66 protein-coding genes and 1 pseudogene (1 of these 67 running past the window's edge) are annotated in these 57,311 nt (G+C 42.1%); 9 read left to right on the top strand and 58 right to left on the bottom strand.

The window, feature by feature from the left end; all coding sequences use genetic code 11:
• Positions 1–1,927 carry the 5' portion of a bifunctional glutamate--cysteine ligase GshA/glutathione synthetase GshB gene (gene gshAB / locus DVW06_RS12150; protein ID WP_003128065.1) on the bottom strand. It extends 329 nt beyond the left edge of the window, so 1,927 of the gene's 2,256 nt are visible here — the first part of the coding sequence; the start codon lies at positions 1,925–1,927; its stop codon lies beyond the left edge, outside the window.
• A gap of 221 nt (positions 1,928–2,148) precedes the next feature.
• On the opposite strand from gshAB, the gene DVW06_RS12145 reads away from it, so the two are divergent.
• Complete coding sequence (locus DVW06_RS12145) at positions 2,149–2,517, top strand: BlaI/MecI/CopY family transcriptional regulator (RefSeq protein ID WP_003128064.1); 369 nt, start codon at positions 2,149–2,151, stop codon at positions 2,515–2,517.
• Positions 2,518–2,902: 385 nt separating this feature from the next.
• On the opposite strand, the gene ftsY is transcribed toward DVW06_RS12145, so the two are convergent.
• The 14 genes from ftsY to DVW06_RS12070 all read right to left on the bottom strand — a co-directional run bounded on the left by ftsY (position 2,903) and on the right by DVW06_RS12070 (position 21,196).
• Entirely contained in the window at positions 2,903–4,204 is a 1,302-nt protein-coding gene (gene ftsY / locus DVW06_RS12140; protein WP_137264695.1) for a signal recognition particle-docking protein FtsY, read from the bottom strand.
• 1 nt (position 4,205) lies between these two features.
• Positions 4,206–5,024: a Cof-type HAD-IIB family hydrolase gene (locus DVW06_RS12135; protein ID WP_003128060.1), complete on the bottom strand. Its 819-nt coding sequence runs from the start codon at positions 5,022–5,024 to the stop codon at positions 4,206–4,208.
• Positions 5,021–8,611, bottom strand: a complete 3,591-nt coding sequence (smc, locus tag DVW06_RS12130) for a chromosome segregation protein SMC (protein WP_005470043.1) — start codon at positions 8,609–8,611, stop codon at positions 5,021–5,023. Before smc ends, DVW06_RS12135 begins: the two co-directional genes overlap by 4 nt.
• Before the next feature lie 15 nt (positions 8,612–8,626).
• Entirely contained in the window at positions 8,627–9,319 is a 693-nt protein-coding gene (gene rnc, locus DVW06_RS12125) for a ribonuclease III (protein ID WP_003128057.1), read from the bottom strand.
• A 216-nt stretch (positions 9,320–9,535) separates the two neighbouring features.
• Complete coding sequence (locus DVW06_RS12115; RefSeq protein WP_137264694.1) at positions 9,536–11,320, bottom strand: oligopeptide ABC transporter substrate-binding protein; 1,785 nt, start codon at positions 11,318–11,320, stop codon at positions 9,536–9,538.
• Between the two features lie 17 nt (positions 11,321–11,337).
• The gene (locus DVW06_RS12110; RefSeq protein ID WP_202399184.1) at positions 11,338–12,207 is read right to left on the bottom strand and encodes an ABC transporter permease; all 870 of its coding nucleotides are present in this window, start codon (positions 12,205–12,207) and stop codon (positions 11,338–11,340) included.
• Between the two features lie 60 nt (positions 12,208–12,267).
• On the bottom strand, positions 12,268–13,224 hold the full coding sequence (gene opp4B / locus DVW06_RS12105; RefSeq protein ID WP_005470040.1) for an oligopeptide ABC transporter permease: 957 nt from the start codon (positions 13,222–13,224) through the stop codon (positions 12,268–12,270).
• Positions 13,224–14,168: an ABC transporter ATP-binding protein gene (locus tag DVW06_RS12100; protein ID WP_003128053.1), complete on the bottom strand. Its 945-nt coding sequence runs from the start codon at positions 14,166–14,168 to the stop codon at positions 13,224–13,226. Before DVW06_RS12100 ends, opp4B begins: the two co-directional genes overlap by 1 nt.
• A complete protein-coding gene (locus DVW06_RS12095) occupies positions 14,169–15,176 on the bottom strand; it encodes an ABC transporter ATP-binding protein (protein WP_003128052.1) in 1,008 nt (335 codons plus the stop codon). It abuts the gene before it with no gap.
• A gap of 307 nt (positions 15,177–15,483) precedes the next feature.
• A complete protein-coding gene (gene acpP, locus DVW06_RS12090) occupies positions 15,484–15,726 on the bottom strand; it encodes an acyl carrier protein (protein WP_003128051.1) in 243 nt (80 codons plus the stop codon).
• A 114-nt stretch (positions 15,727–15,840) separates the two neighbouring features.
• Positions 15,841–16,857 (bottom strand): phosphate acyltransferase PlsX, encoded by a 1,017-nt coding sequence (gene plsX / locus DVW06_RS12085; RefSeq protein WP_003128049.1) that lies wholly within the window; start codon positions 16,855–16,857, stop codon positions 15,841–15,843.
• 47 nt (positions 16,858–16,904) lie between these two features.
• Positions 16,905–18,968 carry an ATP-dependent DNA helicase RecG gene (gene recG, locus DVW06_RS12080; protein WP_260617732.1) on the bottom strand — a complete coding sequence of 688 codons (2,064 nt, stop codon included), beginning with the start codon at positions 18,966–18,968 and terminating at the stop codon, positions 16,905–16,907.
• Between the two features lie 147 nt (positions 18,969–19,115).
• Entirely contained in the window at positions 19,116–20,789 is a 1,674-nt protein-coding gene (locus DVW06_RS12075; protein WP_003128047.1) for a DAK2 domain-containing protein, read from the bottom strand.
• A 44-nt stretch (positions 20,790–20,833) separates the two neighbouring features.
• Positions 20,834–21,196 (bottom strand): Asp23/Gls24 family envelope stress response protein, encoded by a 363-nt coding sequence (locus DVW06_RS12070; protein ID WP_003128046.1) that lies wholly within the window; start codon positions 21,194–21,196, stop codon positions 20,834–20,836.
• A 266-nt stretch (positions 21,197–21,462) separates the two neighbouring features.
• On the opposite strand from DVW06_RS12070, the gene rpmB reads away from it, so the two are divergent.
• A complete protein-coding gene (gene rpmB / locus DVW06_RS12065) occupies positions 21,463–21,651 on the top strand; it encodes a 50S ribosomal protein L28 (protein ID WP_003128045.1) in 189 nt (62 codons plus the stop codon).
• A gap of 179 nt (positions 21,652–21,830) precedes the next feature.
• Positions 21,831–24,461: a YfhO family protein gene (locus DVW06_RS12060; RefSeq protein ID WP_003128044.1), complete on the top strand. Its 2,631-nt coding sequence runs from the start codon at positions 21,831–21,833 to the stop codon at positions 24,459–24,461.
• A gap of 116 nt (positions 24,462–24,577) precedes the next feature.
• Here DVW06_RS12060 and truA read toward each other — a convergent pair whose 3' ends face one another.
• The 35 genes from truA to thiD all read right to left on the bottom strand — a co-directional run bounded on the left by truA (position 24,578) and on the right by thiD (position 43,917).
• Positions 24,578–25,321: a tRNA pseudouridine(38-40) synthase TruA gene (gene truA, locus DVW06_RS12055; RefSeq protein WP_003128043.1), complete on the bottom strand. Its 744-nt coding sequence runs from the start codon at positions 25,319–25,321 to the stop codon at positions 24,578–24,580.
• Between the two features lie 67 nt (positions 25,322–25,388).
• Complete coding sequence (locus DVW06_RS12050) at positions 25,389–26,186, bottom strand: energy-coupling factor transporter transmembrane component T family protein (protein WP_003128042.1); 798 nt, start codon at positions 26,184–26,186, stop codon at positions 25,389–25,391.
• A complete protein-coding gene (locus tag DVW06_RS12045; RefSeq protein ID WP_005470033.1) occupies positions 26,176–27,042 on the bottom strand; it encodes an energy-coupling factor ABC transporter ATP-binding protein in 867 nt (288 codons plus the stop codon). The genes DVW06_RS12050 and DVW06_RS12045 overlap by 11 nt, the downstream gene beginning before the upstream one ends.
• Positions 27,018–27,854: an energy-coupling factor ABC transporter ATP-binding protein gene (locus DVW06_RS12040; protein ID WP_003128039.1), complete on the bottom strand. Its 837-nt coding sequence runs from the start codon at positions 27,852–27,854 to the stop codon at positions 27,018–27,020. The genes DVW06_RS12045 and DVW06_RS12040 overlap by 25 nt, the downstream gene beginning before the upstream one ends.
• A gap of 271 nt (positions 27,855–28,125) precedes the next feature.
• Positions 28,126–28,506 carry a 50S ribosomal protein L17 gene (rplQ, locus tag DVW06_RS12035; RefSeq protein WP_003128038.1) on the bottom strand — a complete coding sequence of 127 codons (381 nt, stop codon included), beginning with the start codon at positions 28,504–28,506 and terminating at the stop codon, positions 28,126–28,128.
• A gap of 71 nt (positions 28,507–28,577) precedes the next feature.
• Complete coding sequence (locus DVW06_RS12030) at positions 28,578–29,516, bottom strand: DNA-directed RNA polymerase subunit alpha (protein WP_003128037.1); 939 nt, start codon at positions 29,514–29,516, stop codon at positions 28,578–28,580.
• A 79-nt stretch (positions 29,517–29,595) separates the two neighbouring features.
• A complete protein-coding gene (gene rpsK / locus DVW06_RS12025) occupies positions 29,596–29,985 on the bottom strand; it encodes a 30S ribosomal protein S11 (protein WP_003128036.1) in 390 nt (129 codons plus the stop codon).
• 27 nt (positions 29,986–30,012) lie between these two features.
• Positions 30,013–30,378, bottom strand: coding sequence for a 30S ribosomal protein S13 (gene rpsM / locus DVW06_RS12020; protein WP_003128035.1), 366 nt, complete (start codon positions 30,376–30,378; stop codon positions 30,013–30,015).
• Between the two features lie 17 nt (positions 30,379–30,395).
• Positions 30,396–30,512, bottom strand: a complete 117-nt coding sequence (gene rpmJ / locus DVW06_RS12015; RefSeq protein WP_002288710.1) for a 50S ribosomal protein L36 — start codon at positions 30,510–30,512, stop codon at positions 30,396–30,398.
• 32 nt (positions 30,513–30,544) lie between these two features.
• Positions 30,545–30,763: a translation initiation factor IF-1 gene (gene infA, locus DVW06_RS12010; RefSeq protein WP_002288695.1), complete on the bottom strand. Its 219-nt coding sequence runs from the start codon at positions 30,761–30,763 to the stop codon at positions 30,545–30,547.
• Positions 30,764–30,951: 188 nt separating this feature from the next.
• Positions 30,952–31,596: an adenylate kinase gene (locus tag DVW06_RS12005; protein WP_003128018.1), complete on the bottom strand. Its 645-nt coding sequence runs from the start codon at positions 31,594–31,596 to the stop codon at positions 30,952–30,954.
• A 60-nt stretch (positions 31,597–31,656) separates the two neighbouring features.
• Positions 31,657–32,952, bottom strand: a complete 1,296-nt coding sequence (gene secY, locus DVW06_RS12000) for a preprotein translocase subunit SecY (RefSeq protein WP_003128017.1) — start codon at positions 32,950–32,952, stop codon at positions 31,657–31,659.
• Positions 32,952–33,392, bottom strand: coding sequence for a 50S ribosomal protein L15 (gene rplO, locus DVW06_RS11995; RefSeq protein WP_003128016.1), 441 nt, complete (start codon positions 33,390–33,392; stop codon positions 32,952–32,954). The genes secY and rplO overlap by 1 nt, the downstream gene beginning before the upstream one ends.
• Before the next feature lie 40 nt (positions 33,393–33,432).
• Positions 33,433–33,612 carry a 50S ribosomal protein L30 gene (gene rpmD, locus DVW06_RS11990; RefSeq protein WP_003128015.1) on the bottom strand — a complete coding sequence of 60 codons (180 nt, stop codon included), beginning with the start codon at positions 33,610–33,612 and terminating at the stop codon, positions 33,433–33,435.
• 13 nt (positions 33,613–33,625) lie between these two features.
• Positions 33,626–34,126, bottom strand: coding sequence for a 30S ribosomal protein S5 (gene rpsE / locus DVW06_RS11985; protein ID WP_003128014.1), 501 nt, complete (start codon positions 34,124–34,126; stop codon positions 33,626–33,628).
• A gap of 20 nt (positions 34,127–34,146) precedes the next feature.
• Positions 34,147–34,503 carry a 50S ribosomal protein L18 gene (gene rplR / locus DVW06_RS11980; RefSeq protein WP_137264693.1) on the bottom strand — a complete coding sequence of 119 codons (357 nt, stop codon included), beginning with the start codon at positions 34,501–34,503 and terminating at the stop codon, positions 34,147–34,149.
• A gap of 55 nt (positions 34,504–34,558) precedes the next feature.
• Positions 34,559–35,095 carry a 50S ribosomal protein L6 gene (gene rplF, locus DVW06_RS11975; RefSeq protein WP_003128012.1) on the bottom strand — a complete coding sequence of 179 codons (537 nt, stop codon included), beginning with the start codon at positions 35,093–35,095 and terminating at the stop codon, positions 34,559–34,561.
• A 31-nt stretch (positions 35,096–35,126) separates the two neighbouring features.
• Positions 35,127–35,525 carry a 30S ribosomal protein S8 gene (gene rpsH, locus DVW06_RS11970; RefSeq protein WP_003128011.1) on the bottom strand — a complete coding sequence of 133 codons (399 nt, stop codon included), beginning with the start codon at positions 35,523–35,525 and terminating at the stop codon, positions 35,127–35,129.
• Positions 35,526–35,557: 32 nt separating this feature from the next.
• Positions 35,558–35,743, bottom strand: a complete 186-nt coding sequence (locus DVW06_RS11965; RefSeq protein ID WP_003128010.1) for a type Z 30S ribosomal protein S14 — start codon at positions 35,741–35,743, stop codon at positions 35,558–35,560.
• An 18-nt stretch (positions 35,744–35,761) separates the two neighbouring features.
• On the bottom strand, positions 35,762–36,301 hold the full coding sequence (gene rplE, locus DVW06_RS11960; RefSeq protein WP_003128008.1) for a 50S ribosomal protein L5: 540 nt from the start codon (positions 36,299–36,301) through the stop codon (positions 35,762–35,764).
• Between the two features lie 27 nt (positions 36,302–36,328).
• Positions 36,329–36,640 carry a 50S ribosomal protein L24 gene (gene rplX / locus DVW06_RS11955; protein ID WP_003128007.1) on the bottom strand — a complete coding sequence of 104 codons (312 nt, stop codon included), beginning with the start codon at positions 36,638–36,640 and terminating at the stop codon, positions 36,329–36,331.
• Between the two features lie 35 nt (positions 36,641–36,675).
• Complete coding sequence (gene rplN, locus DVW06_RS11950) at positions 36,676–37,044, bottom strand: 50S ribosomal protein L14 (protein ID WP_003128006.1); 369 nt, start codon at positions 37,042–37,044, stop codon at positions 36,676–36,678.
• A gap of 60 nt (positions 37,045–37,104) precedes the next feature.
• Complete coding sequence (gene rpsQ / locus DVW06_RS11945) at positions 37,105–37,371, bottom strand: 30S ribosomal protein S17 (RefSeq protein WP_003128005.1); 267 nt, start codon at positions 37,369–37,371, stop codon at positions 37,105–37,107.
• 24 nt (positions 37,372–37,395) lie between these two features.
• The gene (rpmC, locus tag DVW06_RS11940; RefSeq protein ID WP_002288664.1) at positions 37,396–37,584 is read right to left on the bottom strand and encodes a 50S ribosomal protein L29; all 189 of its coding nucleotides are present in this window, start codon (positions 37,582–37,584) and stop codon (positions 37,396–37,398) included.
• Entirely contained in the window at positions 37,574–38,008 is a 435-nt protein-coding gene (gene rplP / locus DVW06_RS11935; protein ID WP_003127975.1) for a 50S ribosomal protein L16, read from the bottom strand. The genes rpmC and rplP overlap by 11 nt, the downstream gene beginning before the upstream one ends.
• Positions 38,009–38,010: 2 nt before the next feature.
• On the bottom strand, positions 38,011–38,667 hold the full coding sequence (gene rpsC / locus DVW06_RS11930) for a 30S ribosomal protein S3 (RefSeq protein WP_003127974.1): 657 nt from the start codon (positions 38,665–38,667) through the stop codon (positions 38,011–38,013).
• Positions 38,668–38,680: 13 nt separating this feature from the next.
• A complete protein-coding gene (gene rplV / locus DVW06_RS11925) occupies positions 38,681–39,028 on the bottom strand; it encodes a 50S ribosomal protein L22 (protein ID WP_003127973.1) in 348 nt (115 codons plus the stop codon).
• A 23-nt stretch (positions 39,029–39,051) separates the two neighbouring features.
• Positions 39,052–39,330, bottom strand: coding sequence for a 30S ribosomal protein S19 (gene rpsS, locus DVW06_RS11920; protein ID WP_003127971.1), 279 nt, complete (start codon positions 39,328–39,330; stop codon positions 39,052–39,054).
• 42 nt (positions 39,331–39,372) lie between these two features.
• Positions 39,373–40,206, bottom strand: coding sequence for a 50S ribosomal protein L2 (gene rplB / locus DVW06_RS11915; RefSeq protein ID WP_003127970.1), 834 nt, complete (start codon positions 40,204–40,206; stop codon positions 39,373–39,375).
• Positions 40,207–40,245: 39 nt separating this feature from the next.
• A complete protein-coding gene (locus DVW06_RS11910) occupies positions 40,246–40,539 on the bottom strand; it encodes a 50S ribosomal protein L23 (RefSeq protein ID WP_003127969.1) in 294 nt (97 codons plus the stop codon).
• Entirely contained in the window at positions 40,539–41,162 is a 624-nt protein-coding gene (gene rplD / locus DVW06_RS11905; RefSeq protein ID WP_003127968.1) for a 50S ribosomal protein L4, read from the bottom strand. Before rplD ends, DVW06_RS11910 begins: the two co-directional genes overlap by 1 nt.
• Positions 41,163–41,191: 29 nt before the next feature.
• Positions 41,192–41,821: a 50S ribosomal protein L3 gene (gene rplC, locus DVW06_RS11900; RefSeq protein ID WP_003127967.1), complete on the bottom strand. Its 630-nt coding sequence runs from the start codon at positions 41,819–41,821 to the stop codon at positions 41,192–41,194.
• Between the two features lie 22 nt (positions 41,822–41,843).
• Positions 41,844–42,152 (bottom strand): 30S ribosomal protein S10, encoded by a 309-nt coding sequence (rpsJ, locus tag DVW06_RS11895; RefSeq protein ID WP_003127966.1) that lies wholly within the window; start codon positions 42,150–42,152, stop codon positions 41,844–41,846.
• Positions 42,153–42,554: 402 nt separating this feature from the next.
• Positions 42,555–43,100, bottom strand: coding sequence for an ECF transporter S component (locus DVW06_RS11890; protein WP_021150626.1), 546 nt, complete (start codon positions 43,098–43,100; stop codon positions 42,555–42,557).
• Positions 43,093–43,917 carry a bifunctional hydroxymethylpyrimidine kinase/phosphomethylpyrimidine kinase gene (thiD, locus tag DVW06_RS11885; protein ID WP_003127963.1) on the bottom strand — a complete coding sequence of 275 codons (825 nt, stop codon included), beginning with the start codon at positions 43,915–43,917 and terminating at the stop codon, positions 43,093–43,095. The genes DVW06_RS11890 and thiD overlap by 8 nt, the downstream gene beginning before the upstream one ends.
• A 100-nt stretch (positions 43,918–44,017) precedes the next feature.
• Here thiD and DVW06_RS11880 point away from each other — a divergent pair, with 100 nt between their 5' ends.
• On the top strand, positions 44,018–45,454 hold the full coding sequence (locus DVW06_RS11880; protein ID WP_096710879.1) for an aminotransferase-like domain-containing protein: 1,437 nt from the start codon (positions 44,018–44,020) through the stop codon (positions 45,452–45,454).
• Positions 45,447–46,172: a nitroreductase family protein gene (locus DVW06_RS11875; RefSeq protein WP_005470027.1), complete on the top strand. Its 726-nt coding sequence runs from the start codon at positions 45,447–45,449 to the stop codon at positions 46,170–46,172. The genes DVW06_RS11880 and DVW06_RS11875 overlap by 8 nt, the downstream gene beginning before the upstream one ends.
• Positions 46,173–46,235: 63 nt before the next feature.
• Here DVW06_RS11875 and tuf read toward each other — a convergent pair whose 3' ends face one another.
• The 4 genes from tuf to rpsL form a co-directional block, all read right to left on the bottom strand.
• On the bottom strand, positions 46,236–47,423 hold the full coding sequence (tuf, locus tag DVW06_RS11870; RefSeq protein WP_003127959.1) for an elongation factor Tu: 1,188 nt from the start codon (positions 47,421–47,423) through the stop codon (positions 46,236–46,238).
• A 149-nt stretch (positions 47,424–47,572) separates the two neighbouring features.
• Positions 47,573–49,657 carry an elongation factor G gene (gene fusA / locus DVW06_RS11865; RefSeq protein ID WP_003127958.1) on the bottom strand — a complete coding sequence of 695 codons (2,085 nt, stop codon included), beginning with the start codon at positions 49,655–49,657 and terminating at the stop codon, positions 47,573–47,575.
• Positions 49,658–49,738: 81 nt separating this feature from the next.
• A complete protein-coding gene (gene rpsG / locus DVW06_RS11860; protein WP_003127957.1) occupies positions 49,739–50,209 on the bottom strand; it encodes a 30S ribosomal protein S7 in 471 nt (156 codons plus the stop codon).
• 65 nt (positions 50,210–50,274) lie between these two features.
• The gene (gene rpsL, locus DVW06_RS11855; RefSeq protein ID WP_003127956.1) at positions 50,275–50,688 is read right to left on the bottom strand and encodes a 30S ribosomal protein S12; all 414 of its coding nucleotides are present in this window, start codon (positions 50,686–50,688) and stop codon (positions 50,275–50,277) included.
• A gap of 329 nt (positions 50,689–51,017) precedes the next feature.
• On the opposite strand from rpsL, the gene rpiA reads away from it, so the two are divergent.
• The 4 genes from rpiA (at position 51,018) to DVW06_RS11835 (ending at position 54,133) form a co-directional block, all read left to right on the top strand.
• A complete protein-coding gene (rpiA, locus tag DVW06_RS11850) occupies positions 51,018–51,692 on the top strand; it encodes a ribose-5-phosphate isomerase RpiA (protein ID WP_003127952.1) in 675 nt (224 codons plus the stop codon).
• 159 nt (positions 51,693–51,851) lie between these two features.
• Complete coding sequence (locus DVW06_RS11845) at positions 51,852–52,436, top strand: recombinase family protein (RefSeq protein WP_003127951.1); 585 nt, start codon at positions 51,852–51,854, stop codon at positions 52,434–52,436.
• 231 nt (positions 52,437–52,667) lie between these two features.
• Complete coding sequence (gpmA, locus tag DVW06_RS11840; RefSeq protein WP_003127950.1) at positions 52,668–53,354, top strand: 2,3-diphosphoglycerate-dependent phosphoglycerate mutase; 687 nt, start codon at positions 52,668–52,670, stop codon at positions 53,352–53,354.
• A gap of 131 nt (positions 53,355–53,485) precedes the next feature.
• Positions 53,486–54,133 carry an SGNH/GDSL hydrolase family protein gene (locus tag DVW06_RS11835; protein ID WP_227173404.1) on the top strand — a complete coding sequence of 216 codons (648 nt, stop codon included), beginning with the start codon at positions 53,486–53,488 and terminating at the stop codon, positions 54,131–54,133.
• Between the two features lie 87 nt (positions 54,134–54,220).
• On the opposite strand, the gene DVW06_RS11830 is transcribed toward DVW06_RS11835, so the two are convergent.
• The 4 genes and pseudogenes from DVW06_RS11830 to DVW06_RS11815 form a co-directional block, all read right to left on the bottom strand.
• Positions 54,221–55,408, bottom strand: a complete 1,188-nt coding sequence (locus DVW06_RS11830) for an iron-containing alcohol dehydrogenase (protein ID WP_137264692.1) — start codon at positions 55,406–55,408, stop codon at positions 54,221–54,223.
• Positions 55,409–55,597: 189 nt separating this feature from the next.
• Positions 55,598–56,302: a purine-nucleoside phosphorylase gene (gene deoD, locus DVW06_RS11825; protein WP_003127946.1), complete on the bottom strand. Its 705-nt coding sequence runs from the start codon at positions 56,300–56,302 to the stop codon at positions 55,598–55,600.
• 54 nt (positions 56,303–56,356) lie between these two features.
• Complete coding sequence (locus tag DVW06_RS11820; protein WP_137264691.1) at positions 56,357–57,175, bottom strand: purine-nucleoside phosphorylase; 819 nt, start codon at positions 57,173–57,175, stop codon at positions 56,357–56,359.
• A 10-nt stretch (positions 57,176–57,185) separates the two neighbouring features.
• Positions 57,186–57,311, bottom strand: a pseudogene (locus DVW06_RS11815) (phosphopentomutase); the annotation flags it as partial.

Genomic DNA, 57,311 nt, shown 5'->3' with positions numbered 1-57,311 from the left:
TGTGATAGCCTTGCTCTTTCAACATCAACTGTTCCAATTCACCTAATTGGATCTTCTCCAACGGTGTCCGATGGTGGGTCCCCCGTAATGGATCGGTATTTTTCTCTGCAACTAATTCCTTGATCGTGCGCCGACCATCTCCTATTACATTTGCCGGTATTCGTAGCAAAATTGCTTCAACTTGACCATCGATCACAAAGAAACGATACTCTGTTCCAGCAAGGAATGCTTCAACTAAAATCGACTGGTCTTCAGCAAAAGCTAAACGGACAGCAGCTTGATAGTCCTCCAACGAAGCGCCATCCTTAAAGATCGAGATTCCCACGCCATAGTTGGTTGTTTTGGGTTTGACGACAAAACCTCTGTCAGCAAATTGCGGGTAAGCAGCAAGCGCCTTTTCTACAGTGGCGAATTCTGCTCCTGCAGGAACCCGAAAACCATTCTCAGCTAAAATCTTTTTTGTGACCGTTTTATTGGCCATGATCAAAGGAACGATATAACGATCCTTACTTGTCATATTAGCGTTTTTGACATATTCAACATGTTCATCGATCGATAATTTCAAGAACTGATCAGATTCATCCAACACTTCCACCTTGATTCCCTTTTGAATCGCATCGAACATCAAAATTTGTGTTGACAGTTCCATGTTGGTGAAGCCTGCTAACTGATAAGGTTTTTCCCAGGCAACTTGATGATAGGATACTCCTAGTTCAGTTGCCACTTGAGCCTGACTTGACCTTTGGCTGGCTTGATATAAACGACCGGCAAAAGTTTTGCCGGGATCTTCCAACATTGGCAGCAGTTGATCCAGTAAAGGCATTGTCGGCAGACTGATTTCCTTTGCAAAAGCGATCAATTCTTCCGCAACTACTTTAGCTTCTTCAAGATAGATCGTTTGATTCAATGGGTGTTCCAATGCCACTTGATTGTTTTTGCGATTTCCTTCTTCGACCCAAGCATCGGCATCAGCGCCCTCCTCTTTCGTTGCTAAGTATAACAAGAAAAGGTGCAGAAATTTCACTTGATCTTGCGAAATACCATACATTTCAAAGGGATTGATATCAATATTGCGTAATTCAATGTAACGAATTCCCGCTGTTGCTAAGTCGGCAACCTTTTGCCCCCCTCGCAGGCGAACTGGTGCATAAAACTCTTTTTCCTCAGATAGTTTGCCAGTTTCTACCAGCTCAGCGATATCCGCCAGATAGGTCTCAAGAGAGGCATAAGACACGTTGACATCGGTATGATTCGTGTAGCCATAGCGGCTGTTACGAATGCTGCGGACAGGTTCTTGCGGTCCAGAACCCGCCATAAAATAATTGGCTTCCGTTTGCGGCGTTGCTCCAAAGAAATAAGTCAAAAACCAGCGGTAATGCAAGTAATTTCGGGTAACTTTCAAGTAAAGTTCTGTTTTAAACCTACGATAATCTGTTTCTGACGACTTGGTAAATAACTTTCTTAAAAAATCATCCCCAAATTCAAAATTGAAGTGGATGCCGCTGACCATTTGCTTACGACGCCCATACGTCCTTGCCAAAAACCGACGATAAAGAACATCTTCAAAACGATCCAGCTTTGCGATCACGATATCCTCTTCTTTTTCCGGCAACGCAGGCGGCATACTTAATGGCCAAAGCATCTCCTCAGGTGCCATCGAACGATAAGCAACATCATGGATCGCAGCCAGATAACGAAATAGTTCCTCTGAGCTTTCCGCGACTGGCGTGATCAATTCCAACTGATTTTCAGCAAAATCGGTTTGTATGTACGGATGAAAACTACGATTGCCTAATGCTTCAGGATGATCTGTCCCAGCAAAACTTCCGTCTAAACGTGCACGCTGCGCCTCACGTTCGATCCCATAACGCCCATCAAATAAGTAGGGACGCAGTTCTTCTTGTATAAAAAGTGATTTTAGTGTCATATCATTGCCCTCTTTGTCTTAGATTCTTCCTTATTATAGTCAATAATCCAGCAGAAAAAAATGAAATTGTGCGATTCTCTTTGCTAGTTTTTTAAAAATTACCAAGTTTTTACAAATTACTTGAATAAATTTGATATTTGACCTCTAAATAAAGTATACTTACTATATAATAGTAAATTATTATGTCAATATTACAACTTTTTTGAAAGGAAGAATAGTGAATGAAACCACTCAATCTTACCAAACGCGAACGTCAGATCATGAATATCTTCTGGAATGCTGAAAAACCTTTGTCTGCAAATGACATTGCGGTTCAACAACAGGACTTAAGTAAAAACACGATCCAAGCCGTTGTCAGAAAATTAAAGAACCATGATTTATTGAAAGTAGCTGACATCGGCTACAGCGGTACTGTCTTGACCCGCTTGTATTCTCCAAATGTTTCTCAAGAAGATTTTCTAGCTGCCGAACTCTCTGAACAATCGTTGCTGAATCTAGTCTCGAATTTCATTGAAAACAGTGAGGATGCCGAGACATTGAATGATTTGGAAAAAATCATCAAAGAGCGGCAAGCACAGCTAAAAAACTGATTTCTGAAACAAGTTGTTCTTGTTCACAGAGAAATGTCCACGCTGAACATTTCTGACAAGACAAGGAATCTTTCTTGGAATGATTTCAATTTCAGGAACAGCAGCTACATCCTTTTAGCTGCTGATGGGGAGGTTTTGTGAACCAGAAGTCACACGTCATCTGTTACGTATTCTGCTGTGGTACTTCATGTACATCGCAGCTGTCAAACAAACGTATGCCTATAAAGTTTATTTCCATAACCGATGAGCTTTATGCAAGTTCCTTAACAAAAAATATCCGAACTACTACTGATTACTCCTACCGTTAACGCCATCGCGAGATGATGAAGAGGAATAATCAAACATAGTTCGGATATTTTTGTCTTATTTCAAGCGATGAACAGCATCAACCTTCGTTGATGAGACCTTTAAATAGCCCAACAACAAACTCATTTGGATCAAACGGCTCAAGGTCGTTGATTCCTTCCCCTAATCCGACCAATTTAACCGGTAAACGCAATTCATTGCGAATCGCTAAAACGATCCCACCTTTGGCAGTTCCATCTAATTTCGTCAAGACCAATCCTGTAACATCCGTGGTTTCTTTGAATTGTTTGGCTTGGTTCATCGCATTCTGACCAGTCGTCGCATCTAACACGAGCAACACTTCATGAGGCGCATTCGGCTCTACTCGTTGAATGATCCGTTTGATTTTCTCTAACTCATTCATCAAATTGACTTTATTTTGCAAACGACCAGCGGTATCAACTAATAGAACATCTGCTTGCTCTGCTTTCGCTCGTTCCATCGCATCAAATACGACGGCTGCCGGATCACCACCAGCTTTCCCTCGAACGACTTCCACACCTGCTCGATCCCCCCAAACGACGAGCTGATCGATTGCTCCAGCTCGAAAGGTATCCGCAGCTGCCAACAACACTTTCTTGCCTTCTGATTTGAATTGATGCGCCAGTTTTCCAATGCTGGTGGTTTTACCGACGCCATTCACACCGACAAATAAAATGACGGTCAATCCAGGTTGCATATTTAGTTCGTTGACTTCGTCGACACCCGCTTCACCGTAAAGATCGACTAGTTTTTCAATAATAACATTTTGAACCTCTGCCGGCTTCTTGACATTTCGCAACTTGACCTCTTGACGCAGTGCATCCGTGATCTTGATCGCTGCATCAAAGCCTACATCGGCTCCAATCAATGTCTCTTCGACTTCTTCAAAAAAATCTTCGTCTACAGAGCGAAAATTCGCGAACAGCTCATTGAGTCGTTGCCCGAAAGTTTTGCGAGATTTCGATAGTCCCTTCGTGTACTTATCTTGTACACCCTCTTTGTGAACCGCTGTTGGCTGAGGTTGTACTTCAGGTTTTTTTACCGTTTCACTAGGTGTCACGACGTCGAATGGTTCAGCTGATTTCAGATCTTGTGCTCCTTCTGATGATGAAGTATCAGCCGCGGACTCCTCTGTTTCTGTTGGCTGCAACGCGGAATCGGTAGTAGTTTCTGGACGAGAATCCAGTGTTGGTTCCGTCGATTCTACTGTTTGTTCTTGTGCGGAATGGTCATCTGCGACGGATGACTCATCGACAGATGACTCTGGAGATTCAACTAGTTCCTCTACTTCGCCTTGCACTTTGTCTTGCTCTTTTGATTCACCAATCAAAGCTTTTTTAATTTTGTCAAAAAATCCCATTTCAAACGCCTCCTTTCAAAACATATTTTTCGATGACAGTTGCTACACCGTCTGCTTCATTCGAATCTGTTACCACATCTGCGGCTTCCTTGATTAAAGGCACGGCATTAGCCATCGCTACACCGAGTCCTGCATAGCGAATCATCGGCAGATCATTTTCTTCATCTCCGATCGCCATGACTTCATCGATAGTGATACCTAAATCCCGAGCCAGCAATTCAATCCCATAGGCTTTCGTAATTCCTTTAGGCATAAATTCCAGCAAATTATTCCGAGTTTTGATTACTTCATATTTCTCTCTGATTGCTGAAGGAATTGCCAAAATCTTCGGATCCAGTACTTCTTGATGATAAGCAATCACAGCTTTATTATAGAGTTTCGACTCATCCAGAGCTTCTATCGCATACGGGCGGCAATCCAGCAATGGATTCAGCGAACCATAGATCGACTGATTCGTTGCTGAAGTCGGCAAGCACAAAACGATTTCTTCGGATACGACATCCAGCGGCAAATCCAGTTCTGCTGCGACAGCAACCAATTCATGAATATCAGCCAATTGCAAAGCGGCTTTTTCCATGATTTCTCCCGTATCGTTTTTTTGCACCAGACCACCATTAAAAGTAATGCTATAGTCCCCTGATTCATTCAATGACAACTCTTCTAAATAAGGACGAATTGCCCGTAAAGGACGACCTGTGCAAAGGACGATTTTTACTCCTTGTGCTTTTGCTTGGGCAAGAACTTCTTTATTTTTTTGCGATACTTGTTTCTTTCCATCCAGCAAGGTACCGTCTAAATCAATTGCGACTAATTTGATCATTTTGCTACTCCTTCTTGATCTGCGACAAAATTTCCGCCTTCTTTGACATCTTCCAAACGCACAGAAACAGTCTTAGATACACCGGATTCCTGCATCGTCACGCCATACAACACATCTGCCGCTTCCATGGTCCCTTTGCGATGTGTGACAACGATGAACTGTGTATCATTTTGGAAGTCGCTTAAATAATGGCCAAAGCGTGATACATTGGCTTCGTCTAAAGCAGCTTCAACTTCATCCAGCACACAAAACGGGACGGGACGGACTTGAATGATCGAAAACAGCAGTGCGATGGCTGTCAGCGCTCGTTCGCCTCCAGAAAGTAGACTCAAGTTTTGCAGCTTTTTACCTGGTGGTTGGGCTTCGATCTCAATACCAGTATTTAGTAAGTCCTTTGGATCTGTCAAAATCAATTCCGCATGTCCCCCGCCGAACATATTGGGGAAAACTTGCTTGAACTGCAGACGAATCGCATCAAAAATCTCACCGAAACGTGTTTTGACTTCTTCATCCATCTCGGACATTGTATCGAATAATTGTGCTTTTGCAGAAAGCAGATCATCTCTTTGACTGGTCAAGAAGCTGTGACGCTGTTCCACTTGATCATATTGCTCGATAGCATTCAAATTGACTGGTCCAATCGCATCGATTTTTCCTTTTAGATCTTGGATTTCTCGTTTTGCAGCTTCCGGGTCATCGATTGCTGGATAGTCATTGGCCGCTTTTTCAAAGCTCAATGCATATTCTTCCTGCAAGTAAGCCAACCGATTATCCATCACCAAATCCGCGCGGTTTTTCTCAATTTCTACATTGGTCTTTTCGGATAGTTTTTCTTTTTGTTGCAAGTTTGCCAAACTGAGAGCTTCATCCAACTGTCCAATTTCCTGTTGGACGATTTGTCTTTGTTGCCGAATGTCCGCCAATTCTTGTGTCAGTGTTATTTTTCGTTGAGTAAAATCACTGATTTGCTGATCCAGGCTTTCTTCCGAAATTTCATGGTCACTCACATTCGAATTGATTGCTGCTAACTGCCGTTCTAGCGACTGTTGGCGTGCTTCATTCTCCGCTAACGCTTCCGCATTCGCAGCAATTTTTTGTCTTAAATGTTCCACTTGTTCTTTTTGAACAGCAAAATCAGCTTGTAATTGGGCGGCTGTCGCTGCTAACTGGCTTCTTTTTGCTTCGATTAAATCTTCTTCTGCATTCATGCTTTGAATGTCGTGATCGATTTTTTTCAGCTGCTGCGCAATGGTTTGCTGTTCCGATTCCAACCGAGTCTTCTTCTCGTTATACTCTTCAAAAAAGGCCTGAATCTCGCGATTTTCAAAGTCAAAGACTTGCTGCTCTTTTCTCAAACGTTCCAACTCGTTGGTGAGGTTTTGCAGTTGATTTTTTAGTTCGTGTTCCGTCATTCGAGCCGTTTCACCGGTGGTTCGCAGCTCTTCCAAGGCTGCTTGAGCATCTTTTGTCACCGTTTCGAAGTGCTGCACTTGTTTCTCTGTTTTTTGCAGGCGTTCATCCAATTGAACGGCTTGAGCCGTTAATTGCTGCAACTCATTGCTTTGACTAAATAGGCTGCCGGCATTTTTCTTCGTCGCTCCACCGGTCATCGAACCCCCGGCATTCATCACGTCGCCTTCCAGTGAAACGACACGATAGCTATAGTTCAGCGCTTTAGCTAATGCATTAGCACTTGTCAGATCTTCTGCGATGACGATACTTCCCAATAGATTTTCGGCAATGTTTTTTACATCTTCATTGAAACGCACCAGCTCACTAGCAACGCCGATAAATCCTGGTACTTGTTGTGCTTGAGAAACAGCATAACTAGGTAATTGGCGAGACTTGATTGTCGTCAACGGCAAGAATGTGGCCCGACCACCACGATTTTGTTTCAAATAGGTAATCGCTGCTCTGGCATCACGTTCGGTTTCTACTACTACGTGCTGGGCAGAAGCGCCCAGTGCTGTTTCGATAGCAACTGTATATTCTTCTGGTACTTCGATCAATTCTGCAACAGCACCCACGACACCGGTTAGCTGCTGCTTATTTTTTAGAACTAGTCTGACGCCTTGATAAAAGCCAGCATAGTTTTCTTGGATATCCTGTAAACTCCGTTGTTTTGCCCGCACTTGTTGGACTTGGTTCATTAACTGATACATTTTTTTCTGTGCATCATCAAATTTTTCTTTGTTCTCTTTGGCTTTCTCTTGTAAATGGATATATTGCTTCCGCTGTTCGTCCAACTGTTGCTGCACGGCTTGCAAGCGTTCATTAACGATTTCTGCGGCTGTCGCTTTTTCTTTGATCGCTGTCGACAGTTCTGTCTGCTTCGTAACGGCTGTTTGATTTTTTGCCGATTCTTGCTGGTATTGGCGCTCAAGATATTTGAGCTCATTGCCGACCGTTGCTTGCTCCTGCATTGCTTCAACATATTGACTGCGTAATTCTTCGATGATCTCTTTGGCCGATTTCTGATACTTTTCTTGTTCCGCTCGACAATCAGCAATCGCTACTTCTGCCTCTTGGACACTGCGATTCTTTTGCGACAGTTCATGAATCAATTCAGCTTTTTCGTCATTCAACTGTTGGAGGCGTTCACTGACGGCATCCAAGGTCTCTTGATATTCTGCTGTGCTTTTTTGCGTATGCTTGGAGCGCTCCAACAGTACTTCTTTTTGGCCTTCGGCTTGCTTCAGCCCTTCCGTTACTTGCAACAGCTGCTGATTGAGCTGCTCCAATGATTCATCGAAGGCTGCTCGACGCTGCCGCAATTGCTGCACACTGCGTTCATCGGTATTGATTTGCTGCGTGATTTCAGCCAACTGATGATTTAATAGTTCCAGCTGTTCTGTAGCTGTTTCCCACGCCCGTTTGGCTGTCTGGATCTCCATGACAGAAAAAGCCACGTCTACTTCCGTTAATTTTTCCTTCAATGACAAAAATTGTTTGGCCGCTTCACTTTGAGCAGCTAACGGAATCAATTGATCCTCTAACTCATAAATAATATCTTGTAGACGGTTAAGGTTGTCTTCTGTTTCAAACAATTTCTGTTCTGCTTTTTTCTTACGCTGTTTGTATTTCAAAACACCGGCAGCTTCTTCAAAAATACCGCGACGATCTTCTGGTTTGCTGCTGAAAATCGCTTCGACTTTCCCTTGAGAAATAATCGAAAATGATTCTTTTCCTAGCCCGGAATCCATAAAGAGTTCCTGGACATCTCGCAGGCGGCAACTTTGTTTGTTCAAATAAAAGTCGCTTTCACCGGTTCTCCTTAACCGGCGAGTCACACTGATCTCACTGTAATCCATTGGTAAATAGTGATCGGTATTATCTAAAATAATCGTTACTTCCGCTACATTTAATGGCTTGCGAGTGTCAGATCCTGCAAAAATGATATCAGGCATCTTGCCACCACGCAGGCTTTTGGCAGACTGTTCTCCTAAAACCCAACGAATCGCTTCAGTAATATTGCTCTTGCCGCTGCCATTTGGTCCTACGACCGCAGTCACACTATTTTCAAAATCAATGATCGTGCGGTCTGCAAAGGATTTGAAACCGGCAATCTCTATTCGTTTTAAATACACTCCGCCATTCCTTTCTTATTGATCAAGACTTGCTAAGGCATTTTCTGCCGCTGCTTGCTCTGATAATTTCTTTGATTTTCCTTGCCCCTCGCCAATCAGCACATCGTCACAATAGACTTCTGTCCAAAAGATTCGTTCGTGGGCAGGACCTTCTTCTTTCGTTAAACGATAGTTGATGGACACATCGCCAGATCGCTGCAAGACTTCCTGCAATCGGGTCTTGTGATCCATCTCATGGGAAAAAGCACCTGCTTTTACTTTTGGAAAAACAACAGCCGTCAAGAAACCGTCGACGCTCTCCAAACCTTGATCCAAGTACAACGCACCTAAAAAAGCTTCAAAAAGATCGCATAACAATGAGGGACGCTTACGTCCGCCAGAGTTTTCCTCTCCTTTGCCTAACCGAATATATTGATCAAAACGGCAATCTTTGGCAAACATTGATAAGCTATCTTCGCGAACGATTGCTGCCCGCAGCTTTGTCAACTTCCCTTCAGGAAGGTCCGGCAGTTCACGGTACAAATACCGTGAGACGATCAATTCTAAAACAGCATCTCCTAGAAATTCTAGGCGCTCATTATCGGATAGGTGCAAATTGCGATGCTCATTCACATAAGATGAATGCGTAAACGCTTGTTCGAGTAAATCTACATCATGGAAGACAATGCCGTAATCCTCTTTTAATTCGTTCATTAGCTGTGTATTCATTTGCCACATTCCTTCATTAGTTTATCGACACTTCCCTATTATACTGGTTTTTGGCTAATTATGAAATGTTTCGTCCAAAAACTTGAAGCCTCCATAAAAAAATTTTAACCGTTTATTCTCCTGCTCTTTGTTTCCATGACTGATTCATTGTTTTTTATTGATTTTGCCGCGAACAAAATAAAAAAAGACGTTCCCGAAAGAACGTCTTTTCCTAAATTAGCGAGATTCTGCTGTTACAGAAACTGTTGCCCATGGATTGTGATCTGCATCATATGCCCATGTGAAATCTTTGACGCGATTAGATACTGGTAATACTTGGTTACGGTAAAGCGAAGGAATAACAAATGCTTCATCCGCAGCGTATTCTTGCCATGCATCAAATGCTTCTTTACGTTTTGCTTCATCAAATGAATCTTTAGAGTCGATTGCTTTTAATAGCTTCGTATTTTCATCAGATTCAAAACGAGTGTAGTTAAATGCTGAGTTTGGTCCATAAAGTCCGGTTGGTGAAGGATCTGAACCTGTTCCCCATGCACCTTGATACACATCGATTTCAGGATCATCATTTTTCAATTTATCATAGAATGCTTGGAAATCAATCAAACGACCAGTTGTGTATTTCACATCTAAGCCGATTTCATTCCATTGTTGGATGTAGTAATCAGCCAATGGTTGAGCTGTTTCGCCACCTGACATTGAAGCAAAATTGATGGTTAATTTTTCACCGTTTTTGTCTTCACGCATGCCGTCGCCGTCAACATCTTTGTAACCAGCATCGTCTAACAATTTGTTTGCTTTGTCGATATCTTGTGTGTAACCTTTAACTTCTGTATCGTGCAATGTTCCAAATACCGGTGGGATCAATGTTGTCGCATTTGAACGTAGGCCATTATAGAAACGGCTACCGACAGCATCATTATCTAGTGCGTAACCCATTGCTTGACGCAATGATTTGTCCGCCATTTTTGATTCAGGATTGTAGTTAACTTTTCCTTCTTTATCATCCCAAGTACCTAACTTAAATCCAATATACGTATAAGCTTGCTCAGGACGGCCCAAGATTTGGTAGCCATCTGCATCTTTGTAAGTTGGGTAAGTATCTGTTGGCATTGACAATGCTAAATCATATTGCTTCGCTTTTAAACCTTCTACGATTGAAGCTGCTGGAACTGCTTTAAATGACAATTTATCCATTTTAGGTTTGCCACCGTAGTAATACTCATTTGGTACGTATTCTACAGATTCACCGGCTACGATGTTTGACATTACGTAAGGTCCGAAAACGATTGGTGTTTTACGAACAGGATCACTTGATTCCATATCTTTGACTGCAATACCTTCAAACGCATGTTTTGGTAAAGCAGAAGACCAGATACCGCCGCCTGCTTGCATCATACCAGGGTGAACTTCTTTGTATTGAATTTTAACGACTTTGTCGCTTTCTTTTGTGATTCCTGAGATTGTGTCAGATTTGCCATCGTGGTAATCTTCCATCCCAACAATATTTGTAAAGTTGTTGTCATAACGGATTCCTGTGTAATCTTTGTTACCGATCACTTCATAGGAGAAAATCACGTCATCTGCTGTTACATCTTCGCCGTCTGACCATTTCAAATTGTCGCGTAATGTAATCGTTGCTGTGTTATTATCTTCATCTAATTTAAGATTTGCAGCCCCACCATCAACAATTCGAAAATCAGCATCTGTTAAGAATAAACTTTCATTACTTGGTTGCATGAACTGAGAATCATAATTGTCTTGATAAAATTCAGTTTGGAACAAACCTTGGAATTGTGTATCCATAACTACTGCGACGTCCAATGTACCGCCTTTGATTGCTTCTGCGTCATTTTTGACTTCAACCGGCATAGAGCTAATATCTTCTGTTTCAGTTGCTGAGTTGCTGCCGCCTGATGAATCTGTTCCGCCACTATTGCCGCCACAAGCTGCCAATGCTAAGACTGACAAAAGTGTGACCATACCAAAAATATTTTTCTTCATCCTGTATCCTCCTTGTTTTAACCTAGTCGTTGACGTGCATCGGCTGAACGCTTAAATGCCTGACCAACGTAGTTTATACTCAACATCAATACTAAAATCAATATTGACGCGGGTAACCATATCCATTGTCTGTTGACCAGCACATCACCGCTGCTGGCGTACCCAATCAATGTTCCCAAACTTGGAACATTCGTTGGCAGACCAAAGCCCAAGAACGTTAGAGTTGTTTCGATACCGATATTTGCTGCAAAGTTCATCGTCAAGTTGGTGATGATCAATGAGCTTAAGTTCGGCATGATTTCGCGAAACATGATCACAAAATCATTGGTCCCTAATGTTTTTGACGCACTCACATAATCTCGGCGCCCTTCAGAAAGGGTCTTACTGCGGAAGAGTCTCGCTTTTCCGACCCAATAAAAGGCACTCATGACCCAGATAAACGTCCAAACATTGTAGCGAGGTATGATCGAAACAATAACGATAATGATCAACATGATCGGTAAGATCATGACAAAATCGACGATACGCATCAAGATATTATCAATCAACCCGCCATAGTAACCTGAAATGATCCCCAAGCCAACTCCGACGATCGATGTAATGATCGTGATGGAAAACCCAATCAAAATCGAATTACGCGCTCCAATGATCAATTGTCCCCAAACATCACGGCCACCTTCATCCGCCCCTAATAGGTAGGTGCCGCCATTTGGTGAGACTGCTCCTGGTGCAGCATATTTATCTAGAATACTTACATGCATGACTTGGCTTTGATCAATGACTGCCGAGCCGATGAATACGAAAAGCAGTACTGCTACCAACAAGACCAACGAAAAAATAGCGATCTTGTCTTTTAAAAATTCACGAAAAATCATTTGTAATCCCATAGGTGGGATACTTTCTTGTTTTAACACTTTTTCTTTCTTTTCAGACACGTTTATCCCCTCCTACTGGATTCTGATTCTTGGATCAACAATACTCATAATGATGTCTGATAGCAATGTACCGATCAATGTCGCCAGACCTAATATCAAAGTCAACGAAGTGATCACGGCATAATCCCGCTGTACAATACTATCGATAAATAATTTTCCGACACCTGGGTAAGCAAAGATTTTTTCAATGACCACTGAACCAGCGATCAATGAAGTGATCTCATACCCCATTTGAGATGCGATCGGCAAGGATGCATTTCGGAACACGTGACGTGAGAAGACTTTACTAGTTGGCACCCCTTTCGAACGAGCAGTTCGCACGAAATCCAATGATTTGGAATCAATCACTTCACTCCGCAGATACTGGATTGTCACAGCGGTACCTAATAGCGCAGAAGTGATAGCCGGTAAGATCAGATGATACAGACGGCTCCAAAACTCAGCCATTCCCGTTACGCCTGGTGCTACAGACCCCCCAGTTGGGAACCAACCTAAACGATAACCAAAGATAAACAGTGCAATCAATGCAAAGATAAACAATGGTACCGCAAAACTAAAGAAGTTATACACGACAACGACTTTATCTAAAATCGAATTTTGGTAACGTCCAGCCAACATTCCTAAAGGAATCGCGATCACATACGTTAAGATAACTGTTAACAAAGATAGCCACAATGTGTTGCTGATCCGTCCTGAAAGTAATGTTGCTACTGGTAGTTTATAGATAAAACTTTGACCAAAATCTCCTTTAAGTGCATTTCCGATCCAACGGAAATATTGTGTATACCAAGGATCATTCAATCCGGCTGCTTCCCGCATCCGTTCAATAACTGCTGGATCTTGGTTCGGATTAATCAATCCTGTAAATGGATCCCCGGGCATTGCTTGTGCAATCAAGAAAATTAAGACACTCAAAATAATGACTTGCGGGATCATTAATATCAAACGACGTAGAATTGTTTTCCACATTATTCAGCACCCCCATTTTTCAAAGCGACTTGATGTGTTTCTGTGATGGTTCTAAGGTCATAAACACGACCTGTTTCATCATAGTAATCTTTTTGGTGAGTGACATATTCCAACTCTACCCGACGGCGGTTTTCTTTATGCGCCTCACGATTTTTCACATCAATTTGAGGAATAGCTGACAATAACCGCTTCGTATAAATATGACGCGGATCTTGATAAATATCTTGGCGTGTACCGATTTCAACAAAACGACCTTTATACATGATGGCGATATTGTCGCACATGTGTTTCACAACACCCAAGTCATGAGAGATGAATAAGAAACTTAAGCCAAACTCTTGTTGGATTCGTTTCATAAAGTTGAGCACCTGTGCCTGTACAGACAGGTCCAATGCAGAAACAGGTTCATCAGCAACGATCAATTTAGGGTTCGATGCCACTGCGCGGGCAACCCCCAAACGTTGTCTCTGTCCACCAGAGAATTCATGAGGGTATTTGTATAAAGCATCTTCTGGCATCCCAACGATATCCAAAAGCCGTTTCACCCGTTGTTTTTCTTCTTGGTCACTCAAACGTTCAAAATTCCGTAGCGGTTCAGCAATAATATCCACTACCCGCTTTTTAGGATTCAGACTTGACATAGAATCTTGAAAAATCATTTGAACATCCTTGTTGTAATTCATTTTTTTGCGGACAGAGCGCTTTGTGACATCTTGTCCTTCGTAAATGACTTCACCGCTGGTAATCTTTTCCAAGCCAACGATTGCTTTCCCTGTTGTTGATTTTCCAGAGCCTGATTCTCCTACCAGACCGTAAGTTTTTCCCTTTTCGATGATGAAATCCACACCGTCAACAGCATAGACATAGTCCGTTACGCGGTTGAAAAAACCGCTGCGAATCGGATAGTGGACTTTCAGATCTTTGATTGTGATTAATTCTGACATCTACACTTCTCCTTCTTCGTCTCTAAAATGAAAATGCTTATAGCAAGTACAGCGAACTAAATGATCTGGTGCAACTTCATGCAGGACAGGATTTTCTTCGTGGTCACTAGCTGGGATCCAAGGGATACGAGCAGCAAAACGGCAACCAGTTCTTGGCATGTTTTTCAATGAAGGAACGACGCCTTCAATCACGTGCAGTTCACTGTCTTGAGAATCTTCTTGTGGAATTGAGTTCAGCAAAGAGCGTGTATAAGGGTGTTTTGGATTTGCAAACAACTCTTCCGCTGTGGCAACTTCAACAAACTGACCGCCATACATAACGGCTACACGATCAGCCATTTCTGCCACTACACCTAAGTCATGGGTGATCAAAATGATTCCCGTTTGTGTTTCAGCCTGCAAATCTTTCAACAAATCTAGGATCTGTGCTTGGATGGTTACATCCAATGCAGTGGTTGGCTCATCAGCAATAACAATTGGCGGTTTGCATGCGATGGCAATGGCAATGATCACCCGTTGCCGCATCCCACCGGATAATTCGTGGGGATACTGGCGACCCACCCGTGCTGGATTTGGAATTCCTACTTGATCTAGTAATTCAAGGGCCCGGGCTTGTCTCTGTTCCGCATTCATATTTGTATGATAAGATAAACCTTCTTTGATTTGGTCTTCAATACGCATGAGTGGGTTCAAAGCGGACAATGGATCTTGGAAAATCATCCCAATGTCGTTCCCGCGAATTTTGTTGTAAAGTGTTTCATTTAAGTTTGACAAATTCAAGTCTTTGTATAAGATTTCACCGGTGATTTTGGTATTGTTTGGATCATGCAATCCCATAATCGTTGTAGCTAAGGTACTTTTTCCACATCCGGATTCGCCTACGATCGCTAAAATCTCATTGCGTTCCAACGTAAAAGAAACACCGTCTACAGCGTCATAGTAATCATCTTTAATACGAAAACCTGTATGTAGGTTTTGAACATCTAGTAATTGATTATCAGTTGACAATCGAATACCCCTCTCTTTTTTATAAGATGAAGTGCCCTCTAATGTAAAAAAGTAGGAATTATAAGTCAAATTCCAAATGCTTTCTTAACATCGTGTAATATTTTCTTAATAATTATATAGAATCACTCACTAGATTGCAAGTCTATAAATTTTTAAGATACTGAATTTTCAGAATACTTACATTCCATTTACATTTTTTCAGGATGGTGCAAAGAAAAGGCACTTTTTTTCGAGAAACGAATGGTTATTAAACAAATTCTGATAAAGAAAGAGCTGGGTCATCTATGACTCAGCTCCTGTATCTGTCTTAAGCAAGATGGCTTGAAATATAATCAACTGCTCCGCCGACTGTTTCAATCTGTTCGGCATCTTCATCAGAAATCTCCGTACCAAATTCATCTTCTAATTCTAAGACGAATTCCATCACACTGATTGAATCAGCATTTAAGTCGTCTTTAATACTCATTGTATCCGTTACTTTATCTGCATCGATCTCAAAATGGTTTGCGATCACTACTGCAACTTTCTTGAATACTTCTTCTCGCGTCAATTGCCTTCACCTCCACGCGTTCGCACAAAACATAGAATGGCTAACAAACATTGTACTGCTTACATGCAAATTTGTCTAGTCCTTTTTTGCATTTTCATTACAATGATTGCAGTCTCATTGCGTTGGCTCTTCATGCTTAGGTGTTTCTTCAAAATGAGCCACCAATTGAGGAACCACATCTGCCTGCAACATGGTATAGATTTGTTTGATGGTTGCTGCCACGGCATCTGGTCCAGTCGCTCCATGTGTTTTGATCACTGGTGCTTTCAGACCAAACAAGACAGCCCCTCCGTGTTTGGCATAATCCATCTCATTTTTTAAATTGCGCAAGGCATCTTTCAATAATAAAGCCCCTAATTTCCCTTTGGTTCCGGAATTCATGATGGATTGTTTCAATAACGACATCATATTCAATGCGGTTCCTTCAATGGATTTCAAGACGGCGTTCCCAGTGAATCCATCTGTGACCACAACATCCGCTGCACCGTTCAAAAGTTCCCTAGCTTCAACATTTCCGATAAAGTGAATCGATGATTCTTTGGTCAACAATTCAAACGCTTTTTTGGTTAACTCGCTGCCTTTGGTCTCTTCCGTCCCATTGTTTAGCAACCCTACTCGCGGTTGTTGAATGCCTCGGACTTTTTGAGCGTAAAAAGAACCTAACACAGCATATTGAACGAGATGTTCTGCTTTATTGTCAGCATTCGCTCCTAGATCCAGCATATCAAAGCCAGTTTCTTTCCCAAGTACAGGCATCGTCGACATTAAGCCAGGACGTTCGATTCCTTTGATACGACCTACGATAAACAAACCTGCAGCTAACAAAGCACCGGTATTTCCAGCAGAGAAAATGGCATCCGCTTGACCTTCTTTGACCGCTTGGGCTGCTAAGACCATCGATGCGTTCTTTTTGCGGCGGATCGCTTTAACAGGTTCATCATCACTGTTGATTTTTTCATCGGTATGAATGATTGTAAGCTGACTTTCGTCTGTCACATATTTTCTGATTTCATCTTCTTTTCCGTATAATAGAAATTCGATTTCTGGATATTCTTTTTTTGCTAACATGACGCCTTCAACGATCGCTTTTGGTGCGTTATCGCCACCCATGGCATCTACGGCAATTTTCATGACATACGCCACTCCCTTCATTTTTCCAAGTTAGTATACCATATTCTTTAATCAAAAAATTGATTGTCTCGTTTTTCTGCTGCTAAATAATCGGCTAGCGCTTGATACTCCGGTAAAATCTGCCATTGGTGCTTCTGCCAGATTTGAGTTGCTTCTACTTGTGCAACTTCAAGAATATGGGCATCGGCTACTAAATCGGCTGCGGCGAATTCAGGTAAACCTGATTGACGATTACCAAAGACTTCCCCGGGACCTCGCAATTGCAGATCTTTTTCACTGACGACAAAGCCATTGGTGGTTTCAGTCATGATTTTCATCCGCTCTATTCCGGTTTCATTTTTGGGATTTGCCACCAAAATACAGTAAGAAGCATCTGCACCACGGCCGACACGCCCCCGCAACTGGTGCAACTGAGCTAACCCAAAACGATCTGCATCAATAATCAACATGACTGTCGCATTGGGTACATTTACCCCTACTTCAATAACTGTCGTTGATACCAAGATCTGTAACTGGTTGTCCTTGAACTCTTCCATGATCGCGTCTTTTTCTATATTTTTCATTTTGCCGTGGAGAATGCCCACTTGGTAGTTAGGGGCAAAATAAGCCTGCAGCTGCTCGTAAATCTCCGTAGCATTCTTGACATCTAACATTTCTGATTCTTCAATCAGCGGACAGATCACATACATTTGATGTCCTTTCGCTAATTCCTGACGAGCCCAGTCCAGCACAGATTCCAATTGAGGTGGTCGTACCCAACGCGTTTCGACCGGAATCCGGCCAGCTGGCATCTCATCGATGATGGAAACATCCATCTCACCATAGGCCGTGATGGCCAAGGTTCGTGGTATCGGCGTCGCCGTCATGAACAAAACATCCGGCAAATATCCTTTTTCTCGCAATATTTTTCGCTGATTGACACCAAAGCGATGCTGCTCATCTGTGATGACTAAACCTAGACGGGCAAAATTGACCCCTTCTTGGATCAACGCATGCGTCCCTACGACAATATCGATCTCACCTGCAGCCAATTGCTCCAAGATCACTCGCCGTTCCTTTGTCTTGGTGGACCCTGTCAGCAGTGCCGTTGTCACTTCTAGCGGATCAAATAACTGGTTAAGGCTTTCCAAATGTTGTTGTGCCAGAATCTCAGTTGGTACCATTAACGCCCCTTGAAAGCCAGCTGTCATAGTGGCGTACAGTGCGATAGCAGCCACAACTGTTTTGCCGCTACCGACATCTCCTTGCAGCAGTCGCTGCATATGTTGCGGACTTTTGAGGTCATGACAGATCTCGTTGGTGACTCGCTTTTGAGCAGCAGTCAATTCGAAAGGCAGTGTCTGGGTGAAAGCTTTTAACCGCTGAACATCATAGTCAATGGCTAAGCCGTTCTTTTCAGCCTTTTCGGAAATTTTCAATCCTTGGATCTGCATTTGAAATAGGAAGAACTCTTCAAAGATGATTCGCCGCTTTGCTTGATGACTTTCTTGCGGATCTTTTGGAAAGTGCATAGCTCGCATAGCAGTCTGGCGATCCAATAACCGATATTTCTCCGTTAAAGTTAGAGGTAAGATTTCCTCGATCTGGTCTCCGTATGATTCAAATGCCTGCCTGATCAAGTCAACCAGCACGCTTTGCCGTACCGATTTGTTTACATGATAGATAGGAGCGAAATCACCTGGCTTCTTGCTGCCAAGAATCTTCATCCCAGCTAGTGATTTCCGTTTCGCATCCCATTTCCCGTAAACCGCGATTTCTTCAGACAAAACAACTTTATCTTTTAAATAGGGCTGATTAAAAAAGGAAACATTGAATACATCATGATCTTGCATCATTCGAAACTGCAGCCGACTCTTTTTGTAACCAAAACGATTTACAACAGCCGGGGAAACAACGATTCCTTTGATCGTGACTTTTTCTTGATCTTGTATCTCGTTCAATTGACGCTCTTGAATATCTTCGTAGCGAAAGGGGTAATATCGCAATAAATCTTCGATTGTCTGGATTCCAAGCGCTGCGAGATCTTTTGCTCGCTTTTCTCCGACACCAGACAAAACAGTGATTGGCTGATCAAGCATTTCTTCCCTCCTCAAAACTAGTTGTTTGCAGATTGCTTTCTTTATTTTACTCTTCTCTGTTTAAATTACGAAGAATTTGAATGAAAAAAGATGAGCAAAAACAGGCTGTTTCTCTATCAATCAAAAAAGAGACGGAAACAAAAATCGCCCTGCGACTTTTGCCCCGTCTGCTTTCAAGTTTTATTCAGCCGAGAAAAGATACGGATAAACAGGTTGATCTCCTTGATGGATCTCCACTTCGATCTCCGGATAGATTTCTGTCAATGCTGCTTCGATTTTTGCTGCTTCTTTTGCTTTTCCTTCTTCGCCGATAATAATCGTAACGATTTCTGTTTCATCTGAAATCATCTTCTGCAATGTATCCATGGAAGCAGAGAAACAATCGGGTACAGAAACCACGATTTTCCCATCAACCATTCCCAAGAAATCACCTTCTGTGATTTCAATTCCATCGATCGCTGTATTACGAATCGCGTGTGTCACCGAACCACTGACAACACTTGACAAGATTTCAGTCATCGCTTGTTGATTTTCCGCTAACGTTGCTTGTTCATTGAAGGCCAACATTGCTGTCATCCCTTGTGAAATCGTACGGGTCTCAACAACAGCGACTGGGATGTCCGATACTTCTGCTGCTTGTTGTGCAGCCATAAAAATATTCTTATTGTTTGGTAAGACGATAACCTGATCTGCGTTCACTTCATTGATAGCAGTCACGATGTCTTCCGTGCTTGGATTCATCGTTTGACCACCGCTGATCACATAGCTTGCACCTAAGCTGGTAAATAGTTTATTTAATCCATCACCGGCTGCGATAGCAATGATTGCATAAGGTGTACGCGGACGTTTCACTGCAGCAGAGGGTTGATCGTGCTCCAGAATTGTTTCATGCTGTACACGCATATTATCCACCTTGATCTTGATCAAAGAACCAAATTTTTGGCCATAGTTCATGACTTCACCTGGATGTTCTGTGTGTACATGGACTTTGATAATCTCATCGTCATTGACGACTAAAAGAGAATCTCCAAGTTCGTTTAGATAATTTCGGAATGTTTCATAATCAAACGTACTGTCCACTGTTGGTCCTTCACCAATTTTGACCATGATCTCTGTACAATAACCGAATTTGATGTCTTCTGTAGCCATTTGTCCTTGAACGCTGCGATGATGTTCGGCATTGACCATTTCATCCATTGCTGCTGGTGTTGGTTCATAGACCTCATTGGCTTGATATTCTCCAGTCAGTGCATTTAAGAACCCTTCATAAATGAACAATAATCCTTGGCCACCACTATCGACTACACCAACTTCTTTCAAGACTGGCAATAGATCTGGTGTTTTGGCTAGCGCACGTTTTGCTCCGTGAACGACTGCTTTCATGACTTCTACACAGTCATCACTAGTTTGTGCTTTTTTCTCACCGTATTCTGCAGCGATACGTGCTACTGTCAGAATCGTTCCTTCTACGGGTTTCATGACTGCTTTATAGGCGGTTTCGACCCCATGTGTAAAGGCTTGTGCCAATTCTGGCGCAGTTAATGTTTCGACCGTGGGGATCGCTTTAGCAAATCCACGGAACAATTGAGACAAAATGACGCCTGAGTTTCCTCGTGCGCCCATTAGTAGTCCTTTTGAAAGAGTTGTGGCAAGATCGCCCACTTTTTCTGAAGTGGCATCTGCTACTGCTTTAGCACCGCTTGTCATTGATAAATTCATATTCGTTCCTGTATCTCCATCAGGTACTGGAAATACATTCAATGAATTGACAAACTCTGCATTTACTTGTAGACGAGCCGCGCCTGCCTGCACCATCTCTTGAAACTGACCTGCGCTGATATTCGTTACCTTCACTGATAATCCTCCTTAAAATCATCCGCCGCAAGCGGATCACTTGCCTAATCTGGCAGTACACGTACACCTTGGACAAAAACATTCACTGAATTTGCTGAAACGCCTAGCATTGTTTCAAGATTATATTTCACTTTTTCTTGCACATTGCGGGAAACTTCAGAAATTTTTGTACCATAGCTAACGATCGTGTAGACATCCACTGCAATACCGTTTTCTTCTTGACGAACAACGACACCGCGAGAATAGTTTTCTTTGCGTAAAATTTCATTGATGTTGTCCTTGATCTGTTTCTTGCTGGCCATGCCCACAATACCAAACACATCTGTTGCTGCGCCACCGACAACTGTGGCGATGACCTCGTTGCTGATTTCAATAATACCTGATGAGGTTTTGATTTTTACAGCCATAATATAGCCTCCTTAAGCGGGATATTCCCATCTTTCTTCTCTCACATTTTATCATAGCTGCTAGTCAAATAAAAGGATGTGACTTATGAAAAGGGGCTTGGCATCAGATATTCTTGTATTCTGACCTTGTTTAATTTACAATGTTTACTGCTAAAAGTCAATCTTTCTTGAAAATTACCCTTGCATTTTCTAACTTTCTATGATAAATTCAGATGGTATGAGCTGAAATAGCGCTCCAACATCAAGGCAAAGGAGGAAATAACCACATGGCTAAAGTTTGTTACTTTACTGGACGTAAAACTACAAGTGGAAACAACCGTTCACACGCAATGAATGCGACAAAACGTACTGTGAAACCTAACTTGCAAAAAGTTCGCGTTATGATTGACGGAAAACCTAAAAAAGTTTGGGTGTCAACTCGTGCTTTGAAATCTGGAAAAGTTGAGCGCGTATAATCTTAACCACACATTTTCGGCCGTTCTTGCGAGCGGTCTTTTTTGTTGTCTTCCGTTTCATTCCTCCTTTCCTTTCTTATGTCCTTTGTTTTTTCTTTAAACAGCTAATGACATTGTTTTTTTAATCCTTTGAATTATGGTACACTAATAAAAAATTCATAAGGATTAGGTGACTATTCTTGGCTACTATCAAATCATTCATCAAACAACATTGGCCTTATATGACCGCCAGTTTTCTGCTGCCGTTACTGATTATGGCAGTCATTTATTTAACGATCGGAATCTATCCCGGCAGCAGCCGCAGTGTCTTAGCGAGCGATGCCTTTTCGCAATTTTCGAATTTCCATGCCAGTTTTCGTAATGTCTTATTAGGCAAGCAGAGTATCTTCTATACTTGGAATGCCTCTTTAGGGTTGAACTATCTTGCACTGATCTCTTACTATTTAGGTGGTCTTTTTACGCCGCTGGTTTTATTGTTTCCCAATCAATTGATGCCAGATACGCTCTATGTGCTGACACTTTTGAAAATCGGCAGCGCCGGACTCGCATTTTGGTTTTACGCGAGTCAAACATTTAAAATCCAACGGTGGCATCATGTTACGCTTGCTGTCTGCTATGCGTTGATGTCCTTTATCACTGCTCACTCCGAATTGATCATGTGGCTAGATGCACTTATTTACCTGCCATTAGTGATTCTAGGGATTGATCGGCTCTTGCAACAAAAAAAACCGACTCTTCTGTTTGTCAGTTACCTACTGTTATTTATCTCAAGTTTTTATATGGGATTCATGATCGGAGTGTTCTCCGTCTTGTATCTATTCGTGCAATTAGGTCGCGATTGGAAGCAAAACAAGAAAGCAATCATCCCTTACGGCATCACTTCTTTATTAGCCGGTGGGGCTTCCATGATCATCATTTTGCCTGCTGTACTTGATTTACGTTCAAATGGGGAAGAATTGTCCACTATCACGAAGTTCAAGACAGAAGCTACTGGTGTTTTCGATCTTGTAATGAAAAATATGATTGGCGTATATGATACAACTAAATACGGTTCGATCCCGTTTATTTATATTGGCCTACTGCCATTACTACTTTGTATTTTATACTTTGTTTCTAAGAGAATTCCTTTAAAAGATAAACTGCTATATGCTGGATTGTTTAGCATTTTGATCGCCAGTTTCTATATCGTTCCCTTGAATCTCTTCTGGCATGGGATGCATGCCCCAAACATGTTCTTGTTCCGCTATGCCTATTTGTTCTCCTTTCTAGTGATTCTTTTGGCTGGTTATGGTTGGGAACAGCTGCAGCAAAAAGACCGAGGTCTGTTTGTGATTGTCGGACTATCTACGATTGCTCTCTTTGCACTTTCTTATGGACTGGGAGGAAACTCGTATGAATTCGTCACCACAGCCTCTTTTGCGTTAACGATTGTTTTCTTTGCCCTTTACTTGCTGTGTATCGGTTTCGGTCAACTTGGTATGCTAACTAAAAAGAAAGTGGCACTTCTCTTGTTGGTTTTCGTTTGCGGTGAAATGGCGATCAACACGAGTGGGATGGTTCGCGGAATCTTAAATGATTGGAATTACGCCTCTCGAAGTCTATTCACTGATCCTTATCCTTCAATCAAGCAATTGGTGGATCAAGCCGATAAAGACAATGAGACCTTTTTCCGTTTGGAAAATCTGGATCCCGTTTCTTCCAATGACAGTATCAACTATGGTTACAGCGGTGTCAGCATGTTTTCTTCAATCCGCAACCGCAACTCCTCTAGTTACTTAGATAAATTAGGTTTTCGTTCAAGAGGAACGAATCTTAATATCCGTTATCCGAATAATACATTGCTAATGGATGCTTTCACCGGCATCAAATACAATATTAGCAAACAAAACTTAACAAAATACGGTTTTGAACGCGTAGGAGAAGCTGGAGACTACAAGCTTTATCAAAATAGCAACGCTCTTCCCCTTGCCATGTTAGCAGAGCCTTCGATCAATAAGATCCAACAGCCTGCCAACGACAATCTAACCAGCCAGAAGAATTTGATCAACGGTTTGGCAAACATTGAACAAAACTATTTTGATTTTCAACCGATCACTGTCATTCACAGCAAAAACACCGATATCACTGAAAATGGCATGTACACGACATTCCAAGAGCAAGAAAGCAATGTGGCGAAAGAGATTACTTGGCAAGTAGAAGTACCTGCTCATTCCCAAGCCTATCTTAGTCTGTATCCGGCAAACTTCGGTGAATTAGAGAGTTCTACAGCTACGATCACTGTGAACGGGGAACAGCGGGAAAGTCAAATTGGAATCAATGGTCAATATTATGATCTAGGCTACTATGATACGGCAACGACCGTGCAGTTTACGGCAAGTTTCTATGGCACTCAGTCAATTTCTTTCCAAAACCCACAGGTGGTGACATTAGACACTACCGCCTTTCAACGGGCAATCGATGCCATTCAAGAGAGAGGTGTTGCGATGACTGTCGGCAAACAAAATGCCGAAGCCGATATCACTACTGAGAAAGAACAGCAGCTTATCACTACGATTCCTTATGACAAGGGCTGGTCTGCCAAACTGGATGGCAAACCTATCGCTATTGACGCTTTCCAAGATGCGTTTATCAGTGTGAAGATCCCAAGCGGTACCCACCATCTTGAACTGACTTATTTACCGCAAGGTTTTGTGATCGGAGTCATTTTATTCTTTAGCTGCCTACTGCTCTTTATTTTGTTCCGCTATTTCTATCAAAGAAAAGTAGCAGCTGAGATAGAACACACACCCACAGACAAGCCAGGCAGATGAGAGCAATCGATACCTTCTTTATCTGCCACAATAGCAGTCAGCTGCGAAAAGAAGCGCCCCCCAACGGATCGATACGAATCGAACCTTAGGAGGCGCTTCTTTCTTTTAGTTCTCTTTTATTCATAGGCTACGCGAACCAAATACAACCCTTCCGGATGAGCAGTAGGTCCAGCGGCATTGCGGTCTTTTTGGGCAATAATGGCGGGAATGCTATCTGCTGGTAAGCGTCCATTACCGATCTTCAACAGGGTTCCGACCATGATGCGGATCATTTTATATAAGAAGCCATCGCCTCGAAAGGTAAAGAGTAGTTCGTCTCCGGCCTCATTCACTTCCATACTAGCTTGGTGAATCGTCCGGACTTTATCTTCTACGGAGCTGCCAGTGGCACAAAAACTGGTAAAATCATGCGTACCTAATAAATCGGGTAAAGCTTGCTGGATTTTCATTAGGTCCAACGGATACGGGTAATAGCTTGCGTAATATCTACGAAAAGGGCTTCGTGGTTTGCCGATATCTACGCGAAATTGATAGGTCTTCTCCCGCACAAGATAGCGGGCGTGAAAGTGTTCATCGACGATTTCCACCTGTTTCACAGCAATATCTTCCGGTGTTTGTGTATCAAGTCCAAAGCGCATTTTTTCTAATGGACGTTCGTCAAAGTCAAAATGAATCACTTGACCTAAAGCATGGACACCCGCATCGGTCCGTCCTGAACCGTGGATTTGGACTGCTTGTCCATTGTTCATGCGAGTCAATGTTTTTTCGATTTCTTCTTGTACTGTGCGTCCATTGGGTTGGCGCTGAAATCCTTGGAAATTGGTGCCATCGTAAGCAATCGTTGCTTTATAACGTACCATCTTCTCACCTGCTTTCATTTTCTCAAAAAAATCTGAGGAGCCGATTGCACTCCCCAGACATTTACTTTTATCCTCTTAATAATACTAAACCTACTGTAAAGAGCACAAAGACCAACACTACGAGTGTGTCGCGGTTGTGCCAGTGAAGAATCCGATACTTGGTCCGCCCTTCACCGCCTTGATAGCCTCTAGCCTCCATGGCTGTAGCTAGGTCCTCTGCCCGGTTAAAACTGCTGACAAACAAAGGGATCAGCAATGGGACGATAGCTTTCATCTTTTGCAACAACCCGCCTTCTCCGAAATCGACTCCGCGGGCACGCTGGGCATTCATAATTTTCTCAGTCTCATCCATTAATGTCGGCACAAAGCGAAGTGCGATCGACAGCATCAAAGAAATTTCATGCACGGGAAATCGGATGGCTTTTAATGGGCGTAATATATATTCGATTGCATCTGACAACTCCAAAGGTGGTGTCGTCAACGTCAGCAATGTCGACATAAAAATAATCAAAACAAAACGGCAAAAAATGAACGCACCATTCTGCAAACCAAATTCGGTAATATTGAAGATCCACCAGGACCAATAGACTTCTCCACCCGTCGTAAAGAGAATCTGCAATGCTACAGTGAATAAAATCAGCCAGATCAACGGGCGAACACCACGAACGAAAAAACCCAAATCAATTTTGGAAAGAAAAATGCTAAATAGCGTAAAAACAGCTGCCAAAAGATAGCTCTGCCAATTGTTTGCCAAAAAAATGATTCCAATAAAATAAAAACTGGCAAGTAATTTCACCCGTGGATCGAGTTTATGGATAAAGGAATCTCCTGGAATAAAGCGGCCAAAGATTAGTTTATTCATCATTTGCGGTCGCCTCCTTTGCTACCAGTTGATCCGCAAGTTCTTCTGCTGTCAATGGCAAGTGTTCGAAATGCAACCCTTTCGCTTGCAACAACGCTGCAAAAGCAGTTGCTGTTGGTACGCCTAATTGTTTTTCTTGTAGCCATTCGATATCTTGAAAAACATTCTTCGGTGCACCCTCTTTAACGATTCGTCCTTTTTCTAATACATAGACATAATCTGCAAAATTAGCCACATCATCCATCAAATGGGTCACTAAGATGATGGTCATATTTTTCTCTTGATGGAGTCGCTGGAACATCTCCATCATTTCTTTGCGTCCTTGTGGATCTAAACCCGCTGTCGGCTCATCTAATACCAATACTTCCGGTTCCATTGCTAAGACCCCGGCAATGGCTACTCGGCGCATCTGTCCTCCTGAGAGATCAAATGGGGAACGTTCAAGAAAGCTTTCATCTAAACCAACGAGTTTAATGTACTCTTTCGCTAATTCAGCTGCCGCTTCTTCACTCACACCAAAATTTTGGGGACCAAAAGCGATATCTCGAGCCACAGTTTCTTCAAACAATTGCGATTCAGGAAATTGAAAGACGATTCCTACTTTTTTACGCAATGGTTTTAAATTCTTATTATCAGTTTCAGGAGTGATCACGCGATCACCAATCGTCACTTTGCCCGCTGTTGGCTTTAATAATGCATTCAAGTGTTGTAGTAATGTTGATTTGCCACTACCAGTGTGACCCACCAATGCTGTATACGAGCCTTCTTTGATTTCGAGATCAATATCGAATAACACGCGTTGCTCAAATGGGGAATGCGGTTGATAAGTAAATGCTACTTTTTCAAAACGGATGTCCATAGCCAATCCACCATTCCTTCCTCTGTCAAGTACGCTGCAGGCACAGAGATGCCGCGCTGCTTCAAAGCTGCCTTCAATTTTTCTGGAAAAGGCAAATCTAGACCCAATTCGATCAATTCTGGGCCAGCCGAAAAGATTTCTGCCGGCGTCCCTTCACGAACCAGTTCTCCTTGGCGCATGACCATGACCCGATTGGCATTGGCTGCCTCATCAATATCATGGGTGATTGACAGAACAGTTAAATTATTTTCTTCCTTGATTTTCTTGATCGTTGAAATAACTTCTTCTCTTCCTTCAGGATCAAGCATACTAGTTGCCTCATCTAAAATGATGATATCGGGACGTAATGCCACAACACCAGCGATGGCTACTCGCTGTTTTTGTCCCCCAGAAAGTCTGGCTGGTTCTCGTGTTGCAAATTCTTCCATCCGGACTTGTTCTAGAGCATTTTTGACTCTGATCACCATTTCGTCACGAGGAATCCCTTGGTTCTCTAGACCAAATGCCACATCATCTTCTACAGTTGAACCGACAAATTGATTGTCGGGATTTTGAAAAACCATTCCGACCATTTTACGGATATTCCAAATATTTTCTTCATTAAGCAGCATGTCTCCCACTGCAACGCTTCCTTCTTGCGGTAAAATCAAACCGTTGATCGTTTTGGCCAAGGTCGATTTTCCTGAACCGTTATGACCGATAAGCGCAACCCATTCTCCTTGCTCAATGGACAAAGAGACATTCTTCAACGCCGGACGATCTTCTTCGGTATAACGAACGGTGATAGCATTCAATTCAATGATCGGCTTCATGATATACTCCTTCATTCCAGTTAATTCTTACTTACACTACCAAAAAAGTAAGTTATTTTCAATCATTCCGATGAGATTTCCAAACAGAACTTTGTTTTCACTTGCCATGACCTGTCAAGACAGATCATCGAAAGTAAAAAAAAAGCACTTTATGATGAGTGCGTACACCTCGAAATACATCGAGGTGTAGGCGCTGAGCTAGACTCGGAAAGTTTCTTCCAACATCATAACACTCTTAATAAACATCTATAAAGTGATGATAAGTGTGATTTTAAACAAGTTCTAGGATAACCATTGGTGCAGCATCTCCGCGTCTTGGTTCTGTTTTCAAGATGCGAGTGTAGCCACCTTGGCGATCTGTGTAACGAGGAGCGATGTCATTGAATAATTTTTGCAAAGCTGATTCAATAACTACTTCTTCGTTTTCTTCACGAACGCTAGCAACTTCATTACGAACAAATGCGGCAGCTTGGCGACGTGCATGCAAATCACCACGTTTACCTAAAGTGATCATTTTTTCTGCAGTTGAACGAACTTCTTTCGCACGAGCTTCAGTCGTAACGATGCGTTCGTTAATGAATAAATCAGTTGTTAAATCACGCAACATCGCTTTACGTTGGCTAGATGTGCGTCCTAGTTTACGATAACTCACGTGGTTTCCCTCCTTCACTTTCGTATGTCGTCTCGATCAGACGAGCCGAAACTAACGTAATCGAAGACGTATTAATCGTCTTTACGTAGTCCTAAACCAAGATCGTGTAATTTCACTTTGACCTCTTCAAGAGATTTACGGCCTAAGTTCCGTACTTTAATCATTTCTGGTTCAGATTTATTAGTCAATTCTTGTACAGTATTGATTCCTGCACGTTTTAGACAGTTGTATGAACGAACAGACAAGTCTAATTCTTCAATCGTCATTTCCAACATTTTTTCTTTTTGTGTTTCTTCTTTTTCCACCATGATCTCAGCGTTTTTCGCTTCGTCCGTTAGGTTTACAAAGATGTCTAAATGTTCGGTCATGATTTTTGCAGCTAAACTCATTGCTTCCAATGGTTCAATTGAGCCATCAGTCCATATTTCCATCGTTAATTTGTCAAAATCATCACGACGACCAACACGAGTATTTTCTACTTGGTAGTTCACACGACGTACTGGTGTATAGATTGAATCGACTGGAAGAACACCGATTGGCATGTCTTCTTTTTTATTTTCATCTGCTTGAACGTAGCCGCGTCCAGGTTTCACAGTTAAGCGAGCATGGAATGAAGCTCCTTCAGAAACGTTGCAGATATACATATCTTTGTTAAGGATTTCTACATCACTGTCTACGATGATATCGCCAGCAGTTACTGTAGCAGGTCCTGTAATATCGATTTCCAGGGTTTTTTCTTCATCCCCGTACATTTTTAATGCAAGACCTTTGATATTCAAGATGATTTGAGCAACGTCTTCCCGAACGCCCTTAACAGTTGAGAATTCGTGTAAAACTCCATCGATTTGAATATTGGTGATTGCTGCACCAGGTAAAGAAGATAATAAAATACGACGTAAGGAATTTCCTAAAGTAGTTCCGTATCCTCTTTCAAGAGGCTCAACGATGAACTTGCCATAATCTTTTTCTTCATCAATCTTTGCGATTCTTGGTTTTTCGAATTCAATCATTCTTATCTTTTACCCCTTTCAAAACGAAAAGTGTCTTGTTCAATGACGTAATTGTTACACTCAAAATGAGCAGCACTCATTAAACACGACGGCGTTTTGGAGGGCGGCATCCATTATGAGGGACTGGAGTCACGTCACGGATTGCAGTCACTTCCAAACCTGCTGCTTGTAATGAACGAATTGCTGCTTCACGTCCAGAACCAGGTCCTTTAACTGTTACTTCTACAGTTCTTAATCCGTGTTCCATTGCTGCTTTGGTAGCTGTTTCTGCTGCCATTTGAGCGGCAAAAGGAGTAGATTTTTTGCTTCCTTTGAAACCTAATGAACCAGCTGATGACCATGCTAATGCATTCCCATGAGTATCAGTGATCATAATGATTGTATTATTGAATGTTGAGTGAATATGTGCAATACCCGCTTCAATATTCTTTTTCACACGGCGTTTACGACTCACTTTTTTTGCTGCCATGAAGTTTTAACCTCCTTCACTTAGGAATTATTTTTTCTTGCCTGCGACTGTTTTAGACGGGCCTTTACGAGTACGTGCATTGTTTTTCGTGTTTTGTCCACGAACTGGCAATCCACGGCGATGACGGATACCACGGTATGAACCGATTTCCATCAAACGTTTGATGTTCAAGTTCACTTCACGACGAAGGTCACCTTCAACTTTTAATTTATCAACTTCAGCACGGATAGCATCTGTTTGTTCATTCGTTAGATCACGAACACGAACTTCTTCAGAAACGCCAGCGTTTGCTAAAATTTGTTTTGCAGTCGTGTTACCAATACCATAGATATAAGTAAGTGAAACGACCACACGTTTATCACGAGGAATATCTACTCCTGCAATACGAGCCATATTTGTTACACCTCCGATTATCCTTGACGTTGTTTATGTTTTGGATTTGCTGGGCAAATCACCATAACGCGTCCTTTACGACGAATTACTTTACAATGTTCGCACATTGGTTTTACTGATGGTCTTACTTTCATGATAATACCTCCTGTGGTTTTACGGAGTACAATTATTTAAAGCGATAAGTAATGCGGCCACGGTTCAGGTCATACGGTGATAATTCAACCGTCACTTTGTCTCCAGGTAATATACGAATGTAGTGCATCCGGATCTTACCAGAAACGGTCGCTAGAACTTGGTGTCCGTTTTCCAATTCGACTTTAAACATTGCATTCGGCAAAGTTTCGACGACTGTACCTTCGACTTCAATCATATCTTCTTTTGCCACGCACAGTACCTCCTTGTACTTGTGATTTTCACACGATAAAATGGCGGAAACGGGGTTCCCACCTGATATTCTCAAACTATGCTTCTACTTAATAACAGTAGAAGTCGGACTGACATATTTTATCATACTCTGTCAAAGGTTTCAAGAGAAAGTTTTGTAGCTGCAAGTCGGTGACGGGCAATCTATGATTAGTCAATGATGTTTTTAACATCTTTAAATACAGCATCGATGTCGCGATCACCATCAATCGACTGCAATAAACCTTTTTCTTTGTAATAAGCTAAGATTGGTTCACTGCTTTTGATATTGACAGCTAGACGATTTTTGACCGTCTCAGGCTTATCATCTTCACGTTGGTAGAAGTCATGACTTCCACAACGATCACATGTTCCTTCCACTTTTGGCGGATTGAACAATTTATGATAAGTTGCCCCACAATTGCGGCACATGAAGCGGCCGGCTAAACGTTCTACGAGAACTTCTTCAGGAACATGAATATCAATGACAGCATCTAGTTTTTTGTTTAGGTCTTTCAACATTTCGTCCAATGCTTCAGCTTGTTCCAAAGTCCGCGGAAAGCCATCCAATAAGAAGCCTTTCTCTGTGTCTGGTTCAGCTAAACGCTCTTTGACGATACCGTTGGTGACCTCATCTGGAACCAAAGCGCCTTGATCCATGTAAGATTTTGCTTTCAGGCCTAATTCTGTTTCGTTCGCCATTGCAGCCCGAAACATATCGCCTGTTGAAATATGAGGAAGACCGTATTCAGCAACGATACGTTCTGCCTGAGTACCTTTACCGGCACCAGGTAGTCCCATTAAAATGAGGTTCATTCTAATTCCTCCTGTAAGTTTTTGAATAGTGTTGAGGAGGACCTCAACACTTCAATAACTTTAATTGATAAAACCAGTATATTTCCGTTTCAGCATAAGTCCTTCTAGCTGCTTCGCAGTATCCAGAGCTACCCCGATAACGATCAATAAACTTGTTCCACCTAAACCGATTGATTGCGGCAAGTTCCAAACCATCTGAGCGATGATCGGCAACAGCGCAACTAGTCCTAAGAAGACCGATCCTACTGTACTTAATCGCATAAGCAGACGTGAGACGTATTCTTCTGTTCCTTTACCAGGGCGCACACTTGGAATGTAGCTTCCTTGTTTTTGTAGGTTTTCCGCTAATTTCTCAGGGTTAACTTGTACAAATGCATAGAAGAACGTAAACGCCACGATCAAAACAGTATAGATGATCGCACCAGGTACGGTGTTATAACTAAAAATCGTTTGTACTACTTCATACCAAGTTTCGCCTTTGTACGAACTACCTAATGCTTGAATGATCGCATTTGGTGTTGTAATAAACGAACTAGCAAAGATAACTGGGATTACACCGGCAGCGTTGACCTTCAATGGAAGATAACTACTTGTTGGCGCACCAGCTACTCGCTTCGTATATTGGATTGGAATCTTTCGTTCTGCTTGTTGTACATACGTCACAAATGTGATGATGACCAAAACAGCAACGACAAGCAAGACCATAAACAATGCATTCATCCAAATATCTGATGGATCCACGTTGATGAAATAATCTTCTACCAATTCCTTGATACTAGCGGGTAAGCGTGAAATGATCCCTGCAAAGATAATCATTGACACACCATTTCCAATTCCGCGTTCTGTGATTTGTTCTCCTAACCAAGTAACGAGCATCGTACCTGCTGTTAAGATCAAACCAATCACCACAAACGTCGAGATATTTGGATTGTTGACAAAGCCAAGTTGTGTATAATAGTTGAACCCTGCAGTTAACGTCATCGACTGAACAAAGGCCAAAACCAATGTTAGGTAACGAGTTGCTTGATTCAATTTCTTACGACCAACTTCCCCTTGCTTCGACCACTCAACAAATCTTGGCACAATATCCATCTGCAACAACTGAATAACGATTGACGCAGTAATATATGGTGACACACCCATTGAGAAAATCGAGAATTGCTGCATCGCGCCACCGCTGACCAAGTTCAACATGTTCAGAAACGGTAGATCAGCAATTTCCCGCAAACGGCTTGCGTCTACGCCTGGCACAGTAATATGTGTACCCAGACGAAAGACAAACAAGATAAGTACGGTGAAGAAAATTCTCGATCTAATATCTTTTACTTTAAAGGCGTCCTTTAGTAGTTTGAACATTAGATCACCTCGATTGATCCACCAGCAGCAACGATTGCTTCTTCAGCTGCTTTTGAGAATTTTGCTGCTTTCACAGTCAATTTCTTCGTTAGTTCTCCATTTGCTAATACTTTGATTCCAGCTTTTTCATCTTTGACGATTCCAGCTTCATGCAAAGCAACAGGTGTTACTTCTGCACCGTCTTCAAAGCGGTTTAATACATCAAGATTGATAACTGCATATTCTTTGCGGTTGACATTTGTAAATCCGCGTTTTGGCAAACGACGGAACAATGGTGTTTGTCCCCCTTCAAAGCCTAAACGTACTCCGCCACCTGAACGAGCTTTTTGACCTTTTTGTCCGCGTCCAGCTGTTTTACCGTTACCAGATGAAGTTCCGCGACCAACACGGTTACGTACTTGGCGTGATCCTTCTGATGGTTTTAATTCATGAAGTTTCATAGGTTTGGCACCTCCTTAATCAAACTAGATCTGCTGATCCTTAGACTTCTTCAACGTCCACTAAGTGAGAAACAGTGTTGACCATGCCTTTGATTGCATCATTAGCAGGTTTTACTACTGTTGAATTCAACTTTGTAAGACCTAACGCTTTTACAGTATCGCGTTGGTTTTGGGGACGTCCAATAATACTGCGTTTTAAAGTGATTTTCAATTCAGCCATTATAGTGTCCTCCTTAACCGATTAATTCTTCTACTGATTTGCCGCGAAGTGCTGCCACTTCTTCAGCGCGTTTCAATTGTTTCAACCCTTCAACTGTTGCGCGAACAACGTTGATTGGTGTGTTAGAACCTAAAGATTTAGATGTGATATCCGCTACCCCAGCTAATTCCAATACGGCACGAACGGGTCCACCAGCAGCTACCCCAGAACCTTCTACAGCAGGTTTCATAAGGATGCGTCCGCCGCCGAATACACCGATAACTTCGTGAGGGATTGTAGAACCAACCATTGGTACTTCTACCAAGTTTTTCTTCGCGTCTTCGATTGCTTTACGGATTGCTTCTGGTACTTCTTGTGCTTTACCAGTACCGAAACCTACGTGTCCGTTTTTATCACCGACAACAACTAATGCAGCAAAACGTAGACGACGTCCACCTTTAACAACTTTAGTTACACGGTTAATCGCAACAACGCGGTCTTCTAATTCCAAATGTTTTGGATCAATATAAACCATGAATGGTGTTCCTCCTTCTCTTAAAATTCCAGTCCATTTTCGCGAGCTGCTTCAGCTAAAGCTGCTACACGGCCATGGTAAAGGTATCCACCACGGTCAAAGACTACTACTTTAATACCTTTTGCTGCTGCACGTTCTGCAACTAATTTGCCGACATCTTGTGCTTGTTCAGTTTTGTTTCCACCTGAAATTTCTTTATCTAAGGCAGAGGCACTTGCTAGCGTCACACCCGCTACGTCATCAATGATTTGAGCGTAGATGTTTTTGTTCGAACGGAACACGTTTAAGCGTGGGCACTCAGCAGTACCAGAGATTTTGTTACGTACACGACGATGTCTTTTCTGACGTGTTTTATTTTTATCTGGTTTTGTAATCACAATTGTCACCTCTTTTTATTTGCTAGCCTAAGCCGCTATTCGTAAATGCTTACGACTATTTACCAGTTTTACCTTCTTTACGACGCACAAATTCGCCAACATAACGAATTCCTTTGCCTTTATAAGGTTCTGGAGGACGAACGCCACGAATATTGGCAGCTAATTCGCCAACAACTTCTTTATCTGATCCTTTGATGATCACAGAAGTGTTTGAAGGAACTTCAATTTCGATTCCAGCTGGCGCTTCGATTTCAACCGGATGAGAGTAACCAACGTTCAATACAAGTTTTTTACCTTGCAATTGAGCACGGTACCCAACCCCGATCAATTCTAACGCTTTTTGGAAACCTTCAGAAACACCAACAACCATGTTGTTGAAGTTTGCACGGGTAGTTCCGTGGATAGTTTTCATTTCTTTACTATCGTTTGGACGAGTGAATGTTACTTCGTTTCCTTCGATATTCATTTTGATATCAGAAGAAAAAGTACGTTTCAATTCACCTTTAGGTCCTTTAACTGTAATGTCGTTTCCATCTTGTTTGATTTCAACACCTGCAGGAAGAACGACGATCTTATTACCGATACGACTCACTTAGAGGCACCTCCTTGTGGATTATTTTAAATTACCATACATAAGCGACTACTTCGCCGCCAACATTTTTTGCTCTTGCTTCTTTGTCAGTGATAACACCTTCAGAAGTTGAGATGATCGCGATTCCTAAACCGTTCAATACTTTTGGCACTTCGTCAGCTTTGACATAAGCACGCAAACCTGGTTTAGAGATACGTTTCAAGTTTGTGATAACACGTTCACCGTTTTTGCCGTATTTCAAGAATACGCGGATCACGCCTTGTTTGTCATCTTCGATATATTCAACATCGCGAACGAAACCTTCACGTTTCAAGATTTCAGCGATATCACGTTTGATTTTTGAAGCAGGTACTTCTAAGCTTTCGTGTTTTACCATATTGGCATTACGTACACGCGTTAGAAAATCTGCGATTGGATCTGTCATGACCATGGGATAATTTACCTCCTTTATGCGAGTATAGTTTACCAGCTAGCTTTCTTCACGCCGGGAATTTGTCCTTTATAGGCAAGTTCGCGGAAGCAAATACGGCAAAGATGAAATTTACGATAAACTGAATGTGGACGTCCGCAACGTTCGCAACGAGTATACTCTTGTGTTGAGAATTTAGCAGGGCGTTTGTTTTTAGCAATCATTGATTTTTTAGCCACGTAGTTCGCCTCCTTTTTTTATTTTTGGAATGGCATGCCTAATTGTGACAACAATTCACGAGATTCTTCATCTGTGTTGGCTGTTGTTACAATAACGATATCCATACCACGTACTTTATCGATCAAATCATAATCTACTTCAGGGAAGATCAATTGTTCTTTGATTCCTAATGTGTAGTTTCCGCGTCCGTCAAACGCTTTTTTGCTGACACCGTGGAAGTCACGGACACGTGGCAATGAAACTGTTACTAACTTGTCTAAGAATTCATACATTCTTTCGCCGCGTAGAGTAACTTTCGCACCGATTGGCATTCCTTCACGTAAACGGAATCCAGCAATAGATTTTTTCGCTTTTGTGATCAATGGTTTTTGACCTGAGATCAATTGTAATTCTTCAACAGCTTTATCTAAGTTTTTTGCATTCGATACAGCATCACCAACACCCATGTTGATAACGATTTTATCAACTTTTGGTGCTTGCATAACTGAGCTGTAGTTAAATTTGTCCATTAATGATGGGACAACTTCTTTTGAATATTTTTCTTTAAGGCGGTTCATCTGTTAGCCCCTCCTTCCTTTATTTGATTATTTATCAAGAACTTCTCCGGTTTTTTTAGAAACGCGGACTTTTTTGCCGTCAACTTCTTTATAGCCTACACGTGTTGCTTCACCGTTCGAAGGATCAACCACCATCACGTTAGAAACATGAATTGGTGCTTCCATCTCGACGATTCCGCCTTGAGGAGCTGTTTGAGAAGGTTTTTGGTGTTTTTTAACGACGTTCACACCTTCAACAACGACTTTGTCTTTCTTAGGAAACGCTGCAAGTACAACGCCTTCTTTGTTTTTGTCTTTACCAGTGATAACTTTAACTTTATCGCCTTTTTTAACAAACATGTTTGTTTCGCACCTCCTTTAGATAAGAATCACTATTACAATACTTCTGGTGCTAGGGAAACGATCTTCATAAAGTTGCCTTCACGCAATTCGCGAGCAACTGGTCCAAAGATACGAGTTCCACGTGGGCTCTTATCGTCACGGATAATAACCGCAGCATTTTCATCAAATTTAATGTAAGAACCGTCTGTACGACGTGCTCCTGATTTTGTACGAACGATAACGGCTTTAACGACGTCACCTTTTTTGACAACCCCACCTGGCGTTGCTTGTTTGACCGTAGCAACGATCACGTCACCAATATTCGCAGTTTTACGACCAGATCCGCCAAGGACTTTGATCGTTAGAATTTCACGGGCACCTGAGTTGTCCGCCACTCTTAATCGGCTTTCTGCTTGGATCACGATGTGTATCCTCCTTTCAGATTTTGCAATTCACAATCTATATAGGAAAATCTCGTGTGATTAGATAATCACTGCCTTTTCAACAATCTCTACTAGACGGAAACGTTTCGTAGCTGATAATGGACGAGTTTCCATAATTTTCACGATATCGCCAACTTTTGCTTCGTTGTTTTCATCGTGTGCTTTGTATTTCTTAGAATAGTTCAGACGTTTGCCGTAGATAGGGTGGTTTTTCTTAGTTTCAACGACAACAGTGATTGTTTTATCCATCTTGTCGGATACCACGCGACCTTGGTAAACTTTGCGTTGATTTCTTTCTTCAGTCATACGCTAAATGGCCTCCTTCCACTATTACTTTGCTTGTTCACGCAATACTGTTTTGATGCGTGCAATCGATTTACGTACTTCTTTGATACGTGCAGTGTTTTCTAATTGTCCTGTAGCTAATTGGAATCTAAGATTAAACAATTCTTCTTTCAATTGTTTTTCTTGATCTAGCATTTCGGCAGTGGTTAATTCTCTGATTTCTTTAACCTTCATTCGATTCACCACCCATTTCCTCACGTTTTACGATCTTTGTTTTCACTGGCAATTTGTGAGAAGCAAGACGTAACGCTTCACGCGCAACTTCTTCGGGAACGCCGGCAATTTCAAACATGATTTTACCACGTTTTACTGGTGATACCCATCCTTCAGGAGCCCCTTTACCAGAACCCATACGTACCCCAATTGCTTTGGCCGTATAAGATTTGTGAGGGAAAATTTTGATCCATACTTTCCCGCCACGTTTCATATAACGAGTCATTGCAATACGGGCAGCTTCGATTTGGCGGTTTGTGATCCAGTGTGATTCAACAGCTTGCAAGCCGTATTCACCGAAAACTACTTCTTTTCCGCCTTTCGCTTCACCGCGCATTTTCCCGCGGAATTCACGACGGTGTTTTACACGTTTAGGTACTAACATGTTTATTTCCCTCCTTTCTCAGTGTTCTTTTTAGTTGGAAGAATTTCTCCACGATAAATCCACACTTTAACTCCTAGTTTTCCGTATGTTGTATCTGCTTCTTCCCATGCGTAATCAATATCCGCACGTAATGTATGAAGTGGAACTGTTCCTTCTGAATAGCCTTCTGAACGAGCGATATCTGCTCCGTTTAGACGACCAGATACTTGTGTTTTGATTCCTTTAGCGCCAGAACGCATTGTGCGTTGGATCGCTTGTTTTTGCGCACGACGGAAAGCAACACGGTTTTCTAATTGACGTGCGATTCCTTCGCCTACTAATTTAGCATCTAAATCTGGTTTTTTGATTTCAACGATGTTGATGTGAACTCGTTTGCCAGTTAATTTGTTTAATTCTTTTCTTAGGTTTTCGACTTCAGATCCGCCTTTACCGATAACCATACCTGGTTTAGCTGTGTGGATTGAAATATTTACGCGGTTTGCTGCGCGCTCGATTTCAATTGTTGACACAGCGGCATCAGCAAGTTTAGATGCGATAAATTTACGGATTTTCAAATCTTCATGTAGAAATTCAGCATACTCTTTTTCAGCATACCATTTTGCATCCCAGTCACGGATGATGCCTACACGCATTCCAATTGGATGTACTTTTTGACCCACTGATTGTCCCTCCTTATTTTTCTGATACGACTACAGTAATATGACTTGTACGTTTGTTGATTGGAGAAGCTGAACCTTTCGCACGTGGACGGAAACGTTTCATTGTTGGTCCTTCGTTGACGAATGCTTCAGAAACAATCAAGTTTTCAACATCTAAGTCAAAATTGTTTTCTGCATTAGCGATAGCTGACATCAAGACTTTCTCGATGATTCCAGCCGCTTTGTTTGGTGTGAACTTCAAGATCGCGATTGCTTCAGCAACGCTTTTCCCTCTGATCAAATCAATAACTAGACGTGATTTACGAGGAGAAACGCGGACTGTTTTAGCAGTTGCTTTCGCTGATGTGATTTGTTCTGCCATTTTTGGATATCCTCCCCTCAAAATTAGCGTCTTGTTTTCTTATCGTCGGCAGCGTGTCCGCGATAAGTTCTTGTTGGTGCAAATTCACCTAGTTTGTGTCCTACCATGTCTTCTTGGATGTAAACTGGTACATGTTTCCGTCCATCATACACAGCAATTGTAAATCCGATAAAACTTGGGAAGATTGTGGAACGACGTGACCAAGTTTTGATCACTTTTTTCTTTTCAGCGCCTTGTTGTGCTTCGACCTTCTTCATCAAATGGTCATCGACAAAAGGTCCTTTTTTCAAACTACGACCCATGGTGTACCTCCTCTCAAAATGTGCGACACATGGTCAAGTAAATTATTTAGTCTTGCGACGACGAACGATAAGTTTGTCTGATTTAGCTTTCTTGTTACGTGTTTTGTAACCAAGTGCTGGTTGTCCCCAAGGTGAAACTGGAGCTTTACGTCCGATTGGAGCTTTACCTTCACCACCACCGTGTGGGTGATCATTAGGGTTCATTACGCTACCACGTACAGTTGGGCGTTTGCGCATCCAACGAGAACGTCCGGCTTTACCGATGTTGATCAATTCATGTTGTTCGTTACCAACAGAGCCAATTGTTGCACGGCATGTTGCCAAGATCATACGTACTTCGCCTGAGTTCAAGCGGATCAATACATATTTTCCTTCTTTACCAAGTACTTGTGCACTTGTACCAGCTGAACGGATCAATTGTCCGCCTTTTCCTGGTTTCATTTCGATGTTGTGGATAACAGTACCAACTGGAATATTTTCTAGTGGTAATGCGTTCCCTACTTTAATATCTGCATCTGGTCCAGAAACGACAGTCATGCCAACTTCTAATCCTTTAGGTGCTAAGATATATGCTTTTACTCCATCCTCGTAATGTACTAACGCAATGTTAGCAGAACGGTTTGGATCATATTCAATCGTTTTAACAGTAGCAACGACATTGTCTTTGTTACGTTTGAAATCGATCAAACGGTATTGACGTTTGTGACCGCCACCTTGATGACGAACCGTGATACGTCCGTTGTTGTTACGACCAGCATTGTTTTTCAATGGCGCTAACAATGTTTTTTCTGGTGTTGAAGTTGTGATTTCAGCGAAATCAGAACTTGTCATATTACGACGGCCGTTTGTGGTAGGTTTGTACTTTTTAATCGCCACGTCTTTTTCCCTCCCATTTAGTATTTAAATATGGTCTGCTTATTCAGCAGCGTCAAAAATTTGGATTTCTTTTGAATCTTCAGTTAAAGTCACAACAGCTTTGCGACGTTTTTTTGTGTATCCTGCATATTTACCCATGCGTTTGAATTTAGGGCGTACGTTGATGATATTCACGTTAGCCACTTTCACTCCGTCAAAGGCAGCTTCTACAGCTTGTTTTACTAAAGTTTTGTTCGCTTTTGTGTCTACTTCGAAAGTATATTTCTTGTCATCCATGGCAAGCATAGATTTCTCAGTGATCACTGGGCGTTTGATGACGTCTAGTAAGTTCATTATGCAAGCACCTCCTCGATCTGAGTAAGAGCAGTTTGTGTTACCAACATTTTATCTGCTGAAACAACATCCAATACGCTCACGTTATCAGCAGTTACTACTGAAACAGATGGCAAGTTGCGTGCAGATAATGCAGCAAAGTCGTTTTCTGTTTCTAAAACTACCAATACTTTTGAGTCAATAGTCAAGTTAGCTAAAACTTGTTTGAATTCTTTTGTTTTTGGTGCATCAAAGCTTAACCCTTCTACTGCTACCAAGTTATTTGAAGCAACTTTTTCTGACAATACAGATTTCATTGCTAAGCGACGAACTTTTTTAGGAAGTTTGTAGCTGTATGAACGTGGTGTTGGTCCGAAGACTACGCCACCTCCACGCCATTGTGGTGAACGGATTGAACCTTGACGAGCACGACCAGTTCCTTTTTGGCGCCATGGTTTACGGCCACCGCCACGAACGGCACTGCGATTTTTCACAGCGTGTGTTCCTTGTCTTAATGAAGCACGTTGCATGATGATTGCATCGTAGACAACTGTTTCATTTGGTTCAATTCCGAAGATTTCTTCGTTCAATGTAATTTCGCCATTTTGGCTTCCATCTTGTTTGAATAATGCTACATTCGGCATTCCTTAGTTCCTCCTTTCTTCCTATCTACTTATTTAGCTTTCACAGCTGATTTGATTGTAATCAATGATTTTTTCGCGCCAGGTACATTACCTTTAATCAAGATAACGTTACGTTCTGCGTCTACACGCACGATTTCCAAGTTTTGGATCGTGATGCGGTTACCGCCCATACGTCCAGCAAGACGTTTGTTTTTGAATACACGGTTAGGTGCAACTGGACCCATTGATCCAGGACGACGGTGATAACGAGAACCGTGAGCCATTGGTCCGCGGCTTTGTCCGTGACGTTTGATAACGCCTTGGAATCCTTTACCTTTCGAAGTGCCGGTTACATCAATGATGTCTCCTGCTTCAAAAATATCAACTTTAATTTCTGAACCTACTTCTAAGCCCTCTAGCTCTACATTCTTGAATTCGCGAATGAAGCGCTTAGGAGCCGTGTTTGCTTTTGCAACATGACCTTTCGCAGGTTTGTTAGACAAAACTTCACGCATATCTTGGTAGCCGACTTGAATTGCTTCGTAGCCGTCATTTTCGATTGTTTTCACTTGTAGCACTACGTTTGGAGTAGCTTCTACTACAGTTACTGGAATCAATTCGCCAGATTCAGTGAAGATTTGAGTCATTCCCACTTTTTTCCCTAAGATTCCTTTGGTCATGATTACACCTCCATCTTAATTATTATAGTTTGATTTCAATATTTACACCGCTTGGCAAGTCTAGCTTCATTAAAGCATCAACTGTTTTTGGTGTTGGATTCACAATGTCGATTAGACGTTTGTGTGTACGCATTTCGAATTGTTCGCGTGAATCTTTGTATTTGTGTGTCGCACGGATGATCGTGTACAAGCTGCGTTCAGTTGGCAATGGAATTGGACCAGATACGCCAGCTCCAGTTCTTTTTGCAGTTTCTACGATTTTATCCGCTGATTGATCTAAAATACGATGTTCATACGCTTTTAAACGGATACGAATTTTTTGTTTTGCCATTGTTTTCCCTCCTTCGCCTATTTTGAAAAGTAGACATAGCTCCACGAAAATTTCCGTCACGCTCGTCCATGGCAAAGCGTCCGGGCGTGTCGCAACCTCTCGTTTCGTAGCCGGCAGTTTTTTCTTTGCTGCCAGTGTGACTTACGCATATACGTAAACAGCACCTTTATGATTATATTATGGATAAACGCTGATTGCAAGCTTTTTTTAATGAAAAGAAACGATTCTTTTGCGTTTTTTTCAGAAAACTTTCTTTTCTCTTGAAAACAACAAAAACCTTGCCTAATGACTTGCTCTAAGCAAAAGCTTTTCCAACAACCATAGCTACTAACGCAAAAGCGCCCCTTCCGGAATAATTCTCCAGAAAAAGCGCTTCAAACCACTAATCATCTCGATTTACTACTAGTTGATTAATCCTTTAGTCACACGTTGGATTGCTGCTTTTAACGGAAAATAAGCAATAGCGACAATCAAAATCGTGGCCACTACATTGATGACTGTTGCCGGCAATTTGATGACCGCTGCCGACCAAGCTCCTGACCAGCTGCTGCCAAGATACCAAAGCATAACAGTATTTTTGATTTGCGTCATAGCAAGTTTCGCCAAGCCAGTAACAGACCCAATAACCACTAACTGCCATATTGCTTGCGGACGTTTTTTAAATAAGAGAAACGCACCATATGCAAAAGCCCCCACAATAAAACTTTCCAAAATAAAATAAGGGGCCTCTGTCGCATACCCATTCAGCAAATCAAAAATCGCAAAGCCTAGTCCCCCAGCAAGGGAGCCTTTCACATAACCTAATAATAAAACTGCTAATAAAAGAACGGCATTCCCCAAGTGCACAAAGGCGCCGGTGGGCAATGGGATCTTGATCATCGTACCAATGACTGTCAACGCTGTAAACAATGCCACAAAGACAATACTTCGAATTCTGTGATCATTCATGTGGTATCATCCTTTCTTCCGCATGATTATAAGCACCGTGCCAGACGTGACCGACATAAGGATTGATCAGAACCCCTTGTCGAATCGCCGCAACGACGAAGTCTTTGGCCAAGCGAATGCTTTCTAGTAACGGCAGCCCTTTTGCTAATCCAGCAGTAATGGCTGCAGAAAACGTACAGCCTGCACCATGGTTGAAATCAGTATCGATCCTCCGGCTTTCTAGAGTAGTAAAAGAGTGTCCATCATAAACTAAGTCAATTGCCTGCGCTCCTGGCAACCGATGACCTCCTTTGACGACGACACACTTCGCGCCTAAATGATAAATCCTTTTCGCAGCTTCTTTCATAGCAACAAGGTCTTTTAAGTCCCCCATCCCCGATAAAATTCCAGCTTCAATCAAGTTAGGTGTCACCACATCCGCCAAAGGCAGCAAGTATTCGATCAATGCATCCACACTCTTTGGCTGCAAAATATGTGCGGTCCCTTTACAAGCAATAACAGGATCGATCACCACCTGTTTCACTTGTTGTTGCTGGATCATCTTGGCAGCCTGCGCAATATTGGCTTCATTCCCCAACATCCCTGTCTTAACGGCATCCATTGGTTCCCCCGTGAAAGCCGAAATCAATTGTTTTTCGACCAAAGAAGTGTCCATAGCTGTCACTTCGTGGGTCCATCCCATTGACGGATCCATGGTGACGATCGAGGCAATCGAAGCAAAACCAAAAACACCATACTCTTGAAAGGTCTTTAAATCAGCTTCAATTCCTGCGCCGCCTGTTGAATCGGACCCGGCGATCGTTAATACTTTCTTCATTATTATCGACTCCTTTTATTCAGTATAACCAATGGTCCCCTTGACGAAAACAGCCAATTGGCTTATTTTTATACCATCCAATAAAAAAAGGAGGGCTCTAATGACCGATAGGCAAATCGATAAACAGAAGAAGCAACCACTCTATCAGCAAATCGTCACTTACTTTATCGAGGCCATCCAAAATGGCGATTACACACCTGGTGAACAGTTGCCCGCCGAACGAAAACTAGCCACTCAATTCGGGGTCAACCGTTCAACGATCGTCAAGGCACTGGATGAGCTTCGGAGTTTAGGATGGATCACGCGCAAACGAGGCAGCGGCACACAAGTCTCTGAAGGTCGATGGGGCAACCGTCAGACCCCTCTGTCTTATCTCCGCTCGTCTCTATCTAGTCCCTACTTACAGCAAGACCCCTTTGTTGAAGAGATTCAGCGATTGCGCACAAAAGACCAAATTCTCGACCTTTATACAGGTGATCTGCCACAAGAACTGCTTCCTGATTTCCAATTTCCTGCCTTTACTTGGGAGATGATCCGCAACGAAAGCCTGCAAAGCACCCCAGCCGGCTATCCACCATTGCAAGAAGTCTTGATGCGGCACTTGACGGAAGATTTCGGAATCCCCTTATCTGGACAAAAACTCGTGATCACTTCTGGCTCCACGCAAGGTATCACACTGCTTATGCAAGTTTTGTTGACTTCAGGTGATAGTATTCTTACGGAAGATCCTTCCTTTTTGTTTTCATTGCCCTTATTTACAACAATGAATGTCCGCGTTCTCGGAATCAAACAGGACGAAGAAGGGATGCGACCGAAAGACTTAGAACAAGCATTGAAAGAGCAGAAAATCAAATTTGTTTATTTAAATCCGACATTCCAAAATCCCACCGGTCGTACCATGAGCCTTGGCCGCCGCAAAGAAATTATCGCTATTTGCCAGAGGTATCAAGTACCGATCATAGAAGATGATATCTTTAGTGAGTTAGCCTTTACGCCGCAACCCGAAAAATTTAAGGCACTAGCACCAGATTCGGTCATTTATCTCGGATCTTTATCAAAACTCTTTGGGTCTTCTATCAAAATCGGCTGGTTATTAGCTCCTGAAGCATTGGCGGATCAATTTGCTCAAGCTAAAAAAAGGATGTCTATCGAGACAACGATTTTTCCTCAACTGTTAGCTAATCTTGCTCTCCGTTCCATGGAGTACCCTCAACAACAACAGGACTTGCTAAAAAAGATGGCTCAAAAGCAACATGCCTTGATTCAGCGACTGGACGCTTTTTCTGAGGATTGGGCATTCCAACAGACCACTGGGGGACTATACCTCTGGCTGCAATGGCAACACGCCCCACTGAAACGGAGAGACTGGACACTTTTCTTAAAAAATGATTGTCTAGTTGCCCCAGCCTTTCTCTTCAGCAATGATACAAACGGATTTCGTCTGAACTATACACGACTTTCGGAAAATCAACTAGACTTGTTTTGTCAGCAATTCAGAAAAATCACAACACAATTAAAGGAGCATCTGTATGAATGAGACAATTGATCTATTAACCAACCACCGCACTTATCGCCAATTCGATAGCAACTATCAATTATCAAAGGAGCAGTTAGAAGCAATTTTATCTGCTGCACGACAAGCACCTAGCTGGATGAACGGGCAAGCTTATTCCATTCTCGTGATCGATGATCGTTCACTTCGACAACAGCTGGTTACTTGGAATCCAGGTAATCCTCATATCGCTGAAAGTTCTATCTTTTTACTTTTCTTGGCTGATTTAAACCGCACCAAGAAAGTTGCTGAGAAAAAACAAACACCTTATCTGGTTGATGAAGGTCTACAACCATTGTTGATCGCAACAACCGATGCTAGTATCGCTTTACAGTCAGCTGCCATTGCTGCGGAATCTCTTGGTCTAGGAACAGTTATTTCCGGCAGTGTCCGCAAAGACAGCAAAGCGATCGCCGAATTGCTCGAACTGCCAGAATACGTTTACCCTGTGGCTGGATTAAGTATTGGCAAACCAATTGTAGATATGGCTCTCAAGCCTCGCTTGCCTCAAGAGGCGGTAATCCATTACAACAAATACCAGGATTATTCCTATCAAGCGATCGAAGACTATGACCAAATCATGACCGCCTTCGGTGAAGCGAGAGAAACAATGCCTTGGTCCGAAAAATTCGCCAATTTCTACGGCCGTGTCCCTGACCAAGGCTTTGATCAGTTTCTAAAAGATCAAAAATTGATCAAATAAAAATTTTCAAGCAAAAAAAAGCAGAAGCGCTAGCGCTTCTGCTTTTTGCATTTATCAAGTCAATTAAGCTTTGATTTCAGTTACAACGCCTGAACCAACAGTACGTCCGCCTTCACGAATTGAGAAACGAGTTCCGTCTTCGATAGCGATTGGGTGGATCAATTCAACGTCGATTGTTACGTTATCGCCAGGCATAACCATTTCAGTTCCTTCTGGTAATTCAACAACACCAGTTACGTCAGTTGTACGGAAGTAGAACTGAGGACGGTAGTTAGTGAAGAATGGAGTGTGACGTCCACCTTCTTCTTTTGTCAAAACATAAACTTCAGCTTTGAATTTTGTATGAGGTGTGATTGTACCAGCTTTAGCCAATACTTGTCCACGTTGGATGTCTTCACGAGCAACCCCACGTAGCAATGCACCAATGTTATCCCCTGCTTCAGCATAGTCTAACAATTTACGGAACATTTCAACACCTGTTACAGTTGTTTTAGCAGTTTCGTCAGCAATACCAACGATTTCTACTTCATCACCAACGCGAACTTGTCCACGTTCAACACGGCCTGTAGCAACAGTACCACGTCCAGTGATTGAGAATACGTCTTCGACTGGCATCATGAATGGTTTGTCAGTATCACGTTCTGGAGTTGGAACGTATTCGTCAACTGCAGCCATCAATTCCATGATTTTTTCTTCGTATGAAGGATCTCCTTCAAGAGCTTTCAAAGCAGAACCGGCGATTACAGGAACATCGTCGCCTGGGAAGTCATATTCAGACAATAGGTCACGAACTTCCATTTCAACTAATTCTAGCAATTCTTCGTCATCAACCATATCCATTTTGTTCAAGAAAACAACGATGTATGGTACGCCAACGTTACGTGATAACAAGATGTGTTCACGAGTTTGAGGCATAGGACCGTCAGCAGCAGATACTACTAAGATCGCACCGTCCATTTGCGCAGCACCAGTGATCATGTTTTTAACATAGTCCGCGTGTCCTGGGCAGTCTACGTGAGCGTAGTGGCGAGCTTCAGTTTCATACTCAACGTGAGCAGTTGAGATAGTGATTCCGCGTTCGCGTTCTTCTGGAGCACCATCGATTTGGTCGTAAGCAGAAGCTTGTGCCAAACCTTTTTTAGATAATACAGTTGTGATAGCAGCTGTAAGTGTAGTTTTACCATGGTCAACGTGTCCGATCGTACCAATGTTTACGTGGGGTTTAGAACGGTCAAATTTTTCTTTTGCCATTTTAAAATGTTCCTCCTAAAAATACAGTTTATTTTTTATATTTGATAGGTAGAGGGCGCGAAGCCCCCCATCCCTTATCATCGATAATATTGTACACGAAACTTCATAAAAAATATAGCTTTTTACTGAATTTCGCATTTGTGCATCAATTATTCAGCTTTGCCGCCGTTTTTCTTGATGATTTCTTCTTGAACAGACTTAGGTACATCTTCATAGTGATCAAATGTCATCATGAAAGTACCGCGTCCTTGAGTAGATGAACGAAGTGTTGTTGCATATCCGAACATTTCAGCCAATGGAACAATCGCGTTAACGATTTGTGAGTTACCATGCGCTTCCATACCTTCAACACGTCCACGACGAGCAGTTACGTGTCCCATAACATCACCTAAGTAATCTTCAGGAACAGTGATAACAACTTTCATCATTGGTTCAAGAATCACTGGATTAGCTTTCTTCGCTGCAGCACGTAAAGCCATTGAAGCTGCCACACGGAAGGCTGTTTCACTTGAATCGACATCATGGTATGAACCATCGTAAAGCTTGGCTTTGATGTCAACCAATGGATAACCAGCTAGAACACCGTTAGCCATTGAGTCTTCAAGTCCTTTTTCAACTGCTGGGATGTATTCACGTGGAACCACACCACCGACAATTGCGTTTTCGAATTCGAAGCCTTTACCTTCTTCGTTTGGTGTAAATTCGATCCATACGTGACCGTATTGACCTTTACCACCAGACTGACGTACAAATTTACCTTCGGCTTGCGTAGAAGCACGGAATGTTTCGCGGTAAGAAACTTGAGGCGCACCAACGTTTGCTTCAACTTTAAATTCGCGACGCATACGGTCAACAAGGACGTCCAAGTGAAGTTCACCCATCCCTGCGATAACAGTTTCGCCAGTTTCAGCGTTTGTTTCTACACGGAATGAAGGATCTTCTTCAGCAAGTTTTTGTAAAGCCACACCCATTTTATCTTGGTCAGCTTTTGATTTAGGTTCAACAGCTACTTCGATAACTGGTTCTGGGAATTCGATTGATTCAAGGATAACTGGTGATTTTTCGTCACACAATGTATCCCCTGTTGTTGTATCTTTCAAACCAACAGCTGCAGCGATATCGCCTGAATAAACTGTTTGGATTTCTGCACGAGTGTTCGCGTGCATTTGCAGGATACGACCGATACGTTCGCGTTTGTCTTTTGAAGCATTCAAGACATATGATCCAGAGTTCAAGACACCTGAATACACACGGAAGAATGTCAAACGACCTACGAATGGGTCAGTCATTACTTTAAATGCTAGTGAAGCAAAAGGCGCTTCATCGTCAGCAGGACGATCAGTTTCTTCGTCAGTTTTAGGATTGATCCCTTTGATTGCAGGAACATCAAGTGGTGAAGGAAGGTAGTCGATGACTGCATCCAACATCAATTGAACCCCTTTGTTTTTGAAGGCTGAACCACAAAGAACTGGGAAAAATTCAACAGTCAATGTCGCTTGACGGATACCAGCTTTCAATTCTTCTTCAGTGATTTCTTCACCTTCCAAGAATTTCATCATTAGCTCTTCGTCAGTATCTGCAACAGCTTCAACTAATTTTTCGCGCCATTCTTCAGCTAATTCTTTGTACTCTTCAGGAATTTCAGTTTCTTGAATCTCTGTTCCTAAATCGTTTGTATAGATCTCAGCTTTCATTTTTACTAGATCGATGATACCAGTAAAGTCATCTTCCGCACCAATTGGTAATTGGATTGGATGAGCATTTGCTTGCAAGCGATCATGTAAAGTAGATACAGAGTATAAGAAGTCTGCACCGATTTTATCCATTTTGTTACAGAATACGATACGTGGTACGCGGTAATCTGTCGCTTGACGCCAAACTGTTTCAGTTTGTGGTTCTACACCAGATTGTGAGTCCAATACTGTTACAGCACCGTCAAGAACCCGTAGTGAACGTTGTACTTCAATTGTGAAGTCCACGTGTCCAGGAGTGTCGATGATATTTACGCGATTTTCTTTCCATTGCGCAGTTGTCGCAGCAGAAGTGATCGTGATCCCACGTTCTTGTTCTTGTTCCATCCAGTCCATTTGAGAAGCACCTTCATGTGTTTCCCCAATTTTATGGATTTTACCTGTGTAATAAAGGATACGTTCAGTTGTCGTTGTTTTACCAGCGTCAACGTGGGCCATGATCCCGATATTACGAGTTTTTTCTAGCGAAAATTCTCTTGCCATTCTAGGTTGTTCCCCTCTCATTCTTACTTAAACCTAAGCTAAGGTTGTCTCAGTACCTTCCAATAAAAAGCAGTGAGGATCTTACCAACGATAGTGAGCAAATGCGCGGTTGGCTTCCGCCATTTTGTGTGTGTCTTCGCGTTTCTTCACAGAAGCACCAGTGTTGTTTGCTGCATCCATGATTTCTTTCGCAAGACGTTCTTCCATTGTGTGTTCGCCACGCAAACGAGCGTAGTTTACCACCCAACGAAGACCTAGAGTTGTACGACGTTCTGGACGAACTTCAACTGGGACTTGGTAGTTAGAACCACCGACACGGCGAGCTTTAACTTCCAATACAGGCATAATGTTCTTCATTGCTTGTTCGAAAACTTCCAATGGATCATTTCCTGTAGATTCTTTGATAATGCCAAAAGCATTGTAGATAATATTTGCAGCAACACCGCGTTTACCATCAACCATTACACGGTTGATCAAACGAGTTACTAATTTTGAGTTATAAATAGGATCTGGTAAAACATCACGTTTTGCAACAGGACCTTTACGAGGCATCCGTAACTCCTCCTTCCGAAATATCAGTTCTGATTAAATAGTTTCATTTGTAGTTTGAATCAAAATTAAGCTTTAGGACGTTTTGTTCCATATTTAGAACGAGATTGTTTACGATCGTTAACACCGGCAGTATCCAATGCACCACGAACGATATGGTAACGTACCCCTGGTAAGTCTTTTACACGTCCACCGCGTAGCAATACCACACTGTGTTCTTGCAAGTTGTGACCGATACCTGGAATATAAGCTGTCACTTCAATCAAGTTTGACAAACGAACACGCGCATATTTACGTAGAGCTGAGTTCGGTTTTTTCGGTGTCATAGTTCCCACACGAGTAGCTACCCCACGCTTTTGAGGTGAGTTAACATTCGTTTGAGCTTTTTTGAAACTGTTGTATCCTTTGTTCAATGCTGGTGAATTTGATTTTTCAACCTTGGATTTACGAGGTTTACGTACTAATTGATTAATTGTAGGCATCCCTAGTTTTCCTCCTTCCTTGATTCGCTTTATAGTTCCACACATCCAGGTGGTTCTTTTTTTGCGATAAAAAATAATGCATTCTCTGCATTCTTATCAAATATGCTTTGATAAACAGTCAGCACGTCTCCAACGAGAGACCTGTAGATAAAGCACCTTTGATAGAATACCATGATAAAAAGACTCTGTCAACCATCTCTTCAATGATTTTTTATGAAAGGAGCAACTGCCAAAATTTTATAAAAAAAACTCTCCCTTGCGCCTCCTTTTTACTTCTTCTTACTATATAATAAAGATGAAAATAGTATTTTATTAGAGGTGGGTCAATAATGAATCTAAAAGAGATGGTCGGTATTGAAGCGGCCAGCTATGTCACTGACGGTATGGTCGTCGGTTTAGGAACTGGTTCAACTGCGTATTACATGATCGAAGAATTGGGGCGCAGAGTGAAAGAAGAAAACTTGTCGATCGTTGGTGTACCAACATCCTGGGCATCAAAAAAACAAGCAGAATCGTTAGGGATCCCGGTCAAAACGATCGATGAAGTGGCAAGTGTCGATTTAACGATCGATGGTGCAGATGAGATCAGCGGAGACTATCATGGAATCAAAGGTGGCGGTGCCGCACTGCTTTTTGAAAAAATCGTCGCAACCTACTCTAAAAAAGTTCTTTGGATTGTTGATAAATCAAAGATCGTTGAAAAATTAGGCGCATTCCCATTACCTGTAGAAGTGATTCCCTATGGCAGTCAGCAATTGATGCGATTGTTTACAGAAAAAAACTATCACCCTGTCCTTCGCCTAGCCGAAGATGGCACCCCGCTAAAAACTGATTGCGGTCATTACATCATTGATCTTCATCTACAAACCATCAATGAACCAGTTGCATTGGCTCATGAACTAGATCAAACCGTCGGTGTTGTAGAGCACGGGCTCTTCTTGGATATGGTCCATACGATCATCATTGGACAAGAAGATGGACCTGAGACCCGCAGCGTTCGCTGATGCCTCTAGCAACAAAAGGAGCAAGTGCTCCTTTTGTTCGAGGTTCTACGTATTTTTCTTCATTTTTCTAGAGTTAAATTCATTTTTGTGCAAGTTTTCTCTATCATTTATGCCTCATTTATGCTACATTCAAATAAAAAAGAATAGGAAGGAGCGGCTATGAAAGTCATCGGTTATGCTCGCACAACAATTATTGATAAAGAATCAAGTGAACAATTAAACAAACTAAAAGAATTTGGTTGTACAGAATTGTTCCACGAAACCTATGCCTACGAAGAAAACTGTGATAACCACTCATTAGAATCTGTGATTGCTCGTATGCAGTCTGGGGAAACGCTGGTTGTTTCTGAACTTCATCGTTTAGGTAAAACAACCCGGCAATTAACTGAATTGACAGATCTTCTAAGAAAAAGAAACCTTCACCTAGTTTCTCTAGCAGAAAACATCGATACGAGAGAACCCATGGGGGCGATTTATTTCAATTTAATGGAAGGTTTGGCAGCGATGGAACAAGCCTTAATCAAAGAACGGACATTAGTCGGATTGAACAATGCCCGAAAGAACGGCAAAATTGGCGGACGTCCAAAAATCGATCCAAAAACCATCAAAAAAATTCGCCAGCTTTATTACGATAAAAAAGAGACGATTCAATTCATCTCCACAAAATGCGGTGTTTCTGTCGGAACCTGCTATAAATACATAAAACTTTCAGAAGAAGAATTGGATAAAGTATACAGTCATTAATCACTTGTCTGAATCCGGTGCTTCATCTTTTTTTCTGTGCGCCGATCCTGTCAGACAAAATGATTCAGAAATAAAAAAGAACGTCTTGAAGAAAGACGTTTTTTTCTGTTTCTTTTTTTAAGAAACAAGGTTTTACGCTAAATACGTAGAAATTCTTTGCGAAAAAGTGTACAATAAACAGGGAATTGAAAATTTCAGAAAAATATCTAATATCTAAAAGGAGAGTTTTACATGCCAAAATTAGTATTTTCTCGTCACGGACTAAGCGAATGGAATAAATTGAACCAATTTACTGGTTGGGCCGATGTAGATTTAGCGCCAGAAGGTGTCGAAGAAGCAATCGAGGGCGGACGTAAAATCAAAGAAGCCGGCATCGAATTCGATGTTGCCTACACATCTGTATTAACTCGTGCCATCAAAACTTGTAACTACATTTTAGAATATTCTGATCAACTATGGGTGCCAACAATCAAATCTTGGCGTTTGAACGAACGTCACTACGGTAAACTACAAGGATTGAACAAAAAAGAAACTGCTGAAAAATACGGAGACGAACAAGTTCACATCTGGCGTCGTTCCTACGATGTATTGCCTCCATTGATGGATGCATCTGATGAAGGTTCTGCAGCAAACGATCGTCGTTATGCAATGCTTGATCCTCGCGACGTACCTGGCGGCGAAAACTTGAAAGTAACGCTAGAACGTGCATTACCTTTCTGGCAAGATGAAATCGCACCTGCATTGAAAGACAACAAAACTGTTTTAGTTGCCGCTCACGGAAACTCTCTACGTGCGTTAGCAAAACACATCGAAGGTATCTCTGATGAAGACATCATGGATCTTGAAATTCCAACAGGTCAACCACTTGTTTATGAATTGAACGATGATCTAACAGTTGCGAAAAAATATTACTTATAATCATTAACAGCCAAGGCTGTGCTGCAAGTCAGAGCAAGAGTATTCTTCCTGACTGACGGCACAGTCTTTTTTTGATTGGTTTCCTGAGAAATATTCGTTATAATTGAAACCGCATACGAAAGGAGCTTGGAATGATGACCACACTCTGTAAAAATGATACGCTACTATTTCTTGGAGATAGCATCACCGACTGCGGCCGTGATCGACTCGATGCTACGGATCTGGGAAAAGGATTTCCCGCCTTTGTGGCAGCCCATCTAGCTGCAGAATACCCAGATGCAAACTTGTCATTTGTTAACCGCGGCATTAGCGGGAATAAAATTCGCGATATCTTAAATCGCATCGAGGAAGACTGCATTGATTTAAAGCCAGATCTACTGATTTTCTTGATCGGTATCAATGATACCTGGCGCAATATTGGCACCTCCTCTTTCGGCACACCCGAAGCAACTGCGACATTTGCTAGTGATTATCGGCAATTTTTGCAGCAAGTGACCGAAAGTGGGATCAAGAAAATCCTGCTTTTAGAGCCATTTGTTCTTCCTTATCCAGCAGATCGCAAACAATGGCGGAAGGATTTGGATCCCAAGATCCATTCCATTCGTGAACTAGCTGCTGAATTTGGTTGTGACTACCTTCCTTTAGACGGCTTATTCGCTGAACGTACTGTCAAAAAACATTCATCTTATTATACTGGGGAAGATGGTGTCCATCCAACAATCGCCGGACATGGTGTGATCGCACAAGAGATCTTGCGCCGTATCCATTATTCAAGATAATTCTTTGATAGAAGTACGCAGACAAATAATCGGTAGGATACCAATTACCCTACCGATTATTTGTCTATTCTGTCAGGGTTTCTTCATTTAGAGATACTCTGAAGGGGTCAAAGCCTCTTGATAAATGGCAATGACATCAGATTCTGTCAACGGTACGTAGGCATTTGTCGCAATTGAACTAAATGCTACTGCTTGCTTGGCCATTTCTTCAAAATGACGATCATCTTCGATTCCCACTTCTGGTAAAGTCATTGGGATCCCACAAGCAAGGAAGAAATCGTATAACTTTTGAATCCCCATCCGGGCTGCCATTTCTGGGACCGCTTCTTCTACTTGGAATACTTCACGGGCAAAGCGAGCCAACTTAGGTGCTGTTGTCTCATTTAACACATGAAGCATCCAGCGGGGCGTCAAGATGGCTAAGCCGATCCCATGAGTAATATCATAAAAAGCACTCAACTCATGTTCCATTGGATGGCACGACCACGCACCGGCTTTCCCACTACCTGTCAACCCATTTAACGCCAATGTACTTGCCCACATCAAGTTTGCCCGAGCATCATAGTCATCTGGGGTATCCAAAGCAATCGGCAAGTTTGTGATTACCGCTTTCAACAGCCCTTCTGCGATGCCGTCTTGTACATCCGTATTCTCTGTTGTACTAAAGTAGTTTTCGATCAGATGACTCATAATATCTGCAGAACCAGCCGCTGTTTGATAGCGATTGACGCTAAAGGTCCATGTGGGATCTAAGAAAGAAACCTTCGGCAAGAAATTAGGACCGTGGACCCCTAATTTTTGTTTCGCTGTAAGGTTCGTGATAACTGCTCCCCGATTCATTTCACTACCAGTTGCAGCTAATGTCAAAGCCGTAACTAATGGCAATGCTGGCCCTTGGTAGCTGCGTTTAGTCACTAAAGTCCAAGGATCTTCCTCACTGCAAGCAGCACCTGCGATCACTTTGCTGCAATCAATCACGGAGCCGCCTCCGACTGCAAGAATCACATCAATTTTTTCAGTGCGGCAGAGTTCTGCCCCTTTTGCTACTGTTTCAATCCGAGGGTTTGGTTCAACTCCTGCTAATTCTGTTACTTGATTGTCATTGTTTTGCAATTGCGCCATGACTTGATCATAAAGTCCGCTTTTTTTGATACTGCCGCCGCCATAGACCAATAGGACATTTTTTCCGAAAGTATTCAATACTTCCGGCAACTCATTTAACCGATCTTTCCCAAAACGTATATCCGTTGTCACCTGAAAAGTAAAATTATTCATGCTCCAACCTCCTTTTCTTTAATTAAACCATTTTCGTCCAAAAGTGCAACTATTCCAACTAGCTAAAAATATTCAATCAATCATTTAACAAAAAATCACTTTCTGACTGGCTCCCATTGTCTAAGGAGTCAATCAGAAAGCGATACAGGAATAGAAAATTTTTTGTAGGCTGTAGGATAAGAAAAAGGATTAGGAGATAGCCGTTTCTAAGCCAACTTTGATCATATCATTGAATGTTGTTTGTCTCTCTTCCGCTGTTGTTTCTTCTCCAGTGATGATATGATCACTGACTGTGCAGATCGCTAAGGTCTGTACGTGGAATTTTGCTCCTAAATAGTAAAGCGCAGCGGCCTCCATCTCAACACCTAATACACCAAGATCAGCCAATTCCACTGTTTCTGCCATATCATCTTTATAGAAAGTATCTTCCGATAAAATGTTCCCAACGTGGGTGGTAAAACCGGATGCAATCGCTGTATCATACGCTTTACGCAACAAGTCGAAATCTGCGATTGGCGGAAAATGAAAACTTTGAAAATTCTTTGCTACCATGGAAGAACTTGTCGCTGCAGCTTGGGCGATCACTAAGTCCCGAACATGAACATCTTTAGAAATCGCGCCACAAGTGCCGACACGAATCAATTTTTTTACGCCATAAGAATTGATCAATTCATGGGCATAAATGGTCGCAGAAGGCATCCCCATACCAGTTCCTTGTACTGATACTCGCTCACCTTTGTAGACACCGGTATAACCGAGCATCCCTCGGACATTGTTATAACAGATCGGGTCTTCTAAAAATGTTTCTGCAATGTATTTTGCGCGTAGAGGATCGCCAGGTAATAAAATTTTATCAGCAATCTCGCCTGCTTTTGCTTCAATATGAACGCTCATCTTTTCGCTCCTTTTCTACTTCTCTTTTATGCTCTTTTTTAGGGTTTGCTTGTTTTACAGATTCGCTAAAGTTTCTTTGATCAGCGCTTTAAATTCGGCTTTGACCCGTTCTGTTGTCTCTACGACTTCTTCATGGTTCAGGCTTGCTTGCATACCAGCAGCTAGATTGGTGATACATGAAACGCCCAACACTTTCAAGCCACTATGAACAGCTACGATTACCTCAGGAACCGTCGACATACCCACAGCATCTGCACCGATCGTACGAGCAAATCGAATTTCAGCAGGTGTTTCATAAGTCGGCCCAGAAAAGCCCATGTAAACTCCTTCTTTTAAGTGGAGACCTTTTGTTTCTGCAATTTGTTTTGCTGTTTCCCGGTAGCTTGGATGATAAGCCTGGCTCATATCAGGGAATCGTGGTCCCATTTCTTCTTCGTTAGCCCCAATCAATGGATTGTCCCCCATGAAATTGATTTGATCCGTGATCAACATCAAATCACCAGGTTGGAAACTTTCATTCACTCCGCCGCATGCGTTCGTCACAACAAGTGAATGTGTTTCAAGAGCTGCCATTACTCGAACAGGGTAAGTAACTGTCTGCATGGAATGTCCTTCATAGTAATGGAAACGACCTTGCATCGCCAATACTTTTTTTCCAGATAATGTACCATAAACTAATTGTCCGGCATGCCCGACGACTGTTGAAACTGGAAAATGAGGGATATCGTTATAAGGCAGCACAATTGGATTTTCAATCTCATCTGCTAATTCACCTAATCCTGAACCTAAGATCAAACCAAAATCAATAGATCCTACCCCTTTTTCCTTGATGAATGTCGTTGTTTCCTGCAATTTCTCATGTAATGTTGTCATTTCTCCACCTCTAATTTAAATGATTTAAGAAGCTTTCCCCATTTTCTGTTGCCGGTACTGCAAAGTTTTCTGCAATTGTTGCTGAAATATCGGCATAATGGCCTTGGGGTAGTTGGCCTTGTCCTTTAAATTGTTT

The sequence above is a fragment of the Enterococcus sp. ARL09-542 genome (assembly GCF_005234805.1).
GTDB classification, from domain to species: domain Bacteria; phylum Bacillota; class Bacilli; order Lactobacillales; family Enterococcaceae; genus Enterococcus_D; species Enterococcus_D gallinarum.
Note: the sequence above shows the minus strand (reverse complement) of the source record. Positions and strands in the feature narration are given on the sequence as shown.

Coding starts and splice junctions, on each gene's coding strand:
- rpsK (WP_003128036.1), bottom strand. CDS start 29,985: ATGGCAGCAAAAAAAGTGAGTCGTAAACGCCGTGTGAAAAAGAATATT.
- DVW06_RS12145 (WP_003128064.1), top strand. CDS start 2,149: ATGAAACCACTCAATCTTACCAAACGCGAACGTCAGATCATGAATATC.
- rplV (WP_003127973.1), bottom strand. CDS start 39,028: ATGGCAGAACAAATCACATCAGCGAAAGCAACTGCTAAAACAGTCCGC.
- rpsS (WP_003127971.1), bottom strand. CDS start 39,330: ATGGGTCGTAGTTTGAAAAAAGGACCTTTTGTCGATGACCATTTGATG.
- DVW06_RS11835 (WP_227173404.1), top strand. CDS start 53,486: ATGATGACCACACTCTGTAAAAATGATACGCTACTATTTCTTGGAGAT.
- DVW06_RS12100 (WP_003128053.1), bottom strand. CDS start 14,168: ATGTCAGAATTAATCACAATCAAAGATCTGAAAGTCCACTATCCGATT.
- rpmB (WP_003128045.1), top strand. CDS start 21,463: ATGGCTAAAGTTTGTTACTTTACTGGACGTAAAACTACAAGTGGAAAC.
- DVW06_RS11890 (WP_021150626.1), bottom strand. CDS start 43,100: ATGAATGATCACAGAATTCGAAGTATTGTCTTTGTGGCATTGTTTACA.
- rplP (WP_003127975.1), bottom strand. CDS start 38,008: ATGTTAGTACCTAAACGTGTAAAACACCGTCGTGAATTCCGCGGGAAA.
- truA (WP_003128043.1), bottom strand. CDS start 25,321: ATGGTACGTTATAAAGCAACGATTGCTTACGATGGCACCAATTTCCAA.
- DVW06_RS11875 (WP_005470027.1), top strand. CDS start 45,447: ATGAATGAGACAATTGATCTATTAACCAACCACCGCACTTATCGCCAA.
- rpsG (WP_003127957.1), bottom strand. CDS start 50,209: ATGCCTCGTAAAGGTCCTGTTGCAAAACGTGATGTTTTACCAGATCCT.
- gpmA (WP_003127950.1), top strand. CDS start 52,668: ATGCCAAAATTAGTATTTTCTCGTCACGGACTAAGCGAATGGAATAAA.
- rpiA (WP_003127952.1), top strand. CDS start 51,018: ATGAATCTAAAAGAGATGGTCGGTATTGAAGCGGCCAGCTATGTCACT.
- DVW06_RS12110 (WP_202399184.1), bottom strand. CDS start 12,207: ATGGGATTACAAATGATTTTTCGTGAATTTTTAAAAGACAAGATCGCT.
- rplX (WP_003128007.1), bottom strand. CDS start 36,640: ATGTTTGTTAAAAAAGGCGATAAAGTTAAAGTTATCACTGGTAAAGAC.
- ftsY (WP_137264695.1), bottom strand. CDS start 4,204: ATGGGATTTTTTGACAAAATTAAAAAAGCTTTGATTGGTGAATCAAAA.
- DVW06_RS12050 (WP_003128042.1), bottom strand. CDS start 26,186: ATGATGAATAAACTAATCTTTGGCCGCTTTATTCCAGGAGATTCCTTT.
- rnc (WP_003128057.1), bottom strand. CDS start 9,319: ATGAATACACAGCTAATGAACGAATTAAAAGAGGATTACGGCATTGTC.
- DVW06_RS12070 (WP_003128046.1), bottom strand. CDS start 21,196: ATGGCTGTAAAAATCAAAACCTCATCAGGTATTATTGAAATCAGCAAC.
- rplO (WP_003128016.1), bottom strand. CDS start 33,392: ATGAAACTTCATGAATTAAAACCATCAGAAGGATCACGCCAAGTACGT.
- DVW06_RS11830 (WP_137264692.1), bottom strand. CDS start 55,408: ATGAATAATTTTACTTTTCAGGTGACAACGGATATACGTTTTGGGAAA.
- DVW06_RS12005 (WP_003128018.1), bottom strand. CDS start 31,596: ATGAACCTCATTTTAATGGGACTACCTGGTGCCGGTAAAGGTACTCAG.
- DVW06_RS11880 (WP_096710879.1), top strand. CDS start 44,018: ATGACCGATAGGCAAATCGATAAACAGAAGAAGCAACCACTCTATCAG.
- DVW06_RS12030 (WP_003128037.1), bottom strand. CDS start 29,516: ATGATTGAATTCGAAAAACCAAGAATCGCAAAGATTGATGAAGAAAAA.
- DVW06_RS12045 (WP_005470033.1), bottom strand. CDS start 27,042: ATGGACATCCGTTTTGAAAAAGTAGCATTTACTTATCAACCGCATTCC.
- secY (WP_003128017.1), bottom strand. CDS start 32,952: ATGTTCAAACTACTAAAGGACGCCTTTAAAGTAAAAGATATTAGATCG.
- fusA (WP_003127958.1), bottom strand. CDS start 49,657: ATGGCAAGAGAATTTTCGCTAGAAAAAACTCGTAATATCGGGATCATG.
- DVW06_RS12135 (WP_003128060.1), bottom strand. CDS start 5,024: ATGATCAAATTAGTCGCAATTGATTTAGACGGTACCTTGCTGGATGGA.
- deoD (WP_003127946.1), bottom strand. CDS start 56,302: ATGAGCGTTCATATTGAAGCAAAAGCAGGCGAGATTGCTGATAAAATT.
- DVW06_RS12040 (WP_003128039.1), bottom strand. CDS start 27,854: ATGAAGCCGATCATTGAATTGAATGCTATCACCGTTCGTTATACCGAA.
- rpsE (WP_003128014.1), bottom strand. CDS start 34,126: ATGGTTTATATTGATCCAAAACATTTGGAATTAGAAGACCGCGTTGTT.
- rpmD (WP_003128015.1), bottom strand. CDS start 33,612: ATGGCTGAATTGAAAATCACTTTAAAACGCAGTATTATTGGACGTCCC.
- rplC (WP_003127967.1), bottom strand. CDS start 41,821: ATGACCAAAGGAATCTTAGGGAAAAAAGTGGGAATGACTCAAATCTTC.
- rpsM (WP_003128035.1), bottom strand. CDS start 30,378: ATGGCTCGTATTGCAGGAGTAGATATTCCTCGTGATAAACGTGTGGTC.
- rplD (WP_003127968.1), bottom strand. CDS start 41,162: ATGCCGAATGTAGCATTATTCAAACAAGATGGAAGCCAAAATGGCGAA.
- thiD (WP_003127963.1), bottom strand. CDS start 43,917: ATGAAGAAAGTATTAACGATCGCCGGGTCCGATTCAACAGGCGGCGCA.
- rpsJ (WP_003127966.1), bottom strand. CDS start 42,152: ATGGCAAAACAAAAAATTCGTATCCGTTTAAAAGCGTATGAACATCGT.
- DVW06_RS11910 (WP_003127969.1), bottom strand. CDS start 40,539: ATGAACTTACTAGACGTCATCAAACGCCCAGTGATCACTGAGAAATCT.
- DVW06_RS11820 (WP_137264691.1), bottom strand. CDS start 57,175: ATGACAACATTACATGAGAAATTGCAGGAAACAACGACATTCATCAAG.
- opp4B (WP_005470040.1), bottom strand. CDS start 13,224: ATGTGGAAAACAATTCTACGTCGTTTGATATTAATGATCCCGCAAGTC.
- rpsL (WP_003127956.1), bottom strand. CDS start 50,688: ATGCCTACAATTAATCAATTAGTACGTAAACCTCGTAAATCCAAGGTT.
- DVW06_RS11845 (WP_003127951.1), top strand. CDS start 51,852: ATGAAAGTCATCGGTTATGCTCGCACAACAATTATTGATAAAGAATCA.
- plsX (WP_003128049.1), bottom strand. CDS start 16,857: ATGAAAATTGCCGTAGATGCCATGGGTGGCGATAACGCACCAAAAGCG.
- tuf (WP_003127959.1), bottom strand. CDS start 47,423: ATGGCAAAAGAAAAATTTGACCGTTCTAAACCCCACGTAAACATTGGT.
- rpmJ (WP_002288710.1), bottom strand. CDS start 30,512: ATGAAAGTAAGACCATCAGTAAAACCAATGTGCGAACATTGTAAAGTA.
- rpsH (WP_003128011.1), bottom strand. CDS start 35,525: ATGGTCATGACAGATCCAATCGCAGATTTTCTAACGCGTGTACGTAAT.
- rpmC (WP_002288664.1), bottom strand. CDS start 37,584: ATGAAGGTTAAAGAAATCAGAGAATTAACCACTGCCGAAATGCTAGAT.
- rplE (WP_003128008.1), bottom strand. CDS start 36,301: ATGAACCGCCTTAAAGAAAAATATTCAAAAGAAGTTGTCCCATCATTA.
- rpsQ (WP_003128005.1), bottom strand. CDS start 37,371: ATGACTGAAGAAAGAAATCAACGCAAAGTTTACCAAGGTCGCGTGGTA.
- DVW06_RS12115 (WP_137264694.1), bottom strand. CDS start 11,320: ATGAAGAAAAATATTTTTGGTATGGTCACACTTTTGTCAGTCTTAGCA.